Origin of the sequence: Pseudomonas sp. S5D5, assembly GCF_003013355.1 — a bacterium.
GTDB lineage: Bacteria > Pseudomonadota > Gammaproteobacteria > Pseudomonadales > Pseudomonadaceae > Aquipseudomonas > Aquipseudomonas aylmerensis.
In genome coordinates, this window is record NZ_PTEO01000002.1 from 1 (window position 1) to 51127 (window position 51127).

The 51127-nt window shown below is 59.5% G+C and carries 78 protein-coding genes (1 of these 78 cut by a window edge); 64 read left to right on the top strand and 14 right to left on the bottom strand.

Annotated elements, in window-relative coordinates:
* Positions 1-30: 30 nt before the first annotated feature.
* The 5 genes from C9990_RS31780 to C9990_RS31800 all read left to right on the top strand — a co-directional run bounded on the left by C9990_RS31780 (position 31) and on the right by C9990_RS31800 (position 3120).
* The gene (locus C9990_RS31780) at positions 31-585 is read left to right on the top strand and encodes a phage tail protein (RefSeq protein ID WP_256595172.1); all 555 of its coding nucleotides are present in this window, start codon (positions 31-33) and stop codon (positions 583-585) included.
* Between the two features lie 301 nt (positions 586-886).
* Positions 887-1249, top strand: coding sequence for a hypothetical protein (locus tag C9990_RS31785; RefSeq protein WP_157955111.1), 363 nt, complete (start codon positions 887-889; stop codon positions 1247-1249).
* Positions 1250-1854: 605 nt separating this feature from the next.
* On the top strand, positions 1855-2067 hold the full coding sequence (locus C9990_RS31790) for a tail fiber assembly protein (protein WP_256595165.1): 213 nt from the start codon (positions 1855-1857) through the stop codon (positions 2065-2067).
* A 90-nt stretch (positions 2068-2157) separates the two neighbouring features.
* Positions 2158-2586 carry a hypothetical protein gene (locus C9990_RS31795; protein ID WP_106805738.1) on the top strand — a complete coding sequence of 143 codons (429 nt, stop codon included), beginning with the start codon at positions 2158-2160 and terminating at the stop codon, positions 2584-2586.
* A 351-nt stretch (positions 2587-2937) separates the two neighbouring features.
* Complete coding sequence (locus C9990_RS31800) at positions 2938-3120, top strand: hypothetical protein (RefSeq protein ID WP_106805739.1); 183 nt, start codon at positions 2938-2940, stop codon at positions 3118-3120.
* A gap of 425 nt (positions 3121-3545) precedes the next feature.
* Here the strand turns inward: C9990_RS31800 and C9990_RS32395 are convergent, their stop codons facing one another.
* The gene (locus C9990_RS32395; protein ID WP_157955112.1) at positions 3546-3848 is read right to left on the bottom strand and encodes a hypothetical protein; all 303 of its coding nucleotides are present in this window, start codon (positions 3846-3848) and stop codon (positions 3546-3548) included.
* A gap of 34 nt (positions 3849-3882) precedes the next feature.
* Here C9990_RS32395 and C9990_RS31810 point away from each other — a divergent pair, with 34 nt between their 5' ends.
* From C9990_RS31810 to C9990_RS31845, 8 genes are all read left to right on the top strand, one after another.
* Positions 3883-4371, top strand: a complete 489-nt coding sequence (locus C9990_RS31810) for a hypothetical protein (RefSeq protein WP_106805741.1) — start codon at positions 3883-3885, stop codon at positions 4369-4371.
* A 779-nt stretch (positions 4372-5150) separates the two neighbouring features.
* Positions 5151-5447 (top strand): hypothetical protein, encoded by a 297-nt coding sequence (locus C9990_RS31815; RefSeq protein ID WP_157955113.1) that lies wholly within the window; start codon positions 5151-5153, stop codon positions 5445-5447.
* A gap of 55 nt (positions 5448-5502) precedes the next feature.
* Positions 5503-5907 (top strand): hypothetical protein, encoded by a 405-nt coding sequence (locus C9990_RS31820; RefSeq protein ID WP_106805743.1) that lies wholly within the window; start codon positions 5503-5505, stop codon positions 5905-5907.
* Between the two features lie 358 nt (positions 5908-6265).
* Entirely contained in the window at positions 6266-7900 is a 1635-nt protein-coding gene (locus tag C9990_RS31825; protein WP_106805744.1) for a KlcB family protein, read from the top strand.
* A gap of 38 nt (positions 7901-7938) precedes the next feature.
* Positions 7939-8184: a hypothetical protein gene (locus C9990_RS31830; protein WP_106805745.1), complete on the top strand. Its 246-nt coding sequence runs from the start codon at positions 7939-7941 to the stop codon at positions 8182-8184.
* A gap of 19 nt (positions 8185-8203) precedes the next feature.
* On the top strand, positions 8204-8449 hold the full coding sequence (locus C9990_RS31835) for a hypothetical protein (RefSeq protein WP_106805746.1): 246 nt from the start codon (positions 8204-8206) through the stop codon (positions 8447-8449).
* A 523-nt stretch (positions 8450-8972) separates the two neighbouring features.
* A complete protein-coding gene (locus C9990_RS31840; RefSeq protein WP_177410386.1) occupies positions 8973-9173 on the top strand; it encodes a hypothetical protein in 201 nt (66 codons plus the stop codon).
* Positions 9170-9421 carry a hypothetical protein gene (locus C9990_RS31845; protein WP_106805748.1) on the top strand — a complete coding sequence of 84 codons (252 nt, stop codon included), beginning with the start codon at positions 9170-9172 and terminating at the stop codon, positions 9419-9421. The genes C9990_RS31840 and C9990_RS31845 overlap by 4 nt, the downstream gene beginning before the upstream one ends.
* On the opposite strand, the gene C9990_RS31850 is transcribed toward C9990_RS31845, so the two are convergent.
* From C9990_RS31850 to C9990_RS31870, 6 genes are all read right to left on the bottom strand, one after another.
* Entirely contained in the window at positions 9405-9614 is a 210-nt protein-coding gene (locus C9990_RS31850) for a hypothetical protein (protein WP_106805749.1), read from the bottom strand. The two genes, C9990_RS31845 and C9990_RS31850, sit on opposite strands and share 17 nt — an antisense overlap.
* A 393-nt stretch (positions 9615-10007) precedes the next feature.
* Positions 10008-10364, bottom strand: a complete 357-nt coding sequence (locus C9990_RS32890; protein WP_256595166.1) for a hypothetical protein — start codon at positions 10362-10364, stop codon at positions 10008-10010.
* Between the two features lie 410 nt (positions 10365-10774).
* Complete coding sequence (locus tag C9990_RS31860) at positions 10775-11191, bottom strand: LuxR C-terminal-related transcriptional regulator (protein WP_106805750.1); 417 nt, start codon at positions 11189-11191, stop codon at positions 10775-10777.
* Between the two features lie 76 nt (positions 11192-11267).
* Entirely contained in the window at positions 11268-11474 is a 207-nt protein-coding gene (locus C9990_RS32400) for a hypothetical protein (RefSeq protein ID WP_157955114.1), read from the bottom strand.
* Between the two features lie 95 nt (positions 11475-11569).
* The gene (locus C9990_RS31865; RefSeq protein ID WP_371920721.1) at positions 11570-11881 is read right to left on the bottom strand and encodes a helix-turn-helix transcriptional regulator; all 312 of its coding nucleotides are present in this window, start codon (positions 11879-11881) and stop codon (positions 11570-11572) included.
* A gap of 152 nt (positions 11882-12033) precedes the next feature.
* Complete coding sequence (locus C9990_RS31870; RefSeq protein ID WP_106805752.1) at positions 12034-12234, bottom strand: helix-turn-helix domain-containing protein; 201 nt, start codon at positions 12232-12234, stop codon at positions 12034-12036.
* A 169-nt stretch (positions 12235-12403) separates the two neighbouring features.
* Between C9990_RS31870 and C9990_RS31875 the strand changes: the two genes are divergently transcribed.
* The 8 genes from C9990_RS31875 (at position 12404) to C9990_RS31920 (ending at position 17676) form a co-directional block, all read left to right on the top strand.
* A complete protein-coding gene (locus tag C9990_RS31875; RefSeq protein WP_106805753.1) occupies positions 12404-12667 on the top strand; it encodes a hypothetical protein in 264 nt (87 codons plus the stop codon).
* Positions 12668-13030: 363 nt separating this feature from the next.
* Positions 13031-13225 carry a hypothetical protein gene (locus C9990_RS32405; RefSeq protein ID WP_157955115.1) on the top strand — a complete coding sequence of 65 codons (195 nt, stop codon included), beginning with the start codon at positions 13031-13033 and terminating at the stop codon, positions 13223-13225.
* A gap of 283 nt (positions 13226-13508) precedes the next feature.
* Positions 13509-13904 (top strand): hypothetical protein, encoded by a 396-nt coding sequence (locus C9990_RS31885; RefSeq protein WP_157955116.1) that lies wholly within the window; start codon positions 13509-13511, stop codon positions 13902-13904.
* Complete coding sequence (locus tag C9990_RS31890; protein WP_106805756.1) at positions 13904-14332, top strand: hypothetical protein; 429 nt, start codon at positions 13904-13906, stop codon at positions 14330-14332. The genes C9990_RS31885 and C9990_RS31890 overlap by 1 nt, the downstream gene beginning before the upstream one ends.
* Before the next feature lie 534 nt (positions 14333-14866).
* Positions 14867-15994 carry a site-specific integrase gene (locus tag C9990_RS31900; RefSeq protein ID WP_106805758.1) on the top strand — a complete coding sequence of 376 codons (1128 nt, stop codon included), beginning with the start codon at positions 14867-14869 and terminating at the stop codon, positions 15992-15994.
* Between the two features lie 319 nt (positions 15995-16313).
* Entirely contained in the window at positions 16314-16763 is a 450-nt protein-coding gene (locus C9990_RS31910) for a hypothetical protein (protein WP_106805760.1), read from the top strand.
* A 173-nt stretch (positions 16764-16936) separates the two neighbouring features.
* The gene (locus tag C9990_RS31915; RefSeq protein ID WP_106805761.1) at positions 16937-17191 is read left to right on the top strand and encodes a hypothetical protein; all 255 of its coding nucleotides are present in this window, start codon (positions 16937-16939) and stop codon (positions 17189-17191) included.
* Entirely contained in the window at positions 17188-17676 is a 489-nt protein-coding gene (locus tag C9990_RS31920) for a lysozyme (RefSeq protein WP_106805762.1), read from the top strand. The genes C9990_RS31915 and C9990_RS31920 overlap by 4 nt, the downstream gene beginning before the upstream one ends.
* Before the next feature lie 17 nt (positions 17677-17693).
* On the opposite strand, the gene C9990_RS32895 is transcribed toward C9990_RS31920, so the two are convergent.
* A complete protein-coding gene (locus C9990_RS32895) occupies positions 17694-17816 on the bottom strand; it encodes a hypothetical protein (protein WP_256595167.1) in 123 nt (40 codons plus the stop codon).
* Here C9990_RS32895 and C9990_RS31925 point away from each other — a divergent pair.
* From C9990_RS31925 to C9990_RS32100, 38 genes are all read left to right on the top strand, one after another.
* Positions 17815-18267, top strand: coding sequence for a hypothetical protein (locus tag C9990_RS31925; protein WP_106805763.1), 453 nt, complete (start codon positions 17815-17817; stop codon positions 18265-18267). The two genes, C9990_RS32895 and C9990_RS31925, sit on opposite strands and share 2 nt — an antisense overlap.
* A gap of 134 nt (positions 18268-18401) precedes the next feature.
* Positions 18402-18728, top strand: a complete 327-nt coding sequence (locus C9990_RS31930) for an HNH endonuclease (RefSeq protein WP_256595174.1) — start codon at positions 18402-18404, stop codon at positions 18726-18728.
* A 171-nt stretch (positions 18729-18899) separates the two neighbouring features.
* Positions 18900-19367, top strand: coding sequence for a phage terminase small subunit P27 family (locus tag C9990_RS31935; RefSeq protein ID WP_218277286.1), 468 nt, complete (start codon positions 18900-18902; stop codon positions 19365-19367).
* A gap of 8 nt (positions 19368-19375) precedes the next feature.
* Positions 19376-20929 carry a terminase large subunit gene (locus tag C9990_RS31940; protein ID WP_218277287.1) on the top strand — a complete coding sequence of 518 codons (1554 nt, stop codon included), beginning with the start codon at positions 19376-19378 and terminating at the stop codon, positions 20927-20929.
* A 23-nt stretch (positions 20930-20952) separates the two neighbouring features.
* Positions 20953-21108, top strand: a complete 156-nt coding sequence (locus C9990_RS32560; protein WP_218277288.1) for a hypothetical protein — start codon at positions 20953-20955, stop codon at positions 21106-21108.
* Between the two features lie 7 nt (positions 21109-21115).
* Positions 21116-21262: a hypothetical protein gene (locus C9990_RS32525; RefSeq protein WP_177410387.1), complete on the top strand. Its 147-nt coding sequence runs from the start codon at positions 21116-21118 to the stop codon at positions 21260-21262.
* Positions 21259-22485, top strand: a complete 1227-nt coding sequence (locus tag C9990_RS31945; protein WP_106805766.1) for a phage portal protein — start codon at positions 21259-21261, stop codon at positions 22483-22485. Before C9990_RS32525 ends, C9990_RS31945 begins: the two co-directional genes overlap by 4 nt.
* A 4-nt stretch (positions 22486-22489) precedes the next feature.
* On the top strand, positions 22490-23113 hold the full coding sequence (locus tag C9990_RS31950; protein WP_106805767.1) for an HK97 family phage prohead protease: 624 nt from the start codon (positions 22490-22492) through the stop codon (positions 23111-23113).
* Positions 23114-23128: 15 nt separating this feature from the next.
* Positions 23129-24376: a phage major capsid protein gene (locus tag C9990_RS31955; RefSeq protein ID WP_106805768.1), complete on the top strand. Its 1248-nt coding sequence runs from the start codon at positions 23129-23131 to the stop codon at positions 24374-24376.
* A 32-nt stretch (positions 24377-24408) separates the two neighbouring features.
* Positions 24409-24798, top strand: coding sequence for a head-tail connector protein (locus C9990_RS31960; protein ID WP_256595168.1), 390 nt, complete (start codon positions 24409-24411; stop codon positions 24796-24798).
* The gene (locus C9990_RS31965) at positions 24795-25172 is read left to right on the top strand and encodes a hypothetical protein (RefSeq protein WP_106805769.1); all 378 of its coding nucleotides are present in this window, start codon (positions 24795-24797) and stop codon (positions 25170-25172) included. Before C9990_RS31960 ends, C9990_RS31965 begins: the two co-directional genes overlap by 4 nt.
* A complete protein-coding gene (locus C9990_RS31970; RefSeq protein WP_106805770.1) occupies positions 25165-25665 on the top strand; it encodes a hypothetical protein in 501 nt (166 codons plus the stop codon). The genes C9990_RS31965 and C9990_RS31970 overlap by 8 nt, the downstream gene beginning before the upstream one ends.
* A gap of 57 nt (positions 25666-25722) precedes the next feature.
* Positions 25723-26331: a hypothetical protein gene (locus C9990_RS31975; RefSeq protein ID WP_106805771.1), complete on the top strand. Its 609-nt coding sequence runs from the start codon at positions 25723-25725 to the stop codon at positions 26329-26331.
* On the top strand, positions 26328-26546 hold the full coding sequence (locus C9990_RS31980; protein ID WP_218277289.1) for a DUF2635 domain-containing protein: 219 nt from the start codon (positions 26328-26330) through the stop codon (positions 26544-26546). Before C9990_RS31975 ends, C9990_RS31980 begins: the two co-directional genes overlap by 4 nt.
* The gene (locus C9990_RS31985) at positions 26543-28039 is read left to right on the top strand and encodes a phage tail sheath subtilisin-like domain-containing protein (RefSeq protein WP_106805772.1); all 1497 of its coding nucleotides are present in this window, start codon (positions 26543-26545) and stop codon (positions 28037-28039) included. The genes C9990_RS31980 and C9990_RS31985 overlap by 4 nt, the downstream gene beginning before the upstream one ends.
* Before the next feature lie 54 nt (positions 28040-28093).
* Entirely contained in the window at positions 28094-28441 is a 348-nt protein-coding gene (locus C9990_RS31990; RefSeq protein WP_106805773.1) for a phage tail tube protein, read from the top strand.
* Positions 28441-28743 (top strand): phage tail assembly protein, encoded by a 303-nt coding sequence (locus C9990_RS31995; RefSeq protein ID WP_106805774.1) that lies wholly within the window; start codon positions 28441-28443, stop codon positions 28741-28743. The genes C9990_RS31990 and C9990_RS31995 overlap by 1 nt, the downstream gene beginning before the upstream one ends.
* On the top strand, positions 28689-28874 hold the full coding sequence (locus C9990_RS32000) for a hypothetical protein (protein WP_106805775.1): 186 nt from the start codon (positions 28689-28691) through the stop codon (positions 28872-28874). The genes C9990_RS31995 and C9990_RS32000 overlap by 55 nt, the downstream gene beginning before the upstream one ends.
* A complete protein-coding gene (locus tag C9990_RS32005; RefSeq protein ID WP_106805776.1) occupies positions 28874-30907 on the top strand; it encodes a phage tail tape measure protein in 2034 nt (677 codons plus the stop codon). The genes C9990_RS32000 and C9990_RS32005 overlap by 1 nt, the downstream gene beginning before the upstream one ends.
* A gap of 3 nt (positions 30908-30910) precedes the next feature.
* Positions 30911-32146, top strand: a complete 1236-nt coding sequence (locus C9990_RS32010; RefSeq protein WP_106805777.1) for a DNA circularization protein — start codon at positions 30911-30913, stop codon at positions 32144-32146.
* A 4-nt stretch (positions 32147-32150) separates the two neighbouring features.
* Entirely contained in the window at positions 32151-33257 is a 1107-nt protein-coding gene (locus C9990_RS32015; protein ID WP_106805778.1) for a phage baseplate assembly protein, read from the top strand.
* Positions 33254-33763, top strand: coding sequence for a phage baseplate assembly protein V (locus C9990_RS32020; RefSeq protein WP_106805779.1), 510 nt, complete (start codon positions 33254-33256; stop codon positions 33761-33763). Before C9990_RS32015 ends, C9990_RS32020 begins: the two co-directional genes overlap by 4 nt.
* A 2-nt stretch (positions 33764-33765) precedes the next feature.
* A complete protein-coding gene (locus C9990_RS32025) occupies positions 33766-34167 on the top strand; it encodes a phage GP46 family protein (RefSeq protein WP_106805780.1) in 402 nt (133 codons plus the stop codon).
* Positions 34157-35197: a baseplate J/gp47 family protein gene (locus C9990_RS32030; RefSeq protein WP_106805781.1), complete on the top strand. Its 1041-nt coding sequence runs from the start codon at positions 34157-34159 to the stop codon at positions 35195-35197. The genes C9990_RS32025 and C9990_RS32030 overlap by 11 nt, the downstream gene beginning before the upstream one ends.
* Positions 35188-35793, top strand: coding sequence for a YmfQ family protein (locus tag C9990_RS32035; RefSeq protein WP_106805782.1), 606 nt, complete (start codon positions 35188-35190; stop codon positions 35791-35793). The genes C9990_RS32030 and C9990_RS32035 overlap by 10 nt, the downstream gene beginning before the upstream one ends.
* Entirely contained in the window at positions 35794-37590 is a 1797-nt protein-coding gene (locus tag C9990_RS32040; protein WP_106805783.1) for a phage tail protein, read from the top strand. It begins immediately after the preceding gene.
* Positions 37587-38012: a tail fiber assembly protein gene (locus C9990_RS32045; protein ID WP_106805784.1), complete on the top strand. Its 426-nt coding sequence runs from the start codon at positions 37587-37589 to the stop codon at positions 38010-38012. The genes C9990_RS32040 and C9990_RS32045 overlap by 4 nt, the downstream gene beginning before the upstream one ends.
* Before the next feature lie 49 nt (positions 38013-38061).
* Positions 38062-38688: a hypothetical protein gene (locus C9990_RS32050; protein WP_106805785.1), complete on the top strand. Its 627-nt coding sequence runs from the start codon at positions 38062-38064 to the stop codon at positions 38686-38688.
* A gap of 156 nt (positions 38689-38844) precedes the next feature.
* Positions 38845-39027, top strand: coding sequence for a hypothetical protein (locus C9990_RS32055; RefSeq protein WP_106805739.1), 183 nt, complete (start codon positions 38845-38847; stop codon positions 39025-39027).
* Between the two features lie 349 nt (positions 39028-39376).
* Entirely contained in the window at positions 39377-40279 is a 903-nt protein-coding gene (locus C9990_RS32060; RefSeq protein WP_106805786.1) for a hypothetical protein, read from the top strand.
* 1137 nt (positions 40280-41416) lie between these two features.
* Positions 41417-41824, top strand: coding sequence for a hypothetical protein (locus tag C9990_RS32065; RefSeq protein WP_218277290.1), 408 nt, complete (start codon positions 41417-41419; stop codon positions 41822-41824).
* Positions 41825-41931: 107 nt separating this feature from the next.
* Positions 41932-42135, top strand: coding sequence for a hypothetical protein (locus C9990_RS32070; protein WP_106805787.1), 204 nt, complete (start codon positions 41932-41934; stop codon positions 42133-42135).
* 46 nt (positions 42136-42181) lie between these two features.
* Positions 42182-43816: a KlcB family protein gene (locus tag C9990_RS32075; protein WP_106805744.1), complete on the top strand. Its 1635-nt coding sequence runs from the start codon at positions 42182-42184 to the stop codon at positions 43814-43816.
* Between the two features lie 38 nt (positions 43817-43854).
* Positions 43855-44100, top strand: a complete 246-nt coding sequence (locus tag C9990_RS32080) for a hypothetical protein (protein ID WP_106805745.1) — start codon at positions 43855-43857, stop codon at positions 44098-44100.
* A 19-nt stretch (positions 44101-44119) separates the two neighbouring features.
* Positions 44120-44365: a hypothetical protein gene (locus C9990_RS32085; RefSeq protein WP_106805746.1), complete on the top strand. Its 246-nt coding sequence runs from the start codon at positions 44120-44122 to the stop codon at positions 44363-44365.
* Between the two features lie 173 nt (positions 44366-44538).
* Positions 44539-44853 carry a hypothetical protein gene (locus C9990_RS32090; protein WP_106805788.1) on the top strand — a complete coding sequence of 105 codons (315 nt, stop codon included), beginning with the start codon at positions 44539-44541 and terminating at the stop codon, positions 44851-44853.
* Entirely contained in the window at positions 44850-45092 is a 243-nt protein-coding gene (locus C9990_RS32095; protein ID WP_106805789.1) for a hypothetical protein, read from the top strand. The genes C9990_RS32090 and C9990_RS32095 overlap by 4 nt, the downstream gene beginning before the upstream one ends.
* Positions 45089-45340: a hypothetical protein gene (locus C9990_RS32100; RefSeq protein WP_106805748.1), complete on the top strand. Its 252-nt coding sequence runs from the start codon at positions 45089-45091 to the stop codon at positions 45338-45340. Before C9990_RS32095 ends, C9990_RS32100 begins: the two co-directional genes overlap by 4 nt.
* On the opposite strand, the gene C9990_RS32105 is transcribed toward C9990_RS32100, so the two are convergent.
* From C9990_RS32105 to C9990_RS32125, 6 genes are all read right to left on the bottom strand, one after another.
* On the bottom strand, positions 45341-45535 hold the full coding sequence (locus C9990_RS32105; protein ID WP_106805790.1) for a hypothetical protein: 195 nt from the start codon (positions 45533-45535) through the stop codon (positions 45341-45343). It lies immediately after the preceding gene.
* Positions 45536-45634: 99 nt separating this feature from the next.
* Positions 45635-45895 (bottom strand): hypothetical protein, encoded by a 261-nt coding sequence (locus C9990_RS32110; RefSeq protein ID WP_106805791.1) that lies wholly within the window; start codon positions 45893-45895, stop codon positions 45635-45637.
* A gap of 37 nt (positions 45896-45932) precedes the next feature.
* Positions 45933-46580 (bottom strand): ParA family protein, encoded by a 648-nt coding sequence (locus C9990_RS32115; protein ID WP_106805792.1) that lies wholly within the window; start codon positions 46578-46580, stop codon positions 45933-45935.
* Positions 46581-46706: 126 nt separating this feature from the next.
* Positions 46707-47123, bottom strand: coding sequence for a LuxR C-terminal-related transcriptional regulator (locus C9990_RS32120; protein WP_106805750.1), 417 nt, complete (start codon positions 47121-47123; stop codon positions 46707-46709).
* A gap of 34 nt (positions 47124-47157) precedes the next feature.
* The gene (locus C9990_RS32410) at positions 47158-47409 is read right to left on the bottom strand and encodes a hypothetical protein (protein ID WP_157955117.1); all 252 of its coding nucleotides are present in this window, start codon (positions 47407-47409) and stop codon (positions 47158-47160) included.
* A gap of 94 nt (positions 47410-47503) precedes the next feature.
* Positions 47504-48169: a LexA family transcriptional regulator gene (locus tag C9990_RS32125; protein ID WP_106805794.1), complete on the bottom strand. Its 666-nt coding sequence runs from the start codon at positions 48167-48169 to the stop codon at positions 47504-47506.
* A 169-nt stretch (positions 48170-48338) separates the two neighbouring features.
* On the opposite strand from C9990_RS32125, the gene C9990_RS32130 reads away from it, so the two are divergent.
* From C9990_RS32130 to C9990_RS32155, 5 genes are all read left to right on the top strand, one after another.
* A complete protein-coding gene (locus tag C9990_RS32130; protein ID WP_106805753.1) occupies positions 48339-48602 on the top strand; it encodes a hypothetical protein in 264 nt (87 codons plus the stop codon).
* Positions 48589-49161 carry a hypothetical protein gene (locus tag C9990_RS32135; protein WP_106805795.1) on the top strand — a complete coding sequence of 191 codons (573 nt, stop codon included), beginning with the start codon at positions 48589-48591 and terminating at the stop codon, positions 49159-49161. The genes C9990_RS32130 and C9990_RS32135 overlap by 14 nt, the downstream gene beginning before the upstream one ends.
* Before the next feature lie 283 nt (positions 49162-49444).
* Positions 49445-49840 carry a hypothetical protein gene (locus C9990_RS32140; RefSeq protein WP_157955116.1) on the top strand — a complete coding sequence of 132 codons (396 nt, stop codon included), beginning with the start codon at positions 49445-49447 and terminating at the stop codon, positions 49838-49840.
* Positions 49840-50268, top strand: coding sequence for a hypothetical protein (locus C9990_RS32145; protein ID WP_106805756.1), 429 nt, complete (start codon positions 49840-49842; stop codon positions 50266-50268). The genes C9990_RS32140 and C9990_RS32145 overlap by 1 nt, the downstream gene beginning before the upstream one ends.
* Positions 50269-50653: 385 nt before the next feature.
* A protein-coding gene (locus C9990_RS32155) for a site-specific integrase (RefSeq protein WP_106805796.1) crosses the window boundary here: on the top strand, positions 50654-51127 show its 5' portion. Its footprint extends 804 nt past the window's final position; only the first 474 of its 1278 coding nucleotides appear in the window; its start codon is at positions 50654-50656; the stop codon falls past the right edge of the window.

Here is a 51127-nt window from a genome sequence, read left to right on the forward strand (position 1 = left end):
GGGATCTGCTGTCACTGACGAATCTTGAACGTGATCATGGGCGGTGGTTATGTCCCGGATGAGAACGAAAACGGACAGCTTCTGCAGGCGATTAAAGAGATCATCGCCGATAACATTCCGCCCGAAAAAGTGCGCACGACTCTCGCCGAGTACGGGATCACGGACGCCTATACCAAGGCGGTCACGTACACAAAGGAAGAGATCGAAGCCAAGCTCAAGAACCTGTCAGCGCTGCCCGTGGGAGCTATGGTGCCGTTCCCGCGAGGGACTGTGCCGGCTGGCTTCCTTGAAGCAAACGGCGACTCCTTCAACCCGGATACCTATCCAGATTTGGCCGCCTATTTGGGGGGGAATACGCTCCCTGATACTCGCGGCGAATTCCTTCGCGGCTGGGACCATGGGGCGGGGTGGATGCCGGGCGCGCAATTGCCTCTATTCAGCTCGATAGTCTGCAAGGCTTTCGCGTGGAGTCGATGCGGGGTAAGGCCGGCACATCCTGGGGTAACGATGATGGCGGAGCTGGTGATCCAGCGTGGGGCCCGCCGATGGGCTCAGCCACTCAGGGTACAAGACCCCGTAACTTAACGGGCGCTTTCGTAAGTGATGGCGTGAACGGCACCCCACGGATAGGCAGTGAGACGCGAGCCCGCAACTTGGCGGTGATGTGGTGCATCAAAGTTTGGAATGCACCAGTCAACCAAGGAAACATTGACGTTGCGGCGCTTGAAGCAGAAGTGGCGCGGATGCGCTCTCTGGTGATCACGACCACCACAAAAAGCTATTTGTTTCATCTACGGGGGTCAGCGCAGTCGTCTCGCTCAAGGCTGAAAAGCTGATCATCGGTAACGGTGCTGCTACGAAGGCAGTAACGCAAGTCGATCTATCCGTGAACATGACGGCGTCTGGTTTGGGTGGCCTGGATACGGGTGTGGTTGCTGCGTCGAGCTGTTACGGCATTTGGGTTGCATCAAACGGTGCAAACACGGCCGCCATTGCAGCGCTAATGCCGGTATTGCAAGGGGCGCTTACGCTCGGCTCGCCGGTAATTACTGGCCTCGCTAGTACCGCTTCAATGCGTGCTGGCATGCAGTTCTCTAGCGCGTTTTTCCCGTGGGGTGTGACGATCAAGTCGATTGACTCGGCGAGTCAAATCACTGCCAGCCAATCGGCGCTGGCGACGGTAGCAGCGGATAACCTGCGGTTTGTGTACGAGCCGATTGCCTGCGGGTTATGTGGCGAGCCGCTTTAGTGCGCTGTTTACTGATGCCACGGCAAGCAAGTTTCCTCTTGCGTATACACAGGTTGATAAGTGGATTCTCTACCGCCCTGGCGCTGGAACCAACATTGTCAACTTGCCGTTGCTTGCGAGTGGAGTGCAGGGAGCTACAGCGCAGCCGCCGACGTTCGTGCCGGTTGCTGTTGGGGCGTTGGTGCCGCCTACGGCCTCTAAAGTGAAGTTCACTGTATGGGGGCATGTCGGGAATACATCAGTTATCGCCGCGCCAAATCCTGGCCATTATGGAATTACAAGCGTTCCTGCAGGTGCCTCTCCGCTGCACATAAGTGATTCCGCCGCCGCGCACAACGCAGAAACAGGCGAAATCACTATTGAGCGTGGGTACATGTATTACGCGTCTGGTGCTACTTACTCGGGTCTTGCGTGCAATGGATATGAGGACAATATATGAGTGGCTTTGCTGTTCGTAACGATGGTGAGTTGGGGTGGCGGGCAATCACCAGTATTGAGGAACTGTTCCCCAATGAGGTTTTTTCAGCGGTTGAGCCTTTGCCGGTGTCTGAACCTGAGCCAAGTATTGAGGAGTTGAGCGCCAAGGCCAGGGAGCAGCGGACAAGTTGCTGACCATCGCCGCAAACCGCATGGGACCGCTGCAAGACGCTGTAGACATCGGTCGCGCTACCGACGGCGATGTTGCGCAGCTGACGCTGTGGAAGGGCTACCGGGTCGACCTCAACCGGATTGAGCAGCAGGAGGGCTTCCCGGCCGAAATTCAGTGGCCGCTATCGCCGATGAGCAGCCGGCACCTGAGCCTGAGCCTGAGCCGGTAGAAACGCCGGTAGAAACGCCGGCTGAAACGCCGACCGAATAACGCCCCGCACTGACGGGGCGTTTTCTTTTTCACTATCTGAGGTTTACCCATGCTGTCGCATATCCTGCGCGCTGCTTTGCAGTGGGCGTTGTTTCTCCCGTTACGCGTAACGCTGATCCTACTGGGCTTTCTGGTGGTGCCCTTGGCGCTGCCATTCATGACCATTGAAAATCCGCCCATCGCCTTCACCCAGGCGCCTGGCTACTGGGGGCTTGGCCGTCTGCCGGCGTGGGCCTGGCTGTGGTCCAACGACCGCGACGGCGCCCTGGGCGATAAGCGCGGCTGGTGGCATATGAACACGCCGTTCGACCTGGGCGCCTATCACTGGTTCTCTCAGTTCTGGTGGCTGGCTATCCGCAATCCTGCGAACAAATGCGTTTCTGCCCCTGGTTCAGCTGTCCGGTGGCCGAGTGCGACTACCGCTATTGGGGCTCTGAGGTGGTCAAGGATCGCCCAGGGCAGGGAGGGCGGCGCCTGATTTTGGCTACGCACAAGACAACCGGCCGCCTACTACGGTTTCTACGGGGTGTGGCAGTGGTCGGCCACGCGTGCCCTGGTGATTCAGATTGGCTTCAAGCCAGAGCCAAGCGACTGGAAAGAGGACTACAGCGCCGATCCAACCGCGCAGTGGAAGGGCCTCACGTTTGAGGTAAATCCCTGGAAAGGCATCTAGGCCTATCCGACAAAGGGTCGGCCAGGCGCCGGCCCGCGTCGGGTACAGTGCGCGCGCCGCGCAATATCGTCAGGCCACCACTGTTTATCTATCCAGTATTGGGCGATTCTAGATAGAATCGCCGCACTTGAATGACTGCTGTAGGAAGGAGCCCCTATGTCTGATACACCCTCTGCAAACCCTTTGATCAAAAGTGACCAAGCGTCTACTATCGACGCGATTAATCAGTACGTTGCGTGGTTGTGTATTCAGAAGGGCAACGACGACACGGCGCACCCAGGCGAGGCGCTGCAACTGGAGACGTTGCGGCAGGCGCTTGTTTCGCTTAAGAAAGTGTAAATTTACACTAATTGTGGACGACCAAAGACTGGCGCGTTATTCTGAGCGCCGTCAGCCCCTTGGGGGCACAGCAGTTACGAAGAAATTAGAAATTTTTAGGCAGGCTTAAAAAAGAAAACCCCCGACCTTGGCGGGACGGGGGCTTCTGGTGATCGGCACAAACGGCTTCTCAACCTGGCAGGTAGAAGTCTATTAGCTGATCACCGCATAAGCAAGCCCTAGCTCTATAGGGATGTTTGGATGATTGGCGAAGCCTCAGTAGAAGGCCGCCCCTGCATTATGTGGGGGCGCATAGATTTTCAGCCCCTGGCCCGCGCCCTGCGCCGGGTTCTGGTTGCCGGTAGCTCCCTGTGAGGTCCGTTAGCCAGCTGCTGCCCGGTTCCGTAGAGGCCGCCGCATACGCCGGCCTGTCTGACATCCCTGAGCTACTGCCAAAGCGCAAAAAACTGCCCCTGCGTGACCGCACGGGCCAGCAGCGCCGCCAAACTGGCGTCACCGTCGATCAAGCGCGCATGTTTGGCGGCTTGTTCAGCAAGACCATTGCCCGCGTTCACGAAGAAGCCGACAAGCGCGAGGGGAAGTACCTGCGCCGCTTTGACGATATCAACGACTCCCGCACCTATCAGCAGCGCTGGGACGCCCTGGCCGAACTGATCGGCCCGCTGTGCGCACGCCTTGACCTGGCGCAACTGGTCGTCGGTTGGCTGGATAAGAATGGCAAGATGCACGTTAACCGCCAGCAAGCTATGCGAGGATTCAGGGGTGCGCGAGTGGACCCTATCGCGCCTGCTGAGCGACCTTGAGCGCGCCGGCTATGTGCGCCGCAAATTTCGCCGGATCTTTCACAAGGGTACGAAGTGGATAACGCGCGTGACGATTCACGTGCGCCGCCGCTTCTTTATCGACTTAGGGTTGGGCCATGAGCTGGCCGACGCACAGACCCGTAAGCGCGTAGAGCGCCGCACCGTGCTGGGTGTAGCTCAAGACACTCGCAAAGCCGCCTTTACCAAAGAACAGGCCGCAGCTAAGGTCCGCAAGGACTCCCACGAAGGCGCCCAGCGCGCTGCCCGGCGCAAGAAGCAGGAACAGCAGGGCGTCAACAAGCTGGAATATAAACGGGCCTGGACAGCGGCCTGGGTGGAGTTCGCGCAGGCTCGCCCCAACCTTGCTGGCAGGCAGCGTTCCGAAGCGTTCGCCCGCGAATACCCGCACTTCGCCGTCCACCCCGACAGCACCGACAGCCTCCCATAGCCTCTCTCAGACTGCACCGCCTCCCGGCGGTGCCTTCGCACGTCTGTATCCCGCCAAAGCCCTTGCCGGCGCGCCCAGGCCCACATATCCCCCCTCAAAACTCCCGATCTACCCCCGCGCTGAGCAATTTCCTGCCCGAAAATCGAAGGCATGCGCCGGCCAGGCGCCAGGCTTTTAAATATCTGCAAGATTAGGCGTTCACTGGTACCGAAGGGCTTTTAAAGATCCGCTTTAAAGCTCATAAACCGTGCCAACTGTGCATGTCTGACTGGCGTAGTAAGAATGCCTGCCCACTTCGCGCCTGGAGGCGCGGGGCAAGGAAACAGCTCTGCGCTAGTGGTGCCGCCGTTCCGTCAGCGAGGCGCCTTCCAGTCGCTGTGGGACGTTCTACGGCTGCGCACGACTCAAGACCTCCTTGCGTCCCTTCGCTCCTTCACGCGCCGGCTACGCCCAGTCGGTCGCGCAAGCGCTCCAGTGATCAATACGAGGGGTTCGCTTACGGTATTTGCATGGCTTCAAGCGCCGTAGCGCCTGCGTGAGCGGTTTGCGGATGATCTGCAGGGCGTGGCCGCCCTGCAGGGGTTGCGCTGCCCGTGTGCCTTCTGGTGCGTTAGCAGAGATTCCGCCGGCATGGCCGGCATTCTAAGTATTCGCATCGCGCCAATAACGAAATAACGAATTGACGAAATAACGAAACACAAATAAGGTTCATCCCAAGGCCGGGCATTACGCCAAGGCCGCTATCCGGGTATGAACCGATGACTAGGCAAGAACCGCACGTGGTCGCGTTGAAGGCGGCATTTTTTGAGCGTTACGCAATCCAACTTAATGCACGTATTGCCGGGGGATCGCGCGATTGCCTGGTACTGGCAGTGCCGGAGTTTCGTAAAAGGGCCGAGATAGACAGGTCGCAGTTGATAAGCATCGGAATTTGGCTTGAAGCTCAAGGCTTTTTTGTGCGAGGATTACGGCCGTGTAGGCCTGCTGGCTTCGCCCTCTGGCTGGACCTGCTGGAACGCTGGGGTATCCGTCAAAGTAAGGTATTGCCCCAGGCATTTAACGAAATAACGAAATAACGATTTAACGAAATACCGCCGGCACTGCCGGCGGTTTAGCATTGGAGGCTGATGGATGTTTGCGTTGTTACTGCGTGATGGGTCGCGCGAGGAAATAGAGGCTTCGGATTTTTGGGAAGCTATGCGCGCGGCGCTGCGTTTCGATGCGGCCCAGCTGGAGGTGTCTGGTGATTCGCCGCGGTTGATGACGGCCGAGCAGGTACGCCATGAACTTGCCCTGGATCGCCCTGGGCTGTTCGATTCGTATGCCCGACTGGCTGCCACCACCGCCGCCGAGTTTCGCGAGTTGTTGCGAGTGGCTGACTTATCGGGGAGTGAGGCCGGCATGCTGGTTGGGGTCGAGTCGCGGAAGATTCGCAAGTGGGCAGGTGGAGAAGGGGAGCCGCCGTATGCCGTATGGCGCCTGCTCAGCATCTATGCTGGCCTGGCAAGCGCACCACGATTTCAGCCGCCGAACTGATCGTTTAACGAATTAACGAATTAACGAATTGACGAAATAACGAATTGGTTTTAAAGTCTGCTCCAAGGCCGGGGACTCACCCAAGGCCGCACCCCGGAGCAGACCCGATGACGACTACGCAACTGGCGGCCCGCATGCAAAAAGCGGCCGATCAAACTCCCCACCCCCCGCCTCATTGAAGCTGTCCAGCACCTGGGCGGTGCCATCTTGCCGCCTGTTGAAAATATGGTTCGCGTAGCGCTTTTGACTGCCTATGAAGCACGTGCCGGCGGCAAGGCCATGGATGCATTGATGGATGAAATTGGACTTTAAGCCTTGTTGCCCCGGCCAGTCCGGGGCTGTTGACGGAGCCGCCAAAATGGCCAAGAAGAAAGCCCCCGCCCAGGAACTGCCGCTGGAGCAGCAGCCGCTGTTCCTCAAGACTCTTGAGTTTCTGCCAGATGATCGCGGCGAGCTGGAGCAGCTGGCCGCTGACATGCTGCAGCTGTTCAATGACGCGATGATCGCGGCCAGTGCGCGCGATATCGAAACGTCAGCGCTTCGGTATAACGCCGTGGTCTACCGGCTCCACGGCAATACGTTCATGGGTAGTGGCACGAAGGATGGGGCCGGGGGCCAGCTGTGCAAGAAATTGGCCGCGCCTGCAGGCGTGGTGCCTGGCTGGGGGCAAGCCGGGGAGTACTTGCTAGAGGTCGAAGGCATGCGCCTGCGGGTGGTGGTTGACCCCTGGGGCATGAGCGGCACGTACAGCCTGAGCTTTTACGCCGTGGATGCTTCGGCCAAATTCATCAGCGAGACCGGCTACCTTAGCCAGTTCCTGCACCCTGATAAGCATGTGGGGCAAACCTTCGGCCAGGCGGTGCGCGGCCTTGTGGAGCAGCTGCTGCAGGGTGAGTTCAAGCCGAAGGCCATCCGCGAGGATGAGCGCGCTAAGGTTTCGGTACCGGCGTGGCTTGTGCCGGCGCTGCAAGGCGTTACGCGTAACGGGCAATTGAATATGCCGCTGTCGGGTGAGCCGCAGTTGTCGGAGTCGGTCAAGAAAGTGCCGATGAGCAACGCCGAGCGGCAGCAGCTGCTACGGCAGCGCCGCAAGGAGCGCGCGCAATCCGAAGGCCTTAAGCTTATCCCGCTGACTCGCACGGACCGCATGGTGCTGAGCCTGGGCCTGTTGGCCCATGAGGATCTGGATCATCGGCCAAAGGATTGGGTCACCAGCAAGAAGCCGGGCTTTGATGCATTGCTGACCAAGCTATGGCCCGAAGGTGATAACGGGCGCTACCTGGCTGAGCCGAACCGTAGCACTTACCGGCCTACCGCGTTCCTGCGCGATGAGCTGGAGCGGCAAAGGGTGATGGTTCAGCGTCTGCAGGATCAGAACAGCGCCCTGCGTGCAGGTGAGCCGGTTGCCGGCCAGGTGATCGTGTCCGCTGATGACCCGGACAACTGGACGCGCACCGTGCAGCTGACGCGGGATGAAGATTCGCTGATGGCGTGGGCTTTCAGTGTGTTTTTCACCGCGCGCGCCGATCTTGATCACCTAAAGTCGCCTTTGGTGCTGGAGAACTTAGAGACGATATTCCAGGGCTGCCCCTTCTGGACCGAAGAATTTAAAGCCAAGCTTGATCAGGATCAGGGAATAATCAACGGCAACAAGCGTCGGGATAAAGAGGCTAAACGCGGCTGGCAGTGCTACGAGGACGAACGCAAACAGAACGTTCAGCTGTTCAAAGAGCGCGCCGCTGATCGTGCGGAAATCAAGCGCCTGCAGGAAGCGCTGCAGCAAATCGCCCAGGAGGTGACCGGCGCACCAGCTGCAGCCGCGACACCGAGCAACATCGAGGCGAAGTTGCGTGAGCAAATCGCCGGCCTGCAGGATCAGAATGTACTAGAGGTGGCTGATCGAGGCCGCGCGTTTGAGGCGGTGGCCGTGCTGCAGGCGCGCCTAAAGAGGGCCGGTCTGCCCAGTGACTACCGCAAGCAGCCTGGTGAATAAGCCAGGCGTTACCCATAACGAACAGAAGGGAAGCGCACATGACCGAGACCCCGAAAACCCCAAGCCTGGCCGACTGGCAGGCGCTGTATGACGACAAGGCCGCCCTGGTCAAGTCGCCGGAGGCGCAGCAGTTCGCCCTGAACGAGCTGGCCGAGGCGCTGTGCGCCCAGGGCGTAATCACGGCCGACGAGCTGCCCGACTTGATCGAGCAGGCCGACGCGGCCTATCAATGGGGTGTTGAAGAACAGCTGAGCGCTGAACTCAATGCGCCTGACGTGAACTGAACAGAAAGGAACCCCCGCTATGCCGATGATCCAGATTGAACAAGACAGCCCCGAGACGCTGGCCAAGGCGCGTGCGCGCCATGACCACATGACCAGCCAACTGCGCCGGTTCGCCGATAACTCGTCGTTACAATACGGCTGCGCCATGCATGAGGCTGGCTATCTGGCGGCGCTGCTGATACATGGACTGATCAGTAACGCGATGTATGAACAACTGACCGCCGAGCTGGAGCAGGTGCGCGCCAAGTTCGACGCCGAAGGGTAGGGGCGCGCGTTACCAATAACGCCGCTTATGTTCAAAAGGGGGGTACACCGAGCCAGGGTGTGGCCCCCTTTTTTTATGCCCTCGGTTGCCACACCCCCCTAGACTGGTCTACCACACCCCCTATTCTGGTTTTACGCACTGACACCCCCGCACTCGAAATGGACCCGCGCCATGCCGTTACCCGTCACGTCTTCCTATGAAATGCGCCTGAGCGCCCTACGCAGCTATGCCCCCGAGGTGGCCGAACTGGCCGCGCGCGTCGCCCAGGTGGTGAAGCCAGAAGCCCTGGCGCAACCTGTCAGCGCCTTGGAAAGCGATCTGTTCGACCACCTGCAGCCGGTCGGCCAGCAAACAGGCGCGCAGCGTCAATCGCTTGGGCGTGTGGCTTTACAGCCTGGTACATGGCCAAGCCCTGCAGCACGCCGAAGCGGCCGTGTTCCTGGCCGAAGCGGCCAACCACGGCGGGCCGTCAGGTATTGCAGAATGAGCGCCGAAGCGCTGGCAGGGGTGCCACTCCCGCCTGGTGCGCGAGCATGCGCTAAAGCACCTGGCTCGCATCGAGCGGGCCGAGGATCTGCAGGAAGTCAGCCTGGCCCTGGAGCGCGCCGAAGGCTACGGCGAAGGTCTGGAGGTGATCCGGGCGCTTAATCCGGCGGATCTGGAGGCGCTGTATGTGGCCTTCGACAATGCCGCCACGGCTCGCCGCGAGGTACTGACGGCATGATCGGCGAGGCGATACAGCTGGATTCCCTGGCGCACCTGGTGGCCCAACACGCCATCCGTGAAGCCGTAGTCGGCCGGGTCAAAGGGGATAACGCGCAGTGGACGCTCTCTGTACGCCTGGGCGGCCCCACGGCGCGCCTGGTGCCCGTGCGCAGCCGGCGCGAGCCCCTGAGGATCTGGACCAGCTTAAAAGCCGTGGTGAAGTTTGCCGACAAGGTGGGGATCACCAGTTTCAGTGTGGAGCTGTGACTACACGCCCTGGGCGCGCGGCTTTGTCCAGGGCTTCGGCGAGGATCTGCGCGGCCGTACTGAGCGAGCTATAACGGCGGGCCAGCTCCAGTTCGGGGGTGCTGGACGTGGTGCGCTGGTACTCGGCGTGCATCGTGCGGAAATCCTGCAGCGTCTGCAGCTCAAACGGGGATAGGTCGAGGGTCACTTGCATGCGGTGTCCTGGGCGGTGATCGAGGCCGCCAGTGTTACCCGTCACGCAGGCATAAAAAAGCCCCGCCAGGTGCGGGGCTGGGTGTAGCCGATGAGCTATTAGCGGCTTCCCTTAGATTCTTTAAGCAGTGCAAACCCTTGGCAGCACGTCGACCATGCTCATTTTGTGCATGGCGGCGAACATCTTAAGGTCGTGCTTGAACTGAGCATCCACCTTGAAGTTGGCAGTTACTAGCTCTTCTGGTGCTGCTTGGTGCGTATGCCCTGCCTTTGTTAGCGCTTCGGCAGCCAAGGGGAAGCCGGCGCGGTGCCCTTGGTATTGTTTCGACGGGGTGGCTTAGGGGCGGCGACTGTCATTGTTGAGTTTCCTTTAATTCGTTAATTCGTCAATTCGTTACTTTGATTGTAGCTCAATCGCTCGCTTGATAATTGAGGAAATAAGGCGCTCCGCCTGGGTTCGCAGGCCTCTGTGCGACACCTCTATCACCGACAAGCCAACATCCATGGCGCGGCTATAGCTGACCTTTTGCGGCAGATGACCGTCCAGTACGTGATAGGGTTTCTGGCTCAAATATTCCTGTGCCTCTTCCAGTTCGGCCACGCTGTCACCTACGTGATTCAAAGCAAACGCTATGCGCTCAATAGGTATGCCGTGCTTATGGTGCAATGCATCGGCAAGCTTTACTGCAGGATCTAGGTCATCCAGCGAAAGGCCGGTAGGGATCACTAAAAGGTCGCAGGCTTCGGCCATTTCCGCCGTGTCTTTGCTGGCACGCGCGCACCGTCGAAGATCATCACGTCATAGTTGTCAGCCTGGGCCAAGGCGTGTGCGACAGAGCCAAACTGCTCTACGTCTATTTGCGGCAGGTGTCCGCGCTGCAGGCGGCGCTGCCAGATAGCTGGTAGATTGGTTCAGGTCAAAATCTGCGATCTTCACCGACCATTCATTTTGCGCGAACCCAACCCCCGTGCCGCGCGCGTCTGTGGATTTGCCAGGTCCACCTTTCTGAGTTGCAAAGCCTACGATCAATGCCATGTTGAGAAATTTCCTGTTCGTTATTTCGTCAATTCGTTAATTCGTTAACGCAGGCGAGTATAGGCCGGCCTTATCGCGACATCAAGAAAATAACGAATTAACGATTTAACGAAATAACGAAAGGATTAGACGTAGAAAGCTTGCCGGCATGGAGGGCCGCCCGCTGAGGCGGGAGAAGTGCGCACGCTGCGCGAGAACTCGGTGAGGGTTCGGCTGCGACGCTGGGAGCGCGGCCGGTTGAAGTCAGTGTCGACCTCAAGCACTGCAATAACGCACAGCATCAGGCATAGGGCCTGCGGGACTAGAACGCCCAGGGTAAAGCCGCGCGTGATCATGTGAGCTTTGTTCTTGGCGCCCAGCTTGCTCAAGATGTTCCGTTCAACCATGCGCATACCGATATCGTCCAGCTGCAGTTCCTCGGCGATCATCGGAGTAGCAAAACCCTCGGCGGTTTTGACCAGAACGAACAGTTCTTTATCTGTCAGGTTCTGGCCCGGGTAGCCGATCACTTCGTCGCCGTGGATCTGGACGCACGCATTCATGGGGGACGCTTCTTGCGAGGGGGGAGGACGGTATTAGTGGCTAGAAAGATCGAGGTGCAAGGCATCCACCTGACGCTTAAGCATGCGAGTAGGTCGCCATTGCTTCCATGCTGTCGATGGTGACGTGACCTTGATCGATGGCATACAGGGCCATGGCTTGCATGCTTGAGGCCAAAGAAGAAACCTCTCTCAATGCCACAACGCGGCGCTGTTGGACTATAAGCGCGCCGCTGGAGTTGGCTGGAGGTTGGCTGTTTGGAGAGGAAACTACGCTGCCTTGCATGGGGGTTAACCTGTCATTCCTGAATTGGCGTGGCATGTTACACTTAAAGTGTAAATTGCAGCAATAAAAAAGCCCTCGATCTAAGGGCTCTTTCACTACCTGTCGTGGGAAATTCGGACGACTCGGCCGACGATATCAAGCTGCTCCAGTTCCTCACGTGTCAGTTTGGTATCAGGGTACTGCTGAGAATCTGATGCTTTAAGGGTAAAGGTGTTGTTCATCTCGGGGCATATCCAGCGAATCCATATTGTGTCCGCCACGACTATGCCAAATAGGTCAGCACCTCGCACCGCGACCTGATCGCCATCAAGTAGCACTTCGGCCCCTTCAGCGATAAGCGGCGCCATGCTGCTATCAATTTGCTTAATGCATAGCAGCTTGTTCCGGTTCAGCCCCCGGCTTTCGATGTACTCAAGGCTGAAAGCGTGTTGTCCGTGACTTGCGACAGGATAAGCAGCCCTTTTTTAGTCGAGATATTAGGGGGATGGCCGTCACATAGTTTGAAGTTACGGCGGCTTAGCTGTCGTTGTCTGTGTACCCCTGGAGCCATGCAGGGGTCTTACCAAACAGTTTGGGCAAGCAGCACCACCTGATCGACTGGCGGCATGCGTAGGCCCAGCTCCCAATTGGAATAGCGGGAGTAAGCAATGGGAGTACCAGAGAGGTCTGTGAGACGTTTTGCTGTCTCTTCAAGTGTCCAGCCTGTGGCCGCTCGACAATCTTTAAGCCGCTGGGACACAACTTTTATCAATTCAGACATGCGCAATCTCTCATAGGGCGCCGTGAGGTTTCACGCCTTGGCAGTTGTTTAATACTAGCGTCTATCTGGTGAAATATACACTTTAAGTGTAGAGGGCGGCAAAAAAAGCTTGAGAAATGGGACACGGTCGAAATAGACTTACACTAATCGTGTAAAAGGAAGTCTATCCGTGGAACTAAACAAGTGGATTGAAAACATAGGCGGCGTAGAGCTGGCGGGCAAGCTAAGTCCTGCTGGTATCCAGGCTGTTGCCAGTCTACTGGGTGAAAAGCCACGGACTGTGTTGTCTTGGTATCGCCAAGAACGCATCCCGTCATTTGCAGCCGGCTGCAACATCATCATCAAGTCAAGAAAGGCAGTCGACTGGAACGGAATCTACAGCCCGTTTGCCGTCAATCTGCTTAAGGTCGGTAAAGAAAATGCCGGCGCTTAACTTGCCTTCCGCTTTCTCGGCCTCGGCCGTCGCGCGGCGCATTGAAGGCCGTTACGGCCTTGCCGGCTTCGCTCGACTGATCAAGCTTCTAGAAATTCTGGCCTCTAGTGACACTGCTTCTGGCGGAATTGTTCCCCTTCCCGCAGCGATTGGCGTGATGCCCTGGGCGTCTCTGACGATGAGCTGTACGACTTCCTTGGCGCCCTTATGCGGTCCGGCTGGCTCTCTTTCTCCGAGGGTGACGAGCCAGGCGCGCCCCTAGTGGTGGTTTTCAGCCAGGCGGACGACTACTTGCCCCAGGCTGAGCCACTTCTTTTTACGTCGCCTGAGCAGTGGGTTTTCTGGTGTGAGACAGAGTTGAACATGCGCCGTGAAGTGACCGGCGATCCCCTGACCCTCGGGCTGTTTCGTCGCTGGTGTGCATCGAACGTTACGGTAACGGAAATGCATCAGGCCTGCGAAGAAGCGGCCCCGCATCACTCCGAACTAACGCCGGGCGTACTGCACGCGCAGCTGCAGGCCGTGCGCCGCGCGCGACTGGATAAAGCCCGCGCCTGATCATGGCCAGGTATTCGCAATCCCCCAAGCATTGCCGCTGCAGAGTGCGCAAGTGCGGGGCTCGCTTCAAGGGCACGCCTGACGTAACGGGTTGCCCGGCCTGCAACCGTCCAGGGCGCCTGGACAAGTGGGCCCAGTCAAGGCCCTGGCGGGCCAAGACTTGCCACTGTGATGCATATCCGTTTTACCACCGCCAAGGCGGCGGGCTTTGTAATGGCCCCCGCGTCTGGCCCGCCATGCCCGGCATTGCCGGCTTACCGTTTTGATGGGAGCAACAAACAGCATGATTCTTATTGGTTTGACCGGCGGTAAGCCTGAGCAACGCAGGGAAATTGCCGAACGTCTGGAGCGTTTTGGCGGTAGCCGCTTGCGCACCTGGGCGGGCACTGATGTGCGCCGAGGTGCGCGGGTGCGTGACTTGGTTATCGCGCTCAATGATTCGACCAGCAATAAGTCCTTGGGCGGCCTGGTGATTTACAACGTCATGACGCTGGATGAGGCCCAGGAAATCCGCCGCCGTGGCGGCGTTATCTGGCATGTCATGGGCGCGCCTTCGGAATCGGTGCCTATGGAACGTGAAGACCCGAAAGTCACGCATATGCAGGGCGGATGCCGGCACTTTCTCGACGCTATCGACGCGCTGAAAGAACACTTGCTGAGCATCGCTGAGGCTCACTGATGGCCGCCCCTGAAACCGCGCTGGACAAGCTGCTGCACGCCTGGGCGGCCTGGTCCTTTGGGGATATTGGGGGGCTTGGATCTGGCAGCACCATGCTTGCGCAGCTGATCGAAAAGAAAGGTGAAATTTTCTTTGGCGGCTCTACCGGTTCAAGCGGCCCCGCTGACGGTATCGAGGTGCGGATAGAGGCCGCCGTTATGGAAATGGCGGCGAAAAGCATTGATCAGGCTGACGTGCTGCGCCTGGAGTATGCCGCCGGTTGCTGGGAAGTCTGCAACCGTCGAAAGATCAAAGACTACGACCCCGGCACAGCCTCCCAACTGGATCGCGCGCGCGCTCTCGGGCTGAGCTGGAGAACCTACAAGCGACGCCTGGCGGCGGCGCGCGAAATGATCACTGAGAGGCTGGAAGCATATGCGAAGCGATGAAATAGCGCGGCTTGAGGCGCACTTACTGCAGGAGCAGCCGCGCTGCACAGAGTGCCAGGCCATACGACGCCTGGTCAGTCATACCGCTGACCTGCAGACGTTCGTCCTGGCCCTTGCGGACCATCACGCAGCCCCTGGGCCGTGCCCCGAAAAGACCGCTGAGCATTACCAGCTGATGAGCCGGGTCAAGGCTTTGGTTGATCAGATCGGCAGGCCAGCAATATCACCAGCAGTACCCGCCAAGGACTAACAGAGTCCGTATGCCACCTATTCCCATCCCTGTAGCTGCAGTGCGCCCGTCATTCGCATGGGTAGGGGATGGCTACGCCCGAAACGCGGCCTAGCGCTCTGACCAGTGGCTGGCCGCCTTGATTGGTTGCCAGACATGACCGACGCAAAAACCCTTCATATCAAGTTCACGGACGCCGAGCTGCGGCGCCTGGCTGAACAGTCCGTTACGCATAACGTGCGCGATCACCGGCACCCGCGCTGCACTTTCGCTTCGGGAAAGACAGGTCGCGCGGCTCTTGGCACGTGGTTCGCCATGTTGCCGGCAAGAGCCCTTCCCGAAAGCTGGGTAACTGGCCCGACATTTCCGCCAAGACGGCCATAGAGCTGTTGCCCAAGAAGCTGGCCGAGTTGACCGCTGACCCTTCGTCAATCGTTGCCGTTTCTTCCTGGGAGCGCGTTGAGGATCTGTTGCGCTGGTATGCCGATCGCATCGAGCGCACCCGTAAGCTGTCTTCAAAGTGGAAAGGTACTGTTCGCTCCCTGGTGGCCTGCCAGCTGCTGCCGCGTGTTGGCTCCCTTAGTCTGCAGATGGTCGACCGCCAGGCGCTCGATGATCGCTTGATATGGCCCATGCAGGAGGTGCGCAGCCTGGCCTATACCCGACAAGCGTTTGGGTTGATCAAGAAGGCATTCAAGCAAGCGGCCGGCCTCGACATGTTGAGCGTCAACCCACTGGCCGAAGTGGTGTTTTCTGACTTCATTGATACGCCCATTCGACCCAAGCCCTGTGCGCTTCGTCCTCACCAGTTGCCGGACCTGGTTAAGCGGTTGTCTGCAGAAGAAGTCCGTCAGACCAGCATGTGCATGCTGCCTTTGATGATGCTGTGTCACGCCACCAGAATCAGCGAAACCCGCCTGGCCAAATGGTCAAATCTAACCCTTGAAGGGGAGGGGGAATGGTTCCTGCCGGCGGCCGATACCAAGACCGATAACGATCATCGTCTACCCCTGACCCGGCACACCGTCGCACTTCTTAAAGCCTATCGAACCCGCCAGAAGCAGGCCGGGTATGCAGGCGTTTATCTGTTCCCGCGCGGTGATGGTGACCCCATCACGGATAACCAAGCCCAGGAAATTATTGCGTCCCTGACTGCAGGGGAGTGGACCAGTCACGACTTGCGAAAGATCGCCCGAAGCATGTGGCTTGACCTGGGCGTCGAGTACTTCATTGGCGAAATGCTGCTGAACCACGCCATGGACGACCTGCAGGCCGCATACATCCATACCCATGCTGAAACCCTCAAGCGTGACGCCCTGGAGCGCTGGCATCTGTGGCTTGAAGCGCAGGGCCTCTCTTTTTTTGCCGCCGAGACAGCGCCGAGACGCGCAGCAGTAGAGACGACCACCGAAACCAATAACGGCGCGGCTTAGAGCCCTGCCAGCCAATCCATTGCAAAGGAGGATTTTAGGATATGAGCAAGCAACCCGTTACCCTATTGGAGCTTAGTCAGGACGTTTTCGGTGGTGATCTGGCGGACCCCGGCCAACTGCCCCTGATGGCTGCTAGCTTGAACCACGCAATCGCTGTCACTGAGGTTCGGGAGTGGATCGAGGCTAGCCCATTGTCGGAGCTGAACTACACGCGGTTGCGGTGGATTCTGGTAGTCCTGCGCCGGTCGAGACTGCATAGGCCGGAGCCGGTCCGGACGGCTCTTACCTGGCGGGAGCGGATCACGGGGAGGCTGAACCCATGAGAGAGGTGATCGAGCAGCGAAGGTTCACCCGGGAAGAAATTTGCAAGGCCTTTAGCGTGCCCTCTGAGCTTTTGACTGTGACGGGTAACGCCAAAGTGAAGAAGGCGGGCACCAAGCGGCAGCAGCGGCGCCGGGAGCGCCTCAAGGAGCAAGGCGTAAAGGAAGTGACCGCAAAGCTTGGGCCTGGTCTTCTGGCCTTGCTCGATGAGTCCCGAACAATTCGCGGTGGGGTTGATGGCCCCTACGATGTAGAGGAATACATTGCCGCCCTGGTGCGCGAGGATGCCGCCAGGCTAAAGGGGCAAATAGCCGATGCGCAGCAGTATCCGTGCCGGCAATGCGGCAAGACGCTGCCAGATGGTTGTGGTGGGGCATTTAAGGGCGAATTGGCCTGCTTGCACACCCCGGCCGCGTGGAAACTACGCATTCCAACTGTAGACGCGTGACGGGTAACGCAGAGACCTATTTCGGTTGGACGCCGGATGGCGAGACGAGGCTGGCCCAGTTACGTATCGTTTTACCTATCGTGGCGTGTTTGCGTTCACGGCCCTAACAATCAATCACATACAAAGCCCCGGCGGGTGATCTGCCGGGGCTTTTTGCTGTCTGGAGCCCGCAAATGAACAGAATCAAACGGGCACGGCTCGCAATGGCGGCCCTTTTGATTGTGGTCGCGGCGGGTTGCCGGCGGGCCAGGGCTGAAACGGTTGAAAAGGCCCTGATGGTGCCGCCGGCCACATATGCCGGCGCTACTTTCTTTGGCGCGCCCGTCACCAGCCTGACGCAGTGGGTCATGTTCTTTTACGCGCTGTCCATGCTCGCCTGGCACATCAAAACCAAGTGGTTCAACAAGAAACAGGAGGCGGCCGGATGAAACTGCCGCGCGGTCTAGTGTTGCCGCTGGCAGCTGGCTTTATGCCGGTCCTGCTGGCCCTGGTGATGTTCTTCGAGGGCATCAGCTTAAAGGCGTATCAGGACGGTGCTGGAGTCTGGACGATCTGCTACGGCCACACTGCCGGCGTCCGGCCGGGTGATGCTGCGACACGCGCCCAGTGCGTGGCCTGGCTTCGCGAGGATCTGCAGATATCCATAGGGGCCGTCGACAAGCATCTGAAAGCCGATGTTGGTTGGCTGTGTCGCGTTGCCCATGTGGACTTCGCTTTTCAGATGGGCGAAACGAAGTATCGGCGCTCGACTCTGCTGGCTCGCTTCAATGCTGGTGACCGCTACGGCGCGCCGGATGAGTTCTTGCGGTGGGTCTACACCGGCGGCAAGGACTGCCGCCTGGCTGAGTCCAACTGCAGCGGTGTAGTAACCCGGCAGCAGGTAAGGCGAGAGCTTTGCCTTGCCGCGCCTTGATCAGTATCCAGCGGTACCTAATCCGCTTTGCTGATGGCCGTACAGCCACCGCCCTGGATATGGACGGTGAAGACCCTGCGGAAATCATTGTGTGGCTCGCCACCTTCTTTAAGCCCGGCCAAGTGCTGGAGGTTATCCATGTCGTTTAGTCCTTTGGTCGCCGCTGGTGGCCTTGTTGTCGTGTTGTCGCTTTGGGCCGTCGATCACACCACCCAGCTAAACAAACTGGCAATGAGTCAGAACGCGGATTTGCGCAAGTCAGTAGAGGCGTCCGAAGCGAATAACCAGCTTCTTAAGCGTGCGCTACTGAATCGTGAAGCCACGCTTACCGTGCTGGGCCTGATCCACGAGCGCACGCGATCCATCAACGCCGCGCTGGACGGCCAGACCGCCCAGCTAAATCGAAGCCTGACCGAGCTGAAACGCACCGATGAAAAGACCAACACTTATCTGGCTGGCCTTGTCCCTGGCCCTCTCGGGCTGCGCTACGCCAGGCCAGACACTACCGACCCAGTTGCCTACCGAGCCGGCGCCCTTGTCCTGCAGCCTGGTGCCGTGCCACCTGCCGGGCCGGCCAGCCCTGGTAAGTAATGAAGACTGGACCGTCGCGCTGGATGAGACGGAAGGCGCGTTAGTCCGCTGCGCCGTTCAGGTGCTGGACTGCATACAGATACAAGGAGCTGCCACCAATGCCGCCAAAGGCCAAGCGCCCGTGCCGTTCGCCAATGTGCCCGGGCAAGACCCGGGCCCCTAGCGGGTACTGCGAGCAGCACGCACACCTTGCCAGCGGCTGGGTCCAGCCCGGCCGAGGGACAGCCGAGCAGCGCGGGTATGGCTGGGAATGGCGCAAGAAGCGTGCGGCCGTCCTCAAGCGTGACCGTTACTTGTGCCAGTGCGAAGACTGCAAGGGTTGCACCCTTCCAGCATCAGAAGTTGACCACATAACACCTAAATCCATGGGTGGAAGTGACGATTTTTGCAATTTGCAGTCGCTAAACGTCGATTGCCACAAGGCTAAAACGCAAAGGGAAGCCATCGCCGCGCGCGTGTGAAATATTCGTCTATTTTCGTCGAAAAACGTTGACATGGCGGAAAAATGACGGGTCTGGAGGGGGGCGGGCAAAATCTCTGCAGCTTTTCGCCTTCTCCACCGATCGCCCAGCCTTTTACGCGCGACCGCGAAATTAAAAAATTCGTACTTTTGGAAAAATTGGGGGGTTCCTGTGGGCCGTCACGCCAAACCGACCGCCTTGAAAGTGATCCAGGGCAACCCTGGCAAGCGGAAACTGAACAAGAACGCGCCGTCTCCCGACGCGCTAACGCATGTGCCTGACCCGCCTGACTGGTTCGGCGAAATCGCGAAGAACATCTGGCGTCAGGTTGCGCCCTGGTTGATCGAGGCCAGGATTTTGACCGGCACTGACATGCACAACCTTGAGGCGTTTTGCATGGCATACCAGCGCTGGCGAGAGGCCCAGGACGACATCACCAAAAACGGGATCATCGTCATGGGCGCCAAGCAGGAAATCAAAAACCCTGCCTGCACTGTCTCCAACGAAACGCTACGCCAGATGGCCGCTTATGGCGGTGCGCTTGGACTTGATCCTGCAGCCCGGGCGCGCCTCAAGCCTGGCGGCGAACAGAAACCAGACAACCCCTTTACCGCACTGCGGGGAGGCAAAGCCGGATAAGACCCTCTATGGCCAGCTCACCAAACGTCAACGCGGCGAACAAGTACGCCCGCGACGTGGTGGCGGGCAAGATTGAAGCGTGTAAGTGGGTGCGCGCCGCCTGCAGGCGCCACCTGGACGACCTGGCGAAGTCCACTAAGAAGGGCTACCGCTGGAAGTTCGACAAGGCCGAGGCCGAGCGCGTCTGTGTCTTTATCCAGTTGCTGCCGCACACCAAGGGCAAGTGGGCCGGTAAGCGGCTGCTGATCACCCTGGAGCCGTGGCAGAAATTTATCTTCTGCTGCATTTTCGGGTGGCGATCCAAGCGCAATGGTCTGCGCCGCTTCCGTGAGGTGTATTGCGAGATTCCCCGCAAGAACGGCAAGAGCGTTATTGCGGCTGGCCTCGGGCTATTCATGTTCATTATGGATGGCGAGTTTGGCGCCGAGGTGTACTGCGGCGCGACGACAGAATACCAAGCGCTTGAGGTTTTCCGGCCGGCGAGTCGGATGCTCAAGAACACGCCGCAACTGATTGAGGAATGCGGCGCCGAGATAATGGTGATGAACCTTTCTCTGCCTGATGACGGCAGCCGGTTCGAGCCATTGGTTGGCGATCCTGGCGACGGTAGTTCGCCCAGCTGCGCCATTGTCGACGAGTATCACGAACACGTTTCGTCGGCGCTTTACGACACCATGATCACCGGCATGGGTGCCCGCGAGCATCCGCTGATGTTTGTGATCACAACGGCCGGCTACAACCTTGCCGGGCCTTGTTATGTCCAGCGGGGCCAGGTCAAGGACATGCTGCTGCACGCCCTGGGCGAAGGCGGCATAGAAAACGATGAGCTTTTCGGGATCATCTACACCATTGACGAGGGAGACGACTGGCAAGACCCGAAGGTGTTGCGCAAGGCCAACCCGAACTTTGGCGTGTCGGTCGATGATGAATACCTGTTGCGCATGCAGGCGAACGCCAAGCGTTACCCGTCACAGCTGAACAAATATCTAACCAAACATTTAAACGTGTGGGTTAGCTCCCGGTCGGCCTGGTTGAACATGTCGGACTGGGCGGCGTGCGGAAATCCTGAACTGACCCTGGAGCAATTCCGGGGCCGTAAATGCTGGATCGGGGTCGACCTGGCGAGCAAATCAGACATTACCGCTGTGGCCCTGGTGTTCAAGGACAAGGACGAGCGCGGCCGCGATGTGTGGACGGTGTTCTGCAGGTCGTACCTTCCCGAAGGCGCGATAGAGCGCGCGACCACGTTTAAGGATGCCTACGAAGGCTGGGTGGTGTCTGGCGATCTGCTGACCACAGACGGCGAGGAAACCGACTTTGATGTGGTGCGCGATGACATCAAAGACCTGGCCGAGATGTTCGACATTCAGGAAATCGCCTACGACAAGTGGCGCGCCACGCAACTGGCGCACCAGCTGCAGGCGGACGGCGCCGAGGTGGTCGAGGTCGGCGGCGGTATTCAGACCATGAATATGCCCATGCGGGAAGTTGAAGCGGCGCTGGTTTCGCGACGCTTCAATCACCCTGAAACGGTGTGCTGTCGTGGATGGCGGGGAACGTGACAACCAAGGAATACCGAGGCTGTTTGACCCCAATGAAGGAAGACGAAGGCAAGGGCAACTTGCGCAAGATCGACGGCATGGTCGCCATTCTGATGGGGATGAGCCGCGCAATGCTGGCCGACCAGGCGCCCGGCAGTCTTCTGAACAGCATGACTGACGATGACCTTTTAACCATGTGAGCCCCCTATGAAAAATTGGCTTCCTGAACTGATCGGGACGGCAGGCTATTGCCTGTTTGTTGCCGGGCTGTACGTCCAGTTCGGCCCTGGCTGGGCGCTGATGGCCGGCGGCGTCTTGCTGCTGGCCGCCGCGATCAAGGCGGTTCGGACATGATCCTGGGCGCGATGTATGAAAACCGTAGCAGCCTGGAGAACCCCGCTACCAAGATGAACAGCCAGGAGTTGGGCGAGCTGCTGTGTGCCGGCAACGGTATTGCCGTCAGCCCCGCCACGGCGCAAAGGCTGACGGCGGTGTATGCGTGTATCTACGTGCTGTCCAGCACCATGGCGCAGTTGCCCTTAAGCGTGCTGCGTAAGGTCAACGGGGAGATTGTGCCGGCCACGGATCACCCTGCGCACTACCTGCTGCACGATGAGCCCAATCAGTGGCAAACGTCCTACAAGTGGCGCGAAACCAAGCAGGCGCACACCCTGGGCTGGGGCAACGGTTTTACGCGCCTGGTGCGCAATCGCCGGGGCGAACTGCAGGCGCTGGAAATGTGCGAGCCCCAGGTAACCGACCTGGTGAAGAACGGTGGCCGCTGGATCTACGCCACGCAGGATGACGATGGCATGCCCCTGGCAGTCGCGCCCGAAGACATGGTTCACCTGCGCGCGATTGGTTCCGGCCGGCGAATGGGCACCAGCCCGATTCGACAAAACGCCGAAACGATTGGCCTCGGCTTGGCTGCAGTGCGTTACGGCAAGGAGTTTTTTGAGGGTGGCGGCCGCCCTACAGGGCTTGTGACGCTCAAGGACGGAAATCTGCAGCGCGACGGCTGGGAGCGCCTTAAAAGCGTCTGGAACAGCGCGGTAATCAAGCTCAAGCAATCGGAGAATAAGACCCTGCTGTTGCCAGCGGATCTGGATTACAAGGCGCTGACTATCGCGCCTGAGGATGCCCAGTTTCTGGAGACGCGCAAGCTGACCCGTAGCGAGATTGCCAGCATATTCAATGTGCCTTCTCACATGATCAACGATCTTGAGAAAGCCACGTTTTCCAATATCAGCGAGCAGGCTATCCAGTACGTCCGGCACTCGGTAATGCCCTGGGTTAAAAACTGGGAAGAAGAGCTGAACCGCCGGGTGTTTACCCGGGCTGAGCGCCTGGCCGGCTATTACATCAAGTTCAACCTGGCCGGCCTGCTGCGCGGCACCCCGAAAGAGCGCGCCGAGTTCTACCGGATCGCGATCCAAGACGGCTGGATGTCTCGCAATGAGGTCCGCGTGCTGGAAGACCTGAACCCGATGGCCGGGCTCGATTCGATGTTGCTCAACGTCAATACCACGTTGCTGGGCGCTGACGGCAAGCCGTTACCCGTAACGACAAAGGAATAACCCCATGAGTGAGTTTGAGAAACGCATGCTGCTCGCGCAGCACTGCGAGCTTCGCGCTGTGCCGGTGGAAGAGGGCGGCGATCAAAATGCGTCACCGCGCATTGCCGGCTACGGCGCTGTGTTTAATCAGCGTAGCGACCTGCTGGGCGGTTTCTTTGTTGAGCTGATCGCCCCTGGTGCATTCGATGACGTGCTGGGCCAGGACGTACGCGGGCTGTTCAACCATGACCCCAACTACCTGTTGGGCCGCACGGTCAGCGGCACGCTGCGCCTCTCGGTAGACCAGCGTGGCCTGGCCTACGAAATCGACACGCCCAACACGCAGACCATTCGTGACCTTGTTGTCGAGCCGTTGAAGCGCGGCGACATGAGCGGTAGCAGCTTCGCCATGCGTGTCGCCCCTGGTGGCGACACCTGGCACGAAGAAGACGGCGTGGTGGTGCGGACGATCTACAAGATCGCTGAACTGCGCGACGTGGGCCCGGTGTCATTCCCGGCCTATCCCGATTCAAGCGCTGCACAGCGCTCCCTGGACGCCTGGAAACAGGCGAAAAACGAAGGCCTTGAGGGTCGCGCTCAGTTTGAGCGTGAAGCCCGTGAGCGCCTGCTTGATTTGAACGACCTTTAAGCCCTTGGGGGATTTATGACTCTGCAACAACTGAAAGAACTGTACGCCCAGAAAGCCGCCGAAATGCGCAGCCTGCACGAAAGCACCGGGGACGAAGTGTGGACCAGCGAAACCCGCTCCAAGTGGGAAGCTATCAGGGTCGACCTGAAAGCCTTGAAAGAGAAGATCGAACGCGAAGAAGAGCTTCGCGAAAACGATCAGTCCTTTATCGAAGAGCGCGCCCGCAATGCCAATCAAGGCACCCAGCATCAGCAGCAGCTGACGGGCGAACAGGCTGAACTGCGCAGCGCCTTCGATGCGTTCTTGCGCGGTGGCGCTGAGCATCTGACTGCAGAACAGCGCTCGGCAGTATTTGCCATGCGCGCCCAAGGCGTACAAGGCCCCGAAGCTGGCGGCTATACGGTGCCTACCACGCTGCAGGCGAAAGTAATCGAGGCCCTGAGCACTTACGGCGGTATCGCGTCCGTATGTCAGTTGCTCAACACCGACAACGGCGCGCCCATTGCCTGGGCGGTGAGCAATGGCGGCGAAGAAGAGGGCGAGCTGATCGGCGAGAACAAGCAGACCGGCGAAAAGGATGTTGAGTTTGGTATGGGCACGCTGGGCTCCCACACCATCAGTTCGAAAATCATCCGCGTCTCTGAGCAGCTGCTGCAGGATTCCGGTATCGACATGGAAGCCTTCCTGGCCGGCCGCATCAGCAAGCGCTGTGGTCGCACCCGCAACCGACTGATCGTGCAAGGCACTGGGGCAGCCGAGACGGACACCGCGCCGGCCCAGCCCAAAGGTTTGGAGGCGGCTGTAGGTGTGGGCAAGGTGACGGCCAGTGCATCCCAGTTCACCTGGCAGGAAGTCAACGGCCTGATTCACTCGGTCGATCCGGCCTATCGTGCGGCCCCTAACTTCCGCCTGGCCTTCAACGACAATACCTGCCAGGCCATGGAAGAAATGGTCGACGGCAACAAGCGGCCGCTGTGGCTGCCGGGTATCGACAGCGACCGCCCGGCGACCATCCTGAAACAGCAATACGTGATCGATCAGGCGATTGCCAATATCGGCGCTGGTAAGAAGTTCATGTATGCCGGCGACTTCAATGAGCTGATCTTGCGTGCCGTGCGCAGCCTGACCCTGAAACGCCTGGTCGAGCGTTACGCTGAGTTCGGCCAGGTGGGTTTCCTGGCGTTCCTGCGCTTCGGCATCGTCCTGCAGGACACTGCAGCCATCAAAGCATTGGCCGGCAAAGGTGCCGAAGTCGAGGCCTAAGCCTGGAGCGGGGCCGTGCAAGCGGCCCCTGTATGCGCATGTTGACGCTTGAGCAAATTAAGCAGCATTGCCGGCTTGAGCTGGACGACACCGAGGAAGACGAGCTGCTGCAGGGTTACGGCCGTGCAGCGCGGCGAATGGTCGAGACTCGCACCGGCCGCAAGCTGGTGCGGGTCGAGTTACCCGCTGACGCGCCGCCGGATGCTGCCGGCGATTACGACTACCTGCGCAGCCTGTTGCCGGCAACGGCGCCGGAGAATGCGTTACCCGTAACGGATGACGTAACCCTGGCAATGAAAATGCTGGTCGCTCACTGGTACCGCAATCGCGAAGCCGTCACCGAAGCCACTGCAACGGGCTCACGCGCGTTACCGCTGGCCTTTGAGGCGTTGGTAGGCCCTTACAACTGGATATCGCTATGAAGCACCCAGCCGCTGGCGAGCGGGATAAACGCATTGAAATCCGGGTGCGCAATGACAAGCCCTTGAATGACGCCGATCTGGTGTCGGGTTACATCATCGTCGGTCACCGCTGGGCGCTGCTGGAGCCGCTGGGCACGCTGTTGGTGCATAGCGGTATTCAGGTCAACAAGAAGATCACCCACCGCCTGACCTTCAAGCGCCTGCCGGGGATTGATGACCGGCATGAGGTTGTCCAGGGCAAACGGTTGTTTCGGGTGGTGGGTGTGGGTGACGTGAACGAATCGGGCATTGATACGGTGCTTGAGGTCGAGGAAATCACCGGCAACCCGGCCAGCGCGTCGTCCATGCCAAAGCGGGATATCTACGATGAGTAACAGCGCCGAGGTTAATGGCTACCTGCACATTGAGGGTTTCGAGAAGTTCGACCGCGAAGCCTTCGACAAGAAGAAAGTACGCGCCGGGATGCGCAAGGCCGGCCGCCTGGTAACGGGCAAAGCGCAGATGAATCTGGCCTTGGCCCGGGGTGCTGCAGGTTACCCGCACGTGCGTACAGGTCGCTTGCGGGATTCGGTCACCTTCAAGGTGTCGCGCTCCGGGTTCATGGTGAAGGTGGCGCCGAAGAAGACCAGCGACATGACGGCCTTCTATCCGGCCTATCTGCACTACGGGGTCAAGCAAGGCGGCCGCATCAAGGGCCAGGCCGGTGGCCGTCGCGCACGCGGTGGCCGGGCGGATCTGGTGGCGGCCCGCCGTGCTGGAGGTTGGCGGATTGATCCGCGCGACAACTACATGGCCGACGCCCTGCAGGATTCGGCGGCAGGCGTGCAGAAGATCCTGGGCGCCGCTTTCGCGGATGGCCTGCGATAAGCGCAACCCTTCTACAAGCCCCGTATCTCGGGGCTTTTTTATGCCTGGAGTTCAACGGTGAAGCTGATCCCGATCATCAAGCACCTGCGCAATACCTGCCCAACATTTGCGCGTCGTGTGTACGGGGGCCTTGATTGGGACCCGGTCGCAAAGAGCGTTAAGACCGACATGCCGGCCGCCTATGTAATCTGCATCGGCGACTCTGCAGACCCTTCGGATGTGTCGGGAATGATCCGGCAGAAAGTGCGCGATGCAATCGACGTGAACGTTGAGGTGTGGTGTGAGGACGAGCGCGGCCAGGGCGCCGCTGACCTGATTCACGACCTGCGCGCCGAACTTTGGCGCGCCTTGGTGGGGTTCAAGCCAGGTGGAGACGGCGACCCGCTGCAGTACGACGACAGCGAACTGTTGCTGATCGACCGTTCGAAGGCTGTCTACCGCTTTCGCTTCTTCACCGAATTCATGATCGGCCGCACAGAGGTGAGGCCAGGCCAGTCGCTGGGCCCGCCAGAAACCTGGCAAGAGGTCGAGCAGGACGGCCTTGTCTCGTTCGATGGCGTGAACATCGATGTCGATTTTATCGACCCCATTTTTGACAAAAACCTTTCCCCTGCCGGCCCTGACGGCCGGATCGAAATCAAAGCCCGCGAGGATCTGCAACCGTGACGCAAATCTACCTGAAACCAGTGGCCGGCCGGGATAGCCCCGACCCGGCCAAGGGCGGCGCCCTGCTGCCTGAAAAGGGCGACAGCGTGCCCCTGAACGCTTACTGGCAGCGCCGTATCAATGACGGCGATGTTGTGAAGGCTGAGCCACCGAAGGCCGCGAAAGCGACCACGAAGGGCGCCCAGCCAGCGGACAACGGGAGTGCTGAGGCATGAGCGTAAGTTTTAATCAAATCCCCGGCGATATCCGGGTGCCTCTGTTTTATGCCGAGGTCGATAACTCCCAAGCCAACACTGCCCAGGAAAGCCTGCGCCGGCTGATCATCGCCCAGGTGAATGATGACGCAGACAGCGAAGACATTGGCCGCCTGGTGCTGGTGTCGCGCACTACCCAGGCCACGCTGATTGGCGGGCAAGGCTCGATGCTGGCCGCGATGCATAAGCGACTGCGCTCTATCGACGTGATGGGCGAGGTTTGGTGTCTGCCGCTGAAAGTCGAAACGGGCACTGCCGCGAAAGCTACCGTTACCGTAACGGGCGCCGCGACGGAATCCGGCTTGCTCTATCTGTACGTGGGCGGAAAGCGGGTGCGCTCGATTGTCACCGCCCAGGCCAGCGCGGCGTCGGTTGCGGCGGCGCTTGCCAAGGCGATCAACGACGACATTGATTTGCCGGTGACGGCTGCAGCAGTCGAGGCGGTTGTAACGCTGACTTGCAAGTTCAAGGGTGAGCTTGGCAATGACATCATTGTCTTGATGAACCGCCTGGGCCGCGCAAATGGTGAGTACACCCCTGCCGGCCTGACAGTAACGGCCACCGCGATGACCAGCGGCGCCGGCACGCCGGAAATGTCGGCCGCCCTGGCGGCCCTGGGTGATGAGCCTTTCGAGTTCATTGCACAGCCCTGGACGGACCCCACCACGCTCGATGCGTGGAAGTCGACCATGGATGAGAGTTCCGGCCGCTGGTCATGGTCCAAGCAGCTGTATGGGCACGTGTACGCCGCGAAGCGCGGCACGCTGGGCCAGCTGGTGGCCGCAGGGCGCGTGCGCAACGATCCGCATATCAGCATTGGCGGCTTTGAGAAAAGCTTGCCGCAGCCGGTGTGGGAGGTCGCCGCGCAATTCATGGCCCGTACGGCTGTGTTTATCAGTGCTGACCCTGCACGGCCCACGCAAAGCGGCGAGCTGGGCGCAATTCAGCCGGCGGCCGCGAGTGATCGCTTCCTGATTGATGAGTCGCAATCGCTGCTGACAAACGGGATTGCTACGTTCAGCTCCACCGGCGGTTCCGTGCGGATTCAGCGCGCCATTACGACCTACCAGCGCAACGCCTACGGCCAGGCTGATGACTCGTATCTGGATAGCGAACCACTGCACCAGTCGGCGCATGTGATTCGCTTCCTGCGCACGCGCATTACCAGCAAGTACGGCCGGCACAAGCTTGCCAATGACGGGACGAACTTTGGCCCAGGCCAGGCGATTGTCACGCCGAACGTGATCCGGGGGGAGTTGATCGCCGCCTATGGCGAGCTGGAGCGTGCCGGCCTGGTGGAGAACGCCGAAATGTTTAAGGCCAACCTGATCGTGGAGCGCGACCCGAGCAACCCGAACCGCTTGAACATCCTGTTCCCGCCGGATCTGGTGAACCAGCTTCGCGTGTTTGCGCTGCTGTACCAGTTCCGTTCGCAGTACCCCGAAGCGGCGTAAGCCGACACATGAATACCCAGCCCGCCACGTGCGGGCTTTTTTATGGGAGGCCATATGGGCCAAGCAGTCGCAGGCACTTGTTACATCAAAGTCGACGGTAGCCAGCTGGTGGTCACGGGTGGCGTAGAGGCGCCCGTCTCCAAGGTCAAGCGCGAGTCGATCCGTCCGGGCTATTTCAAGGAAGAGGACGTAACCCCTTTCGTAAAGGTCGACGCGGTGAAAACGCCGGGCCTGGACCTGGCGAAGATCACCACCAACACCAACATGACCGTGACCGCCGAATTCAAGGATGGCGGCGTGTACGTGTTGAGCGGCGCGTACCTGGTGGATGACGCCACGGTCAACGGCGACGACGGAAAACTCACCCTGAAATTCGAAGGCATCAACGGAGATTGGCAGTAATGACCAACACGACCATTCACAAACTGAAAGTACCGATCACCGCACACAACGAGCAGCTGACTGAGCTGGAAGTGCGCCGTCCTACCACCAAGGAAGTTCGGGCCATCAAGGCGCTGCCGTACACCCTGAGCGAAAACAGCATGCCAGTGGTGGAACCTGACGTGGTGTGCAAGTACATCGCGGTTTGCACCGCGATCCCGCAAAGCTCGGTTGAGCAGTTGGACCTGGCCGACCTGAATGAGCTGGCGTGGATTCTGATCGGTTTTTTCATGACTCCGGCGTCGACTCCGCAGACCGCCTGATTAGCCTGGTCTATGACCTGGCGTATTTCTGGAAGGTCGACCCGGACAACATGATGGGCCGGCCGATGGATGCGCTGCTCGAAAGCTTTGAGCAAGCGCACCGGATCTTGAATGAGCAGCAGGTGGGTTAATGGCCGATAAGTTCCAGCTAAAGGCGCTGATTACAGGCGTCGACAAGCTGTCGCCGATGCTGGGCACCATCCGTAAAAACGCCATGGGACTGCGCAAGCAGTTGAACAGCACCGGCCTCGGCAAAATCACGTTCATGGAAGCCCTGCAGGGCGGCGCTATCGCGGCGCCGTTCGTAATGGGGGTCAAGGCTGCCATAGGCTTTGAAAGCGCCATGGCGGACGTTAAGAAGGTGGTTAACTTCGATACGCCGCAGCAGTTTAAGGACATGAGCCAGGACGTTCGGAACCTGTCCAAAGAGCTGCCCATGTCGGCCGAAGGGATTGCGGCCATCGTGGCCGCCGGTGGGCAGTCAGGCATTGCCCGGGAAGAACTGAATGCGTTCGCCCAGGACGCGGTAAAGATGGGGATCGCGTTCGACACCACGGCGGAAGAATCTGGCTCGATGATGGCGAAGTGGCGCACCGCGTTCAAGTTGAACCAGACCGAAGTGGTTGTGCTGGCCGACAAGATCAACGAGTTAGGCAACACCGGCGCCGCCAGTGTTGGGCAAATCTCCAAGATCGTGACGGCCATCGGCCCCCTGGGCGAAATTGCCGGCCTCAATGCCGGCCAGATTGCCGCCATGGCCTCGTCCTTGGCAGGGGTAGGTATCGCCGAAGATGTAGCCGCGACGGGCATGAAAAACTTTGCGCTCACGCTGACAGCCGGCACCGCGGCTACCAAGTCGCAGAAGCAGGCCTTCAAGGCCTTGCGCCTGGATTCCGCAGCTATCGCCAAAGGCATGTCGGTGGACTCCGAGGGCACCATTAACAAGGTGCTTAAGTCGATTGGCAAAGTTGAGAAAAGCAAGCAGGCGGCCGTGCTGACGCAGCTGTTCGGCAAGGAGTCGGTAGGGGCCATCGCGCCGCTGCTGACCAACTTGGACACACTGCAGAAGAACTTTGGCCTGGTGAACGACCAGACAAAGTTCGGCGGCTCGATGCAGAGGGAATATGCATCCAGGGCGGCCACCACTGCGAACGCCATGCAGCTGATGCAGAACCGCGTCACCGACCTGGGTATCTCTGTCGGTACCGCGTTGCTGCCGCCGTTGAATGACTTCCTTGAAGCCGTTGGGCCGATCGTCTCGCAAATCTCGGCAGTGGTTGCTGCTAACCCGGGCTTGATCAAAGCGATTGTTGGGGCTGCTGCAGGCTTCGCCGTGCTGCGCCTTGCAGTGATCACGGCAACCTTTGCCATGACCATGTTCGACAACGTGACGAAAAAAAGCATCGTCGGGATTGTGGTGCGCGGCCTGGCGATGGCCGCCGGCATGTTGATTGCCAACTGGTCGGTGGTCGCGCCGTACTTCCAGGCGATTTGGGCAAAGATCCAGGGGCCGGCAATGGCGTTGTGGGCTTGGCTGAAAAATGCCTTCACCTACACGCCGCTTGCCCAGGTGATCGAAAACTGGGGGCCGCTGACGGAGTTCTTTGCGGCGACGTGGGAGTTAGTGCAGGCGCTGTCTGTGCCGTTCTTTGACTTCATGAAGTCGGCTTTCGACTTTTCCCCGCTGGGCCTGATCATCAAGCACTGGGAGCCGATAACGGCGTGGTTCCAGGGGCTGTGGGACACCATCAAGCCGATCATTGAACCTATCCTGAAATTCATGGGAGGTGGTGAAGGTGGCCCCGGGATCATCAAGACCGCGACCAATAAGGCCAAGAGCTGGGCGGAAGAACAGCGCGAGCGGAATGCGGGGGCTGGAGGCGGCACAGGGGCCTTTGTGCAGGCTGATGCAGTGGATCAGGCAATCAACGCCCAGGCGGCGCGCAATGCGTCCATGGGCGGCCTGGATGCTAAATCCCTGCTGCGCACCCCAGGTGCGCCGTCAATCAATCAGCAGGCGGCAGCCAACCAGCGCAACAATCTGGAAGGTTCGCTGTTGATCAAGATGGAGGGCGCGCCGCCGGGTACGCGCGTGGAGGGTTCCACCAACCAGCCAGGCCTTAAGGTCGATTCGCAATTGGGCACCCGTAGCCTGTCGAGGTAAGCAATGGCCACTTGGCGCGAGCAGTTACAACCGGCGTCGTTTCGCGGGGTGCCGTTTCACGTTGAATCGGAAAGCACCCCCGTAGGCCGCCGGACGCAGGTGCATGAATTCCCCCAGCGCAACCGGCCTGTGGTTGAAGACCTGGGCGAACAAACCCGGATCATCAAGTTCACGGCGTTTGTGGTGGGGGAGGATTGTTTTTTTCAGCGGGACAACTTACTGCAGGCGCTCAATCAGCCAGGCCCTGGGACGTTGATTCATCCGTGGTACGGGCAGATGTATGGCACCGCCACGGATTGTTCGGCGGGCCATGCGTGGAATGAAGGCGGCGTCACGCGCTTTGAGTTGATGTTTGTTGAAGGGGGTGAAAAGGGCTACCCGGCCGGCGTGCCGAACACGGCACGTCAGCTGGAGGCCGAGAATGAAAGCCTCTTGGATTCCGCGATTGCGCGGTACAAGGCGGCGATGGCCCTGGTCAATAAAGCCCGCCTGAGCGTCAAGGCGCTGCAGAACGGCCTAGCCGGGGTGCAGATGTTCATTCAGCAGGAAATCAGCCAGATAACGGGCCTGGTTAGCTCTGTGGTCACGCTGGCCGACATGGTGGCGAATTTCCCCGACAACCTGGCAAGCATGCTGCAGTCGCAGTTTTCCAGCATGTCGACCGACTTTGACCGGTTCAGCCTTTCGCGGCGCACGGCCGGCAGCAAGGTGGACGCTGCCCGGGGCATTGCGGCACTGCCGGCGCCTGCAGGCGGGGCGGCCACCATCGCGGCCGTAACGGCTACGCGTGACCTGGTGCGCGACGTGTTGATCATCGACGCGTTGCGCATTGTCGCGTCCATGCCGGTAGTTCAGGCGCCGTCTGTGCTGCCTGGCGTTCCGACCCTGGAGCAGCAAGTGGCGGCGCCGATTGAGCGTGCCGAGGTGCCGGTAACTGACGATGTGCTGTCGTTGCGTAATGACATCAGCGCAGAGATTTGGGACGCCCAGCTGCAGGCGCCGTACGCGCACTTTGAACGCCTGGACAGCGCCAGAAAGCTGGTCAGGGCGCACCTGGCCGAAGTCGCTAAGGCCGGTGTCCGGCTGATCGAACTGACCCCGAAACAAACCCTGCCGGCGTTCGTGCTGGCTTACCAGCAGTTCGGTGACGCATCGCGCGCCGATGAAATCGTTACGCGTAACGCCGTGCAGCACCCGGGCTTCTTGCCGCCGCTGCCGCTGAAAGTCGCCCAGGAGTAACCCTATGGACCCGCAAAACGCTGTGACACTGAGTGTCAACGGCATGGATTACAGCGGCTGGAAGAACGTCAGCATCACCGCATCCATTGAGCGCCAATGCCGAGATTTCAGCGTTGGCGTTACTTGGGAGTTGTCCGGGGACGTGCCTATCCCAATTCGCCAGGGGGACCGCGCTGCCGTGCGCATTGGCGCCGATCATGTGTTGACGGCGTATGTCTTCAAGACACCGATCAGCTATGACGCCAGGCAGATTACCCGGGCTATCGGCGGCCGTTCAAAGACGGCGGATCTGGTGGACTGCGCCGCGATCAACAAGCCCGGCCAGTGGCGCGGCCAGAGCATTCAAACCATCGTGAAGGCCTTGGCGTCGACCTACAAAATCGAAGTCGTTAGCCAGGTGCCCGAGACCAGCAAAATCACGGATCACACGATTGAGCCCGGGGAGACGGTTTTTGAATCCATCGACCGACTGCTGACGCTTTCCCGGTTGTTGTCGACCGATGACGAGTTGGGCCGGCTGGTGATCGTTTCCCCGGGCAGCGCAGGGCGTGCAGTCGACCGCCTGGAGCTGGGGCAAAACATCTTGACCGGCAGCACTGAGCTGGATTTTTCCGGGGTTTTTTCGGAATACCGCGTGATCGGCCAACGGAAGGGCACCGACGACGAGTCGGGCGCTGCGTCGTCCGAGGTGGCTTCAACGGTGACCGACCCACGGGCGCCGCGCTATCGGGTGCTGCAGATACAGGAAAGCGGAAACCTGACGCCTGAGCTGGCCCAGGCCCGGGCGAACTGGGAGCGCGGGAACCGCATCGGCAAGGCGCTGACGCTTAAGTACAAGGTTCAGGGGTGGCGGCAGTCAAACGGCGCGCTGTGGCGGGTGAACCTGATGGTCCGGGTAGTCGACCGCGCCTTGGGCATTGATCGCGACATGTTGATCAGCGAGGTGCAATACAGCCTCGACGAGACGGGCACCACCTGCAGTCTGTCGGTTGCGCCTGCAGAAGCTTTTCTGCCCGAACCCAAAGACCCGCACAAGTCGCGCAAGCTCAAGAAGGGCGGCGCAGCGGACAACTTTGAATACCTAATTCCTGCCGACTGGAAGCCCGAATGAGCAACCTAAAAAACATTCTCGTACGCGGCACGCTGAGCCTGGTCGACGGCCTGAAAAAGCTGCAGGAACTGCAGGTGAAATTGCTGGCCGGAGAAATCAAGGACGGCATGGAACACTTCGAGCCCTACGGCTTCACGTCCAACGCCAAGGCCGGCGCCGAGGTGCTTGCCGGCTTCTTTGGCGGCGACCGCTCCCACGGGGTGGTGATCTGCGTTGCTGACCGGCGCTTTCGCCTGCAGGGCCTGCAGAGCGGCGAGGTGGCGCTATACACCGACGAGGGCGACAAGCTGCACTTTAAGCGCGGCCGTGAGATCGAAATTGAATGCATGGTGCTTAAAGTCAAGGCAGAGACAGCGGTTGAGTTCGATACGCCGGAGATTCGCACCACCGGCAAGATCGTGTCTGCAGGTGATCAGGTGGCCGCAGGCATTAGCCAGGTTCAACACGGCCACACCGAAGTCATGAAGGGCCCGGCCATTTCCGGCCCGCCTGCAGCGCCGGAGTGATCATGGCCCTTATCAACGAAGACGTGACCGAAAGCGTCTGGCGCCGCGCGGCCGTGGTCAGTCTGCTGACCTGGCGTCGTGCCGGCACGGATGACCCGCTTGATGATGCTGAGCGCTACGGCTGGTGGGGTGACAGCTTTCCCACGGTGACCAGCGACCAAATCGGCTCCCGCCTATGGCAGCTGCGCCGGCGCACTCTCAACGCGGACACGGTGCGGGACGCTACAACGTTCGCCCGGGAGTCGCTGCAATGGATGCTCGATGACGGCCGGGTGACGGCCGTCGACATCACCACTACACGCGGCGTTGATCGCCTCGACATGCGCATTGTTCTGGTTTTCCGGGGCGGTGCACTGCTGGAACTCTCTCTAGACAACTTGTGGCAGGTGATTCATGCCGTTTAACACTCCGACCATGCCCGAACTGATCAGTCGTGCCCGTAGCGACCTGGCGGGCTCTAGCGCGCTGCTGCGCTCTGACGCCGAAGTGCTTGCCCGGGTCAACGCTGCAGCGTCCTACGGCCGCTATGCGCATCAAGCGTATATCGCTGACCAGATCCTCCCCGATAAGGCCGATGAGGACACGTTGCGCCGTATGGCGCGGGCCAGGCTCAAGCGTGACCGGTTGCCGGCGGTAGCTGCAACAGGGCCTGCCAGCTTCACCGGCGCCGTGCGCGCCGTGCTCGATGCCGGCACGTTGCTGCAGCGCGAGGACGGGCAGCGCTTTCGGGTGTCGTTATCAGTAACGCTCAATTCCCCGGCCGGCGTTGCCACGTTGGAGGCGGTCGACGCGGGCCAGTTGGGCAATACCCCCGCCGGCACCGTGCTGCGAAGCGTCTCACCCGTCGAAGGTGTAGCGGATACCTTCACCGTCCTTGAGCCAGGCATTACCGGCGGCACCGAGCAAGAAAGCATCGAGGCGCTGCGCGCCCGGGTGATCCGCTCTTATCGAGTGGTGCCTCACGGGGGCAGTACCAGCGACTACGAAACCTGGGCACTTGAAGTGCCTGGTGTGACCCGGGCATGGGTTCGCCGGCACTGGATGGGCCCCGGCACGGTAGCGGTATTCATCGTCAGGGATGGCGACGTGAACCCCATTCCAGGGCCGGAAGCGCTGGCCCTGGCGTTCGCTTATATCGAGGGCGAGCGGCCGGTAACGGCTGAGCTGGCCGTCCTGGCGCCTGTAGAGAAGCCGATTCAGTACGAAATCAAGTTGCTGCCTGACAGTGGCGTCGTCCGTGCCGCCGTCGAAGCGGCCCTGGTGGATCTGCACAACCGCGAATCAGACCTGGGCGTCACGTTGTTGGGTACGCATATCAGCGAAGCCATCAGCGGCGCTGCAGGCGAGAAGGATCATGTGTTGTTCAGCCCTGCCGGCAACGTGGAGCCGGGCGCCAATGAGCTACCGACCTTCGGGGGGATCTTATGGCGATAAGAACAGCGACGGATTATTACCGCCAGTTGGTCGCGTTGCTGCCGCCAGGGCCCGCCTGGGACGTGGAGCTGGTGCCGGAAATTCGCGAACTGCTGCAGGCCGGATCTGTGGAGCTGGCCCGCGAGGATCTGCGGCTATCTGACCTGCTGGCAGAGAGTGACCCGGACACCGTGCGCGAGCTGGTGCCCGACTGGGAACAGGTCATGGATCTGCCGGACCCATGCTTGGGGGAAAGCCCGGCATTCGAAGACCGCCAGCTGGCCGTGCGGCGCCGCCTGGTTGAAGTGGGCGGGCAAAAGCCGGCGTTCTTTGTGCAGCTCGCCATTACCCAGGGCTACCCGGAAGCCACTGTGACCGAACACCGCGCGCCGCGCTTCGGTGCGGCGCGCTTCGGCCGCTCTCACTTCGGTACGTGGTCGGCTCAATTCATGTGGACGTTAAACACGGGGCCCCGCCGTCGCCTGGGCCGACGCTTTGGCGCCAGTTACTTCGGCGAGCGATTCGGGGTTAACCCAAGCGGAGCACTTGAATGCGTGATTCGACGCAGTGCGCCGGCACATGCATTGGAATTTATTAATTACGGGGTTGGGGTTTAAATGGATTATCCAAAGAGTGTGCCAAACGTGGGTTTGGTTAACGGTAAGTTTGTGGATGAAAACACAACTACCGGACAAGTTGGCTCGCTGATTCCCGCGACCTGGGGATCTGCTGTCACTGACGAAATCTTGAACGTGATCATGGGCGGTGGTTATGTCCCGGATGAGAACGAAAACGGACAGCTTCTGCAGGCGATTAAAGAGATCATCGCCGATAACATTCCGCCCGAAAAAGTGCGCACGACTCTCGCCGAGTACGGGATCACGGACGCCTATACCAAGGCGGTCACGTACACAAAGGAAGAGATCGAAGCCAAGCTCAAGAACCTGTCAGCGCTGCCCGTGGGAGCTATGGTGCCGTTCCCGCGAGGGACTGTGCCGGCTGGCTTCCTTGAAGCAAACGGCGACTCCTTCAACCCGGATACCTATCCAGATTTGGCCGCCTATTTGGGGGGGAATACGCTCCCTGATACTCGCGGCGAATTCCTTCGCGGCTGGGACCATGGGCGCGGGGTGGATGCCGGGCGCGCAATTGCCTCTATTCAGCTCGATAGTCTGCAAGGCTTTCGCGTGGAGTCGATGCGGGGTAAGGCCGGCACATCCTGGGGTAACGATGATGGCGGAGCTGGTGATCCAGCGTGGGGCCCGCCGATGGGCTCAGCCACTCAGGGTACAAGACCCCGTAACTTAACGGGCGCTTTCGTAAGTGATGGCGTGAACGGCACCCCACGGATAGGCAGTGAGACGCGAGCCCGCAACTTGGCGGTGATGTGGTGCATCAAAGTTTGGAATGCACCAGTCAACCAAGGAAACATTGACGTTGCGGCGCTTGAAGCAGAAGTGGCGCGGATGCGCTCTCTGGTGATCACGACCACCCACAAAAAGCTATTTGTTTCATCTACGGGGGTCAGCGCAGTCGTCTCGCTCAAGGCTGAAAAGCTGATCATCGGTAACGGTGCTGCTACGAAGGCAGTAACGCAAGTCGATCTATCCGTGAACATGACGGCGTCTGGTTTGGGTGGCCTGGATACGGGTGTGGTTGCTGCGTCGAGCTGTTACGGCATTTGGGTTGCATCAAACGGTGCAAACACGGCCGCCATTGCAGCGCTAATGCCGGTATTGCAAGGGGCGCTTACGCTCGGCTCGCCGGTAATTACTGGCCTCGCTAGTACCGCTTCAATGCGTGCTGGCATGCAGTTCTCTAGCGCGTTTTTCCCGTGGGGTGTGACGATCAAGTCGATTGACTCGGCGAGTCAAATCACTGCCAGCCAATCGGCGCTGGCGACGGTAGCAGCGGATAACCTGCGGTTTGTGTACGAGCCGATATTGCCTGCGGGTTATGTGGCGAGCCGCTTTAGTGCGCTGTTTACTGATGCCACGGCAAGCAAGTTTCCTCTTGCGTATACACAGGTTGATAAGTGGATTCTCTACCGCCCTGGCGCTGGAACCAACATTGTCAACTTGCCGTTGCTTGCGAGTGGAGTGCAGGGAGCTACAGCGCAGCCGCCGACGTTCGTGCCGGTTGCTGTTGGGGCGTTGGTGCCGCCTACGGCCTCTAAAGTGAAGTTCACTGTATGGGGGCATGTCGGGAATACATCAGTTATCGCCGCGCCAAATCCTGGCCATTATGGAATTACAAGCGTTCCTGCAGGTGCCTCTCCGCTGCACATAAGTGATTCCGCCGCCGCGCACAACGCAGAAACAGGCGAAATCACTATTGAGCGTGGGTACATGTATTACGCGTCTGGTGCTACTTACTCGGGTCTTGCGTGCAATGGATATGAGGACAATATATGAGTGGCTTTGCTGTTCGTAACGATGGTGAGTTGGGGTGGCGGGCAATCACCAGTATTGAGGAACTGTTCCCCAATGAGGTTTTTTCAGCGGTTGAGCCTTTGCCGGTGTCTGAACCTGAGCCAAGTATTGAGGAGTTGAGCGCCAAGGCCAGGGAGCAGCGCGACAAGTTGCTGACCATCGCCGCAAACCGCATGGGACCGCTGCAAGACGCTGTAGACATCGGTCGCGCTACCGACGGCGATGTTGCGCAGCTGACGCTGTGGAAGGGCTACCGGGTCGACCTCAACCGGATTGAGCAGCAGGAGGGCTTCCCGGCCGAAATTCAGTGGCCGCTATCGCCCGATGAGCAGCCGGCACCTGAGCCTGAGCCTGAGCCGGTAGAAACGCCGGTAGAAACGCCGGCTGAAACGCCGACCGAATAACGCCCCGCACTGACGGGGCGTTTTCTTTTTCACTATCTGAGGTTTACCCATGCTGTCGCATATCCTGCGCGCTGCTTTGCAGTGGGCGTTGTTTCTCCCGTTACGCGTAACGCTGATCCTACTGGGCTTTCTGGTGGTGCCCTTGGCGCTGCCATTCATGACCATTGAAAATCCGCCCATCGCCTTCACCCAGGCGCCTGGCTACTGGGGGCTTGGCCGTCTGCCGGCGTGGGCCTGGCTGTGGTCCAACGACCGCGACGGCGCCCTGGGCGATAAGCGCGGCTGGTGGCATATGAACACGCCGTTCGACCTGGGCGCCTATCACTGGTTCTCTCAGTTCTGGTGGCTGGCTATCCGCAATCCTGCGAACAACATGCGTTTCTGCCCCTGGTTCAGCTGTCCGGTGGCCGAGTGCGACTACCGCTATTGGGGCTCTGAGGTGGTCAAGGATCGCCCAGGGCAGGGAGGGCGGCGCCTGATTTTGGCTACGCACAAGACAACCGGCCGCCGCTACTACGGTTTCTACGGGGTGTGGCAGTGGTCGGCCACGCGTGCCCTGGTGATTCAGATTGGCTTCAAGCCAGAGCCAAGCGACTGGAAAGAGGACTACAGCGCCGATCCAACCGCGCAGTGGAAGGGCCTCACGTTTGAGGTAAATCCCTGGAAAGGCATCTAGGCCTATCCGACAAAGGGTCGGCCAGGCGCCGGCCCGCGTCGGGTACAGTGCGCGCGCCGCGCAATATCGTCAGGCCACCACTGTTTATCTATCCAGTATTGGGCGATTCTAGATAGAATCGCCGCACTTGAATGACTGCTGTAGGAAGGAGCCCCTATGTCTGATACACCCTCTGCAAACCCTTTGATCAAAAGTGACCAAGCGTCTACTATCGACGCGATTAATCAGTACGTTGCGTGGTTGTGTATTCAGAAGGGCAACGACGACACGGCGCACCCAGGCGAGGCGCTGCAACTGGAGACGTTGCGGCAGGCGCTTGTTTCGCTTAAGAAAGTGTAAATTTACACTAATTGTGGACGACCAAAGACTGGCGCGTTATTCTGAGCGCCGTCAGCCCCTTGGGGGCACAGCAGTTACGAAGAATTAGAAATTTTTAGGCAGGCTTAAAAAAGAAAACCCCCGACCTTGGCGGGACGGGGGCTTCTGGTGATCGGCACAAACGGCTTCTCAACCTGGCAGGTAGAAGTCTATTAGCTGATCACCGCATAAGCAAGCCCTAGCTCTATAGGGATGTTTGGATGATTGGCGAAGCCTCAGTAGAAGGCCGCCCCTGCATTATGTGGGGGCGCATAGATTTTCAGCCCCTGGCCCGCGCCCTGCGCCGGGTTCTGGTTGCCGGTAGCTCCCTGTGAGGTCCGTTAGCCAGCTGCTGCCCGGTTCCGTAGAGGCCGCCGCATACGCCGGCCTGTCTGACATCCCTGAGCTACTGCCAAAGCGCAAAAAACTGCCCCTGCGTGACCGCACGGGCCAGCAGCGCCGCCAAACTGGCGTCACCGTCGATCAAGCGCGCATGTTTGGCGGCTTGTTCAGCAAGACCATTGCCCGCGTTCACGAAGAAGCCGACAAGCGCGAGGGGAAGTACCTGCGCCGCTTTGACGATATCAACGACTCCCGCACCTATCAGCAGCGCTGGGACGCCCTGGCCGAACTGATCGGCCCGCTGTGCGCACGCCTTGACCTGGCGCAACTGGTCGTCGGTTGGCTGGATAAGAATGGCAAGATGCACGTTAACCGCCAGCGCAAGCTATGCGAGGATTCAGGGGTGCGCGAGTGGACCCTATCGCGCCTGCTGAGCGACCTTGAGCGCGCCGGCTATGTGCGCCGCAAATTTCGCCGGATCTTTCACAAGGGTACGAAGTGGATAACGCGCGTGACGATTCACGTGCGCCGCCGCTTCTTTATCGACTTAGGGTTGGGCCATGAGCTGGCCGACGCACAGACCCGTAAGCGCGTAGAGCGCCGCACCGTGCTGGGTGTAGCTCAAGACACTCGCAAAGCCGCCTTTACCAAAGAACAGGCCGCAGCTAAGGTCCGCAAGGACTCCCACGAAGGCGCCCAGCGCGCTGCCCGGCGCAAGAAGCAGGAACAGCAGGGCGTCAACAAGCTGGAATATAAACGGGCCTGGACAGCGGCCTGGGTGGAGTTCGCGCAGGCTCGCCCCAACCTTGCTGGCAGGCAGCGTTCCGAAGCGTTCGCCCGCGAATACCCGCACTTCGCCGTCCACCCCGACAGCACCGACAGCCTCCCATAGCCTCTCTCAGACTGCACCGCCTCCCGGCGGTGCCTTCGCACGTCTGTATCCCGCCAAAGCCCTTGCCGGCGCGCCCAGGCCCACATATCCCCCCTCAAAACTCCCGATCTACCCCCCGCGCTGAGCAATTTCCTGCCCGAAAATCGAAGGCATGCGCCGGCCAGGCGCCAGGCTTTTAAATATCTGCAAGATTAGGCGTTCACTGGTACCGAAGGGCTTTTAAAGATCCGCTTTAAAGCTCATAAACCGTGCCAACTGTGCATGTCTGACTGGCGTAGTAAGAATGCCTGCCCACTTCGCGCCTGGAGGCGCGGGGCAAGGAAACAGCTCTGCGCTAGTGGTGCCGCCGTTCCGTCAGCGAGGCGCCTTCCAGTCGCTGTGGGACGTTCTACGGCTGCGCACGACTCAAGACCTCCTTGCGTCCCTTCGCTCCTTCACGCGCCGGCTACGCCCAGTCGGTCGCGCAAGCGCTCCAGTGATCAATACGAGGGGTTCGCTTACGGTATTTGCATGGCTTCAAGCGCCGTAGCGCCTGCGTGAGCGGTTTGCGGATGATCTGCAGGGCGTGGCCGCCCTGCAGGGGTTGCGCTGCCCGTGTGCCTTCTGGTGCGTTAGCAGAGATTCCGCCGGCATGGCCGGCATTCTAAGTATTCGCATCGCGCCAATAACGAAATAACGAATTGACGAAATAACGAAACACAAATAAGGTTCATCCCAAGGCCGGGCATTACGCCAAGGCCGCTATCCGGGTATGAACCGATGACTAGGCAAGAACCGCACGTGGTCGCGTTGAAGGCGGCATTTTTTGAGCGTTACGCAATCCAACTTAATGCACGTATTGCCGGGGGATCGCAGCGCGATTGCCTGGTACTGGCAGTGCCGGAGTTTCGTAAAAGGGCCGAGATAGACAGGTCGCAGTTGATAAGCATCGGAATTTGGCTTGAAGCTCAAGGCTATTTTTTGTGCGAGGATTACGGCCGTGTAGGCCTGCTGGCTTCGCCCTCTGGCTGGACCTGCTGGAACGCTGGGGTATCCGTCAAAGTAAGGTATTGCCCCAGGCATTTAACGAAATAACGAAATAACGATTTAACGAAATACCGCCGGCACTGCCGGCGGTTTAGCATTGGAGGCTGATGGATGTTTGCGTTGTTACTGCGTGATGGGTCGCGCGAGGAAATAGAGGCTTCGGATTTTTGGGAAGCTATGCGCGCGGCGCTGCGTTTCGATGCGGCCCAGCTGGAGGTGTCTGGTGATTCGCCGCGGTTGATGACGGCCGAGCAGGTACGCCATGAACTTGCCCTGGATCGCCCTGGGCTGTTCGATTCGTATGCGCCCGACTGGCTGCCACCCACCGCCGCCGAGTTTCGCGAGTTGTTGCGAGTGGCTGACTTATCGGGGAGTGAGGCCGGCATGCTGGTTGGGGTCGAGTCGCGGAAGATTCGCAAGTGGGCAGGTGGAGAAGGGGAGCCGCCGTATGCCGTATGGCGCCTGCTCAGCATCTATGCTGGCCTGGCAAGCGCACCACGATTTCAGCCGCCGAACTGATCGTTTAACGAATTAACGAATTAACGAATTGACGAAATAACGAATTGGTTTTAAAGTCTGCTCCAAGGCCGGGGACTCACCCAAGGCCGCACCCCGGAGCAGACCCGATGACGACTACGCAACTGGCGGCCCGCATGCAAAAAGCGGCCGATCAACTCCCCACCCCCCGCCTCATTGAAGCTGTCCAGCACCTGGGCGGTGCCATCTTGCCGCCTGTTGAAAATATGGTTCGCGTAGCGCTTTTGACTGCCTATGAAGCACGTGCCGGCGGCAAGGCCATGGATGCATTGATGGATGAAATTGGACTTTAAGCCTTGTTGCCCCGGCCAGTCCGGGGCTGTTGACGGAGCCGCCAAAATGGCCAAGAAGAAAGCCCCCGCCCAGGAACTGCCGCTGGAGCAGCAGCCGCTGTTCCTCAAGACTCTTGAGTTTCTGCCAGATGATCGCGGCGAGCTGGAGCAGCTGGCCGCTGACATGCTGCAGCTGTTCAATGACGCGATGATCGCGGCCAGTGCGCGCGATATCGAAACGTCAGCGCTTCGGTATAACGCCGTGGTCTACCGGCTCCACGGCAATACGTTCATGGGTAGTGGCACGAAGGATGGGGCCGGGGGCCAGCTGTGCAAGAAATTGGCCGCGCCTGCAGGCGTGGTGCCTGGCTGGGGGCAAGCCGGGGAGTACTTGCTAGAGGTCGAAGGCATGCGCCTGCGGGTGGTGGTTGACCCCTGGGGCATGAGCGGCACGTACAGCCTGAGCTTTTACGCCGTGGATGCTTCGGCCAAATTCATCAGCGAGACCGGCTACCTTAGCCAGTTCCTGCACCCTGATAAGCATGTGGGGCAAACCTTCGGCCAGGCGGTGCGCGGCCTTGTGGAGCAGCTGCTGCAGGGTGAGTTCAAGCCGAAGGCCATCCGCGAGGATGAGCGCGCTAAGGTTTCGGTACCGGCGTGGCTTGTGCCGGCGCTGCAAGGCGTTACGCGTAACGGGCAATTGAATATGCCGCTGTCGGGTGAGCCGCAGTTGTCGGAGTCGGTCAAGAAAGTGCCGATGAGCAACGCCGAGCGGCAGCAGCTGCTACGGCAGCGCCGCAAGGAGCGCGCGCAATCCGAAGGCCTTAAGCTTATCCCGCTGACTCGCACGGACCGCATGGTGCTGAGCCTGGGCCTGTTGGCCCATGAGGATCTGGATCATCGGCCAAAGGATTGGGTCACCAGCAAGAAGCCGGGCTTTGATGCATTGCTGACCAAGCTATGGCCCGAAGGTGATAACGGGCGCTACCTGGCTGAGCCGAACCGTAGCACTTACCGGCCTACCGCGTTCCTGCGCGATGAGCTGGAGCGGCAAAGGGTGATGGTTCAGCGTCTGCAGGATCAGAACAGCGCCCTGCGTGCAGGTGAGCCGGTTGCCGGCCAGGTGATCGTGTCCGCTGATGACCCGGACAACTGGACGCGCACCGTGCAGCTGACGCGGGATGAAGATTCGCTGATGGCGTGGGCTTTCAGTGTGTTTTTCACCGCGCGCGCCGATCTTGATCACCTAAAGTCGCCTTTGGTGCTGGAGAACTTAGAGACGATATTCCAGGGCTGCCCCTTCTGGACCGAAGAATTTAAAGCCAAGCTTGATCAGGATCAGGGAATAATCAACGGCAACAAGCGTCGGGATAAAGAGGCTAAACGCGGCTGGCAGTGCTACGAGGACGAACGCAAACAGAACGTTCAGCTGTTCAAAGAGCGCGCCGCTGATCGTGCGGAAATCAAGCGCCTGCAGGAAGCGCTGCAGCAAATCGCCCAGGAGGTGACCGGCGCACCAGCTGCAGCCGCGACACCGAGCAACATCGAGGCGAAGTTGCGTGAGCAAATCGCCGGCCTGCAGGATCAGAATGTACTAGAGGTGGCTGATCGAGGCCGCGCGTTTGAGGCGGTGGCCGTGCTGCAGGCGCGCCTAAAGAGGGCCGGTCTGCCCAGTGACTACCGCAAGCAGCCTGGTGAATAAGCCAGGCGTTACCCATAACGAACAGAAGGGAAGCGCACATGACCGAGACCCCGAAAACCCCAAGCCTGGCCGACTGGCAGGCGCTGTATGACGACAAGGCCGCCCTGGTCAAGTCGCCGGAGGCGCAGCAGTTCGCCCTGAACGAGCTGGCCGAGGCGCTGTGCGCCCAGGGCGTAATCACGGCCGACGAGCTGCCCGACTTGATCGAGCAGGCCGACGCGGCCTATCAATGGGGTGTTGAAGAACAGCTGAGCGCTGAACTCAATGCGCCTGACGTGAACTGAACAGAAAGGAACCCCCGCTATGCCGATGATCCAGATTGAACAAGACAGCCCCGAGACGCTGGCCAAGGCGCGTGCGCGCCATGACCACATGACCAGCCAACTGCGCCGGTTCGCCGATAACTCGTCGTTACAATACGGCTGCGCCATGCATGAGGCTGGCTATCTGGCGGCGCTGCTGATACATGGACTGATCAGTAACGCGATGTATGAACAACTGACCGCCGAGCTGGAGCAGGTGCGCGCCAAGTTCGACGCCGAAGGGTAGGGCGCCGCGTTACCAATAACGCCGCTTATGTTCAAAAGGGGGGTACACCGAGCCAGGGTGTGGCCCCCTTTTTTTATGCCCTCGGTTGCCACACCCCCCTAGACTGGTCTACCACACCCCCCTATTCTGGTTTTACGCACTGACACCCCCGCACTCGAAATGGACCCGCCGCCATGCCGTTACCCGTCACGTCTTCCTATGAAATGCGCCTGAGCGCCCTACGCAGCTATGCCCCCGAGGTGGCCGAACTGGCCGCGCGCGTCGCCCAGGTGGTGAAGCCAGAAGCCCTGGCGCAACCTGTCAGCGCCTTGGAAAGCGATCTGTTCGACCACCTGCAGCCGGTCGGCCAGCAACAGGCGCGCAGCGTCAATCGCTTGGGCGTGTGGCTTTACAGCCTGGTACATGGCCAAGCCCTGCAGCACGCCGAAGCGGCCGTGTTCCTGGCCGAAGCGGCCAACCACGGCGGGCCGTCAGGTATTGCAGAATGAGCGCCGAAGCGCTGGCAGGGGTGCCACTCCCCGCCCTGGTGCGCGAGCATGCGCTAAAGCACCTGGCTCGCATCGAGCGGGCCGAGGATCTGCAGGAAGTCAGCCTGGCCCTGGAGCGCGCCGAAGGCTACGGCGAAGGTCTGGAGGTGATCCGGGCGCTTAATCCGGCGGATCTGGAGGCGCTGTATGTGGCCTTCGACAATGCCGCCACGGCTCGCCGCGAGGTACTGACGGCATGATCGGCGAGGCGATACAGCTGGATTCCCTGGCGCACCTGGTGGCCCAACACGCCATCCGTGAAGCCGTAGTCGGCCGGGTCAAAGGGGATAACGCGCAGTGGACGCTCTCTGTACGCCTGGGCGGCCCCACGGCGCGCCTGGTGCCCGTGCGCAGCCGGCGCGAGCCCCTGAGGATCTGGACCAGCTTAAAAGCCGTGGTGAAGTTTGCCGACAAGGTGGGGATCACCAGTTTCAGTGTGGAGCTGTGACTACACGCCCTGGGCGCGCGCGGCTTTGTCCAGGGCTTCGGCGAGGATCTGCGCGGCCGTACTGAGCGAGCTATAACGGCGGGCCAGCTCCAGTTCGGGGGTGCTGGACGTGGTGCGCTGGTACTCGGCGTGCATCGTGCGGAAATCCTGCAGCGTCTGCAGCTCAAACGGGGATAGGTCGAGGGTCACTTGCATGGCGGTGTCCTGGGCGGTGATCGAGGCCGCCAGTGTTACCCGTCACGCAGGCATAAAAAAGCCCCGCCAGGTGCGGGGCTGGGTGTAGCCGATGAGCTATTAGCGGCTTCCCTTAGATTCTTTAAGCAGTGCAAACCCTTGGCGCAGCACGTCGACCATGCTCATTTTGTGCATGGCGGCGAACATCTTAAGGTCGTGCTTGAACTGAGCATCCACCTTGAAGTTGGCAGTTACTAGCTCTTCTGGTGCTGCTTGGTGCGTATGCCCTGCCTTTGTTAGCGCTTCGGCAGCCAAGGGGGAAGCCGGCGCGGTGCCCTTGGTATTGTTTCGACGGGGTGGCTTAGGGGCGGCGACTGTCATTGTTGAGTTTCCTTTAATTCGTTAATTCGTCAATTCGTTACTTTGATTGTAGCTCAATCGCTCGCTTGATAATTGAGGAAATAAGGCGCTCCGCCTGGGTTCGCAGGCCTCTGTGCGACACCTCTATCACCGACAAGCCAACATCCATGGCGCGGCTATAGCTGACCTTTTGCGGCAGATGACCGTCCAGTACGTGATAGGGTTTCTGGCTCAAATATTCCTGTGCCTCTTCCAGTTCGGCCACGCTGTCACCTACGTGATTCAAAGCAAACGCTATGCGCTCAATAGGTATGCCGTGCTTATGGTGCAATGCATCGGCAAGCTTTACTGCAGGATCTAGGTCATCCAGCGAAAGGCCGGTAGGGATCACTAAAAGGTCGCAGGCTTCGGCCATTTCCGCCGTGTCTTTGCTGGCACGCGGCGCACCGTCGAAGATCATCACGTCATAGTTGTCAGCCTGGGCCAAGGCGTGTGCGACAGAGCCAAACTGCTCTACGTCTATTTGCGGCAGGTGTCCGCGCTGCAGGCGGCGCTGCTGCCAGATAGTGCTGGTAGATTGGTTCAGGTCAAAATCTGCGATCTTCACCGACCATTCATTTTGCGCGAACCCAACCCCCGTGCCGCGCGCGTCTGTGGATTTGCCAGGTCCACCTTTCTGAGTTGCAAAGCCTACGATCAATGCCATGTTGAGAAATTTCCTGTTCGTTATTTCGTCAATTCGTTAATTCGTTAACGCAGGGCGAGTATAGGCCGGCCTTATCGCGACATCAAGAAAATAACGAATTAACGATTTAACGAAATAACGAAAGGATTAGACGTAGAAAGCTTGCCGGCATGGAGGGCCGCCCGCTGAGGCGGGAGAAGTGCGCACGCTGCGCGAGAACTCGGTGAGGGTTCGGCTGCGACGCTGGGAGCGCGGCCGGTTGAAGTCAGTGTCGACCTCAAGCACTGCAATAACGCACAGCATCAGGCATAGGGCCTGCGGGACTAGAACGCCCAGGGTAAAGCCGCGCGTGATCATGTGAGCTTTGTTCTTGGCGCCCAGCTTGCTCAAGATGTTCCGTTCAACCATGCGCATACCGATATCGTCCAGCTGCAGTTCCTCGGCGATCATCGGAGTAGCAAAACCCTCGGCGGTTTTGACCAGAACGAACAGTTCTTTATCTGTCAGGTTCTGGCCCGGGTAGCCGATCACTTCGTCGCCGTGGATCTGGACGCACGCATTCATGGGGGACGCTTCCTTGCGAGGGGGGAGGACGGTATTAGTGGCTAGAAAGATCGAGGTGCAAGGCATCCACCTGACGCTTAAGCATGCCGAGTAGGTCGGCCATTGCTTCCATGCTGTCGATGGTGACGTGACCTTGATCGATGGCATACAGGGCCATGGCTTGCATGCTTGAGGCCAAAGAAGAAACCTCTCTCAATGCCACAACGCGGCGCTGTTGGACTATAAGCGCGCCGCTGGAGTTGGCTGGAGGTTGGCTGTTTGGAGAGGAAACTACGCTGCCTTGCATGGGGGTTAACCTGTCATTCCTGAATTGCGTGGCATGTTACACTTAAAGTGTAAATTGCAGCAATAAAAAAGCCCTCGATCTAAGGGCTCTTTCACTACCTGTCGTGGGAAATTCGGACGACTCGGCCGACGATATCAAGCTGCTCCAGTTCCTCACGTGTCAGTTTGGTATCAGGGTACTGCTGAGAATCTGATGCTTTAAGGGTAAAGGTGTTGTTCATCTCGGGGCATATCCAGCGAATCCATATTGTGTCCGCCACGACTATGCCAAATAGGTCAGCACCTCGCACCGCGACCTGATCGCCATCAAGTAGCACTTCGGCCCCTTCAGCGATAAGCGGCGCCATGCTGCTATCAATTTGCTTAATGCATAGCAGCTTGTTCCGGTTCAGCCCCCGGCTTTCGATGTACTCAAGGCTGAAAGCCGTGTTGTCCGTGACTTGCGACAGGATAAGCAGCCCTTTTTTAGTCGAGATATTAGGGGGATTGGCCGTCACATAGTTTGAAGTTACGGCGCTTAAGCTGTCGTTGTCTGTGTACCCCTGGAGCCATGCAGGGGTCTTACCAAACAGTTTGGCAAGCAGCACCACCTGATCGACTGGCGGCATGCGTAGGCCCAGCTCCCAATTGGAATAGCGGGAGTAAGCAATGGGAGTACCAGAGAGGTCTGTGAGACGTTTTGCTGTCTCTTCAAGTGTCCAGCCTGTGGCCGCTCGACAATCTTTAAGCCGCTGGGACACAACTTTTATCAATTCAGACATGCGCAATCTCTCATAGGGCGCCGTGAGGTTTCACGCCTTGGCAGTTGTTTAATACTAGCGTCTATCTGGTGAAATATACACTTTAAGTGTAGAGGGCGGCAAAAAAAGCTTGAGAAATGGGACACGGTCGAAATAGACTTACACTAATCGTGTAAAAGGAAGTCTATCCGTGGAACTAAACAAGTGGATTGAAAACATAGGCGGCGTAGAGCTGGCGGGCAAGCTAAGTCCTGCTGGTATCCAGGCTGTTGCCAGTCTACTGGGTGAAAAGCCACGGACTGTGTTGTCTTGGTATCGCCAAGAACGCATCCCGTCATTTGCAGCCGGCTGCAACATCATCATCAAGTCAAGAAAGGCAGTCGACTGGAACGGAATCTACAGCCCGTTTGCCGTCAATCTGCTTAAGGTCGGTAAAGAAAATGCCGGCGCTTAACTTGCCTTCCGCTTTCTCGGCCTCGGCCGTCGCGCGGCGCATTGAAGGCCGTTACGGCCTTGCCGGCTTCGCTCGACTGATCAAGCTTCTAGAAATTCTGGCCTCTAGTGACACTGCTTCTGGCGGAATTGTTCCCCTTCCCCGCAGCGATTGGCGTGATGCCCTGGGCGTCTCTGACGATGAGCTGTACGACTTCCTTGGCGCCCTTATGCGGTCCGGCTGGCTCTCTTTCTCCGAGGGTGACGAGCCAGGCGCGCCCCTAGTGGTGGTTTTCAGCCAGGCGGACGACTACTTGCCCCAGGCTGAGCCACTTCTTTTTACGTCGCCTGAGCAGTGGGTTTTCTGGTGTGAGACAGAGTTGAACATGCGCCGTGAAGTGACCGGCGATCCCCTGACCCTCGGGCTGTTTCGTCGCTGGTGTGCATCGAACGTTACGGTAACGGAAATGCATCAGGCCTGCGAAGAAGCGGCCCCGCATCACTCCGAACTAACGCCGGGCGTACTGCACGCGCAGCTGCAGGCCGTGCGCCGCGCGCGACTGGATAAAGCCCGCGCCTGATCATGGCCAGGTATTCGCAATCCCCCAAGCATTGCCGCTGCAGAGTGCGCAAGTGCGGGGCTCGCTTCAAGGGCACGCCTGACGTAACGGGTTGCCCGGCCTGCAACCGTCCAGGGCGCCTGGACAAGTGGGCCCAGTCAAGGCCCTGGCGGGCCAAGACTTGCCACTGTGATGCATATCCGTTTTACCACCGCCAAGGCGGCGGGCTTTGTAATGGCCCCCGCGTCTGGCCCGCCATGCCCGGCATTGCCGGCTTACCGTTTTGATGGGAGCAACAAACAGCATGATTCTTATTGGTTTGACCGGCGGTAAGCCTGAGCAACGCAGGGAAATTGCCGAACGTCTGGAGCGTTTTGGCGGTAGCCGCTTGCGCACCTGGGCGGGCACTGATGTGCGCCGAGGTGCGCGGGTGCGTGACTTGGTTATCGCGCTCAATGATTCGACCAGCAATAAGTCCTTGGGCGGCCTGGTGATTTACAACGTCATGACGCTGGATGAGGCCCAGGAAATCCGCCGCCGTGGCGGCGTTATCTGGCATGTCATGGGCGCGCCTTCGGAATCGGTGCCTATGGAACGTGAAGACCCGAAAGTCACGCATATGCAGGGCGGATGCCGGCACTTTCTCGACGCTATCGACGCGCTGAAAGAACACTTGCTGAGCATCGCTGAGGCTCACTGATGGCCGCCCCTGAAACCGCGCTGGACAAGCTGCTGCACGCCTGGGCGGCCTGGTCCTTTGGGGATATTGGGGGGCTTGGATCTGGCAGCACCATGCTTGCGCAGCTGATCGAAAAGAAAGGTGAAATTTTCTTTGGCGGCTCTACCGGTTCAAGCGGCCCCGCTGACGGTATCGAGGTGCGGATAGAGGCCGCCGTTATGGAAATGGCGGCGAAAAGCATTGATCAGGCTGACGTGCTGCGCCTGGAGTATGCCGCCGGTTGCTGGGAAGTCTGCAACCGTCGAAAGATCAAAGACTACGACCCCGGCACAGCCTCCCAACTGGATCGCGCGCGCGCTCTCGGGCTGAGCTGGAGAACCTACAAGCGACGCCTGGCGGCGGCGCGCGAAATGATCACTGAGAGGCTGGAAGCATATGCGAAGCGATGAAATAGCGCGGCTTGAGGCGCACTTACTGCAGGAGCAGCCGCGCTGCACAGAGTGCCAGGCCATACGACGCCTGGTCAGTCATACCGCTGACCTGCAGACGTTCGTCCTGGCCCTTGCGGACCATCACGCAGCCCCTGGGCCGTGCCCCGAAAAGACCGCTGAGCATTACCAGCTGATGAGCCGGGTCAAGGCTTTGGTTGATCAGATCGGCAGGCCAGCAATATCACCAGCAGTACCCGCCAAGGACTAACAGAGTCCGTATGCCACCTATTCCCATCCCTGTAGCTGCAGTGCGCCCGTCATTCGCATGGGTAGGGGATGGCTACGCCCGAAACGCGGCCTAGCGCTCTGACCAGTGGCTGGCCGCCTTGATTGGTTGCCAGACATGACCGACGCAAAAACCCTTCATATCAAGTTCACGGACGCCGAGCTGCGGCGCCTGGCTGAACAGTCCGTTACGCATAACGTGCGCGATCACCGGCACCCCGCGCTGCACTTTCGCTTCGGGAAAGACAGGTCGCGCGGCTCTTGGCACGTGGTTCGCCATGTTGCCGGCAAGAGCCCTTCCCGAAAGCTGGGTAACTGGCCCGACATTTCCGCCAAGACGGCCATAGAGCTGTTGCCCAAGAAGCTGGCCGAGTTGACCGCTGACCCTTCGTCAATCGTTGCCGTTTCTTCCTGGGAGCGCGTTGAGGATCTGTTGCGCTGGTATGCCGATCGCATCGAGCGCACCCGTAAGCTGTCTTCAAAGTGGAAAGGTACTGTTCGCTCCCTGGTGGCCTGCCAGCTGCTGCCGCGTGTTGGCTCCCTTAGTCTGCAGATGGTCGACCGCCAGGCGCTCGATGATCGCTTGATATGG

Coding starts and splice junctions, on each gene's coding strand:
- C9990_RS31795 (WP_106805738.1), top strand. CDS start 2,158: ATGCTGTCGCATATCCTGCGCGCTGCTTTGCAGTGGGCGTTGTTTCTC.
- C9990_RS31800 (WP_106805739.1), top strand. CDS start 2,938: ATGTCTGATACACCCTCTGCAAACCCTTTGATCAAAAGTGACCAAGCG.
- C9990_RS31820 (WP_106805743.1), top strand. CDS start 5,503: ATGTTTGCGTTGTTACTGCGTGATGGGTCGCGCGAGGAAATAGAGGCT.
- C9990_RS31825 (WP_106805744.1), top strand. CDS start 6,266: ATGGCCAAGAAGAAAGCCCCCGCCCAGGAACTGCCGCTGGAGCAGCAG.
- C9990_RS31830 (WP_106805745.1), top strand. CDS start 7,939: ATGACCGAGACCCCGAAAACCCCAAGCCTGGCCGACTGGCAGGCGCTG.
- C9990_RS31835 (WP_106805746.1), top strand. CDS start 8,204: ATGCCGATGATCCAGATTGAACAAGACAGCCCCGAGACGCTGGCCAAG.
- C9990_RS31845 (WP_106805748.1), top strand. CDS start 9,170: ATGATCGGCGAGGCGATACAGCTGGATTCCCTGGCGCACCTGGTGGCC.
- C9990_RS31850 (WP_106805749.1), bottom strand. CDS start 9,614: ATGCAAGTGACCCTCGACCTATCCCCGTTTGAGCTGCAGACGCTGCAG.
- C9990_RS32890 (WP_256595166.1), bottom strand. CDS start 10,364: ATGGCCGAAGCCTGCGACCTTTTAGTGATCCCTACCGGCCTTTCGCTG.
- C9990_RS31860 (WP_106805750.1), bottom strand. CDS start 11,191: ATGAATGCGTGCGTCCAGATCCACGGCGACGAAGTGATCGGCTACCCG.
- C9990_RS32400 (WP_157955114.1), bottom strand. CDS start 11,474: ATGCAAGGCAGCGTAGTTTCCTCTCCAAACAGCCAACCTCCAGCCAAC.
- C9990_RS31870 (WP_106805752.1), bottom strand. CDS start 12,234: ATGTCTGAATTGATAAAAGTTGTGTCCCAGCGGCTTAAAGATTGTCGA.
- C9990_RS32405 (WP_157955115.1), top strand. CDS start 13,031: ATGCGCCGTGAAGTGACCGGCGATCCCCTGACCCTCGGGCTGTTTCGT.
- C9990_RS31885 (WP_157955116.1), top strand. CDS start 13,509: ATGATTCTTATTGGTTTGACCGGCGGTAAGCCTGAGCAACGCAGGGAA.
- C9990_RS31890 (WP_106805756.1), top strand. CDS start 13,904: ATGGCCGCCCCTGAAACCGCGCTGGACAAGCTGCTGCACGCCTGGGCG.
- C9990_RS31910 (WP_106805760.1), top strand. CDS start 16,314: ATGAGAGAGGTGATCGAGCAGCGAAGGTTCACCCGGGAAGAAATTTGC.
- C9990_RS31915 (WP_106805761.1), top strand. CDS start 16,937: ATGAACAGAATCAAACGGGCACGGCTCGCAATGGCGGCCCTTTTGATT.
- C9990_RS31920 (WP_106805762.1), top strand. CDS start 17,188: ATGAAACTGCCGCGCGGTCTAGTGTTGCCGCTGGCAGCTGGCTTTATG.
- C9990_RS31925 (WP_106805763.1), top strand. CDS start 17,815: ATGTCGTTTAGTCCTTTGGTCGCCGCTGGTGGCCTTGTTGTCGTGTTG.
- C9990_RS32895 (WP_256595167.1), bottom strand. CDS start 17,816: ATGGATAACCTCCAGCACTTGGCCGGGCTTAAAGAAGGTGGCGAGCCA.
- C9990_RS31930 (WP_256595174.1), top strand. CDS start 18,402: ATGTGCCCGGGCAAGACCCGGGCCCCTAGCGGGTACTGCGAGCAGCAC.
- C9990_RS31940 (WP_218277287.1), top strand. CDS start 19,376: ATGGCCAGCTCACCAAACGTCAACGCGGCGAACAAGTACGCCCGCGAC.
- C9990_RS32525 (WP_177410387.1), top strand. CDS start 21,116: ATGAAAAATTGGCTTCCTGAACTGATCGGGACGGCAGGCTATTGCCTG.
- C9990_RS31945 (WP_106805766.1), top strand. CDS start 21,259: ATGATCCTGGGCGCGATGTATGAAAACCGTAGCAGCCTGGAGAACCCC.
- C9990_RS31950 (WP_106805767.1), top strand. CDS start 22,490: ATGAGTGAGTTTGAGAAACGCATGCTGCTCGCGCAGCACTGCGAGCTT.
- C9990_RS31955 (WP_106805768.1), top strand. CDS start 23,129: ATGACTCTGCAACAACTGAAAGAACTGTACGCCCAGAAAGCCGCCGAA.
- C9990_RS31960 (WP_256595168.1), top strand. CDS start 24,409: ATGCGCATGTTGACGCTTGAGCAAATTAAGCAGCATTGCCGGCTTGAG.
- C9990_RS31965 (WP_106805769.1), top strand. CDS start 24,795: ATGAAGCACCCAGCCGCTGGCGAGCGGGATAAACGCATTGAAATCCGG.
- C9990_RS31970 (WP_106805770.1), top strand. CDS start 25,165: ATGAGTAACAGCGCCGAGGTTAATGGCTACCTGCACATTGAGGGTTTC.
- C9990_RS31985 (WP_106805772.1), top strand. CDS start 26,543: ATGAGCGTAAGTTTTAATCAAATCCCCGGCGATATCCGGGTGCCTCTG.
- C9990_RS31990 (WP_106805773.1), top strand. CDS start 28,094: ATGGGCCAAGCAGTCGCAGGCACTTGTTACATCAAAGTCGACGGTAGC.
- C9990_RS31995 (WP_106805774.1), top strand. CDS start 28,441: ATGACCAACACGACCATTCACAAACTGAAAGTACCGATCACCGCACAC.
- C9990_RS32005 (WP_106805776.1), top strand. CDS start 28,874: ATGGCCGATAAGTTCCAGCTAAAGGCGCTGATTACAGGCGTCGACAAG.
- C9990_RS32010 (WP_106805777.1), top strand. CDS start 30,911: ATGGCCACTTGGCGCGAGCAGTTACAACCGGCGTCGTTTCGCGGGGTG.
- C9990_RS32015 (WP_106805778.1), top strand. CDS start 32,151: ATGGACCCGCAAAACGCTGTGACACTGAGTGTCAACGGCATGGATTAC.
- C9990_RS32020 (WP_106805779.1), top strand. CDS start 33,254: ATGAGCAACCTAAAAAACATTCTCGTACGCGGCACGCTGAGCCTGGTC.
- C9990_RS32025 (WP_106805780.1), top strand. CDS start 33,766: ATGGCCCTTATCAACGAAGACGTGACCGAAAGCGTCTGGCGCCGCGCG.
- C9990_RS32030 (WP_106805781.1), top strand. CDS start 34,157: ATGCCGTTTAACACTCCGACCATGCCCGAACTGATCAGTCGTGCCCGT.
- C9990_RS32035 (WP_106805782.1), top strand. CDS start 35,188: ATGGCGATAAGAACAGCGACGGATTATTACCGCCAGTTGGTCGCGTTG.
- C9990_RS32040 (WP_106805783.1), top strand. CDS start 35,794: ATGGATTATCCAAAGAGTGTGCCAAACGTGGGTTTGGTTAACGGTAAG.
- C9990_RS32045 (WP_106805784.1), top strand. CDS start 37,587: ATGAGTGGCTTTGCTGTTCGTAACGATGGTGAGTTGGGGTGGCGGGCA.
- C9990_RS32050 (WP_106805785.1), top strand. CDS start 38,062: ATGCTGTCGCATATCCTGCGCGCTGCTTTGCAGTGGGCGTTGTTTCTC.
- C9990_RS32055 (WP_106805739.1), top strand. CDS start 38,845: ATGTCTGATACACCCTCTGCAAACCCTTTGATCAAAAGTGACCAAGCG.
- C9990_RS32065 (WP_218277290.1), top strand. CDS start 41,417: ATGTTTGCGTTGTTACTGCGTGATGGGTCGCGCGAGGAAATAGAGGCT.
- C9990_RS32070 (WP_106805787.1), top strand. CDS start 41,932: ATGACGACTACGCAACTGGCGGCCCGCATGCAAAAAGCGGCCGATCAA.
- C9990_RS32075 (WP_106805744.1), top strand. CDS start 42,182: ATGGCCAAGAAGAAAGCCCCCGCCCAGGAACTGCCGCTGGAGCAGCAG.
- C9990_RS32080 (WP_106805745.1), top strand. CDS start 43,855: ATGACCGAGACCCCGAAAACCCCAAGCCTGGCCGACTGGCAGGCGCTG.
- C9990_RS32085 (WP_106805746.1), top strand. CDS start 44,120: ATGCCGATGATCCAGATTGAACAAGACAGCCCCGAGACGCTGGCCAAG.
- C9990_RS32090 (WP_106805788.1), top strand. CDS start 44,539: ATGCCGTTACCCGTCACGTCTTCCTATGAAATGCGCCTGAGCGCCCTA.
- C9990_RS32095 (WP_106805789.1), top strand. CDS start 44,850: ATGAGCGCCGAAGCGCTGGCAGGGGTGCCACTCCCCGCCCTGGTGCGC.
- C9990_RS32100 (WP_106805748.1), top strand. CDS start 45,089: ATGATCGGCGAGGCGATACAGCTGGATTCCCTGGCGCACCTGGTGGCC.
- C9990_RS32105 (WP_106805790.1), bottom strand. CDS start 45,535: ATGCAAGTGACCCTCGACCTATCCCCGTTTGAGCTGCAGACGCTGCAG.
- C9990_RS32110 (WP_106805791.1), bottom strand. CDS start 45,895: ATGACAGTCGCCGCCCCTAAGCCACCCCGTCGAAACAATACCAAGGGC.
- C9990_RS32115 (WP_106805792.1), bottom strand. CDS start 46,580: ATGGCATTGATCGTAGGCTTTGCAACTCAGAAAGGTGGACCTGGCAAA.
- C9990_RS32120 (WP_106805750.1), bottom strand. CDS start 47,123: ATGAATGCGTGCGTCCAGATCCACGGCGACGAAGTGATCGGCTACCCG.
- C9990_RS32410 (WP_157955117.1), bottom strand. CDS start 47,409: ATGCAAGGCAGCGTAGTTTCCTCTCCAAACAGCCAACCTCCAGCCAAC.
- C9990_RS32125 (WP_106805794.1), bottom strand. CDS start 48,169: ATGTCTGAATTGATAAAAGTTGTGTCCCAGCGGCTTAAAGATTGTCGA.
- C9990_RS32135 (WP_106805795.1), top strand. CDS start 48,589: ATGCCGGCGCTTAACTTGCCTTCCGCTTTCTCGGCCTCGGCCGTCGCG.
- C9990_RS32140 (WP_157955116.1), top strand. CDS start 49,445: ATGATTCTTATTGGTTTGACCGGCGGTAAGCCTGAGCAACGCAGGGAA.
- C9990_RS32145 (WP_106805756.1), top strand. CDS start 49,840: ATGGCCGCCCCTGAAACCGCGCTGGACAAGCTGCTGCACGCCTGGGCG.